This is a genomic window from Streptomyces sp. NPDC101225 (assembly GCF_044767585.1).
GTDB lineage: Bacteria > Actinomycetota > Actinomycetes > Streptomycetales > Streptomycetaceae > Streptomyces.
Genome location: NZ_JBIWOE010000018.1, coordinates 113,984 through 161,821, shown reverse-complemented (window position 1 = coordinate 161,821; position 47,838 = coordinate 113,984). Strand labels below are relative to the sequence as shown.

The following is a 47,838-nucleotide window of genomic DNA, read 5'->3' as shown; positions in this document are numbered from 1 at the left end:
CGGGGGGGGCCGGGCCGGCTTACGGGGCGCTGACCCCACTGGGGCGGCCCGGCCAAAGGGGGGGCTCCCCGGCGGTGGGCCCAACACCGGGGAAATGGGGGGGGGGGGGGGGGGGGCCGGGGGCACGGGGCCCCCCCCGCGCCTAGGTGCACGAGCCGTAGGTACGGGGGGAACCCCGGCTCTGTGCGACGGCCGATGACCAGTCGGCTCACTCAGTACTGCGCGGGGGCGGCCGAAAACGTTACTGGCGCGGCCGAGAAAACTTCCTCCGCCGCAGAACCGCAGGTCAGAGCCCGCCGAAGGCCCGGCTGGGGGACGTGGTCGGCGTCCTGATCAGCTGCTTGGGCAGGAACGGGGCCCCGGAGGGCGACACGGCGGCGCCGGTTCCGCCGGCGCCGGGCAGTATGCCGTGGCCGTCGTCGTCACCGCCCTGGTCGCCCTGGTCGCCGCCCTGGCCGTGCTCACCGCCGGCGCCGCCCTGCTCGCCCTGGCCGCTGTCGTCGCCCTTGCCGTCCCGGTCCTCGCCCTTGTCCCGCCCGGACGTGCCGTCGGTGAGGGCGAGGACGCGCTTGCAGTACTTCTTCACGCGCCTGGGGTCGGAGCTGCCCGCGGCGTCCTCGAGGGCGCGCCTGCGGCCGGTGCCCAGTTCGTTGCCCTCGCGGATGTCGCTGCAGGCCGACGGCGCCCCGCGCCACCAGCCGCTGCGGCTGTCGGCACCGGGTGCGGACGACGCGGCCCCGCCGGACGGGCCGGGCGGGATCGCCGGGCCGGTGGTGGGGGTGCCGGAGGAGCCGTCGGGCGTGGGCTCGCCCAGGGAGCCGCCCGGCGAGGGCGACACGAGCGGGCTCGGCTGCGAGGCGGTGGCCGAGACGGAGGCGCCGGGGCCGGGCCGGTCGTGGCCGAACGGCGTCGGGAGCACCCCGCTGGTCGCCGCGACGGCGACTCCGCCGACCATGCCGGCGGCCAGCACGGCCGTCAGCGCGAAGCGCGTGGACCGGCCCCGGCGGGAGCTCCGTTTGCTCCCGCCGGGGCCGCCGATACGGACGAGGCCGGCATCCGGGAACGGGGGTGCCGCGGCCTGCGGGCCGGTGGCCGAGCGCTCGGTCCGGACCCCGGACCGAGCGGCCCGGAAGGCGGCCAGCGCGGCGGCCTCACCGGGCAGTTCGACACTGCCCGGCGGGGGCTCACAGGTCAGCCCCTCAAGCGTTTTCGCGAGGCGTTCGGCCTGATCACGGGCGCCGGGATCGACGGCCTCGAGCGACTCCCCGCGCAGCAAACTCTCCGCTGTTTCGCGGTCCAGCCACCTGTACTGCTCGTCGGCCATCACATGTCCTTCTGCGTCCGCGCACGCATATGCGTCACACTCGCGGACGTCACCGCGGCGTCGCGCGGTTCTCGCTGGGGCGGCAGTCCGTCCAGACCGCCGGGGGATTCCGGATCGTCGCCGAGCAGTTCGGCGAGCCGCTTCAGACCGCGGTGCGCCGCCGTCCGTACGGCGCCCGGGCGCTTGCCGAGCGTCTCGGCGGCGGTCTTGGCGTCCAGGCCCACGACCACCCGCAGCACGACGGCCTCGGCCTGGTCCTGCGGCAGCCGGGCGATGAGGGAGAGGGTGTGGTCGGTGGAGAGCGACTCCATGGCCTCGCCCGCGGTGTCGGACTCGGCGGGCCTGCCGGTCAGCTCCGTCTCGTCGCCGCCGATGGCGGGGCGGCGCCCGCGCATGCGGATGTGGTCCAGCGCGCGGTTGCGGGCGATCCGGGCGGCCCAGCCGCGGAAGCGGTCCGCGTCGCCCTCGAAGCGCTCCAGGTCACGGGCTATCTGCAACCAGGCCTCGGACGCCACGTCCTCGGCGTCCGGGTCGCCGACCAGTGTCCGGACGTATCCGAGCAGGCGCGGGTGCACTGCGCGGTACACAGTCCGGAACGCGGTCTCGTTCCCGTCCTGTGCCGCAAGCACCGCGGCCGTCAGCTCCGCGTCGTCCCCCAGCACCAGTGGTTCCTCGTTCGATGGTCGCGGCGTCGAGGCCGCCGATCGTTGCCATGATCTTGTCTTCCGCGCCCGGCGCGAAAGGCACGTTACGACCTGAAACCGCTGCTCGTCCATGTCCGTACAAGATGCAACCACCCAGGACGCGGCGTGGAATGCCTGGGGTGTGACAGAAACCGCACTCATGGCGCTGTAGGAAGTACGGGTCGCCGCGCGGCCCGTGCCGCGCGACGGCCGGGGCCTCTCCTGTGGGGGGTGGCGGCCCCGGCCGTTGCTTCGGTGGCGCACGGCAGGGGCCGGATCACGCCACGGCGGGGCCCCGGACGAGGGCGTGCCGAAGGCGGCACCCCTTCCGGGAAGGGACGCTCGTCCCGGACCGCTACTTGTCCTTCTTGCCGGAGTCGGCCGCCGCGGAGGCGGCCGAACCACCCGAGCTGCCCGAAACCCCCGAGCTGCCCGAACCGCCCGAGCTGCCCGCGTTGGGGTTCCTGGACGCCTTGCCCCGCTGCGTGCTCTGGGGATTCTTCGGCCGGTCGGTCGCGGACGGTGTGCTCGCCGCCGTCGGCTCCGCCAGTTCGGCGGCGCAGTAGGCCGCGACGTTCTCCTCGCCGCCCGCGGCCGCGATCAGCCGCTGCCAGGCGGTCGACTCCATCGCCTGGCCGCTGTCCTTGACCTTCTCGTACGCCTGGCAGTGCGCCTCGGCGTCCTTCGCCGTCTCCGGCCGGTCCGGCGCGTCGGTCGGGCCGGGCGTGTGCGCCGCCGCCGTACCGGAGGGAGCGGCGGGCGCGTGGGTCTGCTGCCGGGAGACGTGCCCGTCGTGCGAGGAGCCGTGGACGGAGTCGATCGCGGCGAACGCGACGCCGCCCAGGGTGAGACCGGCCAGGGAGAGCGTGAAGGTGACGCGCACCGAGCGGCGGGTGCGGCGGTGCTCGCGCGGGCGCCAGTCGTCCCGGCGGCGGGTGCGCACACCGTGCACCGCCGTCTCCCGGGCGGCGCGGAACGCCGCCACCGCCCGCTGCTCGTCGTCGGCGTCGAGCGCCTCCGCCCGCAGCACGCCGGCGATCAGGCTCTCCAGTGCGGGGCCGTCCGGCCCGTGCAGGGGGCCCGGCCGGGCCCCGCCCCGGTGCGCGTGCCGACGGGCGCGGGCACCGCCGTCGCTGTGCCGGTCACCCATGTCCGTATCCATCCGTGTGCGGCGGGCGGCCGTTCACGCCGGTCCCGCCCTCGTCGTCATTCGTCGCGTGGTGGACGTTCGATCCGTCGGGGACGGTCGCTCCGCCGCTGTCAGTCATGTCGACTCCCCCAGCGTCCGGGGATCGTCATTCGTCACACCCGGGCCGTTGATCAGGGCCGCGAGGCGCTTCAGTCCGCGGTGCGCGGCCGTGCGCACGGCGCCCGGCCGCTTGCCGAGGACGCGCGCCGCCGAGGGGCCGTCGAGCCCGACGACCACACGCAGCAGCACGGCCTCGGCCTGGTCGCGCGGCAGGCTGCGGACCAGTTCCAGGGCGCGTTCGGTGGACAGCGACTCCAGGGCCTGGTCGTGGGTGCTGTGCGGGCCGGCCAGCTCCAGCACGTCCGCGTCGAGCCCCGCCGACCGGGGCCGTACCCGCTGCCGGCGCAGGTGGTCCAGGGCGCGGTGCCGGGCGATGGTCGCGGTCCAGCCGCGGAAGCCCGCCCCGTCGCCCTTGAACCGCCCGAGGTCGCGGGCTATCTCCAGCCAGGCGTCGGACGCCACGTCCTCGGCGTCGTCCCCGACGATCCCGCGCAGATAGCCCAGGAGTCCGGGCTGCACGATCCGGTACGCGCGCGCGAAGGAGGCCTCGTCGCCCTCCTGGGCCCGCGCGACGGCCGCCCCCAGCTCCCCGTCGTACGCCTGCGTGCGGCGGGGTTCCCGTCCCTGGCCCAACAGATTCCTCGTCGTTCGTACGAGTGGTGCGCGGGTTCCGCGGAACCCGCACGGCGCGCCACGTCCACCCGTGGACGCGCCCCCACGGTCCTCTGCGTCAGGCGTCACGGAAGTGTCACAGGTGACGTTCGGTCAAAGCCGAGCGCCGTGAGTGGTCGGCACGTTCCGTCGCGGGCGCGCCGGGCACGAACTTCTCCTCGGGGCGGGGCGGTTGAGCGCTCGCGGGACGCGCGACGGTCACGGCGGACCGCCTGGTTCACGTCGGCCGGCGGCTCACAGCGCCGAGTCCACCGGCTCGGGCTTCTTGGGTGCGGCACTCTGCATCGTGGGCGCCCGGTCCGCGTTCACGACCACTGCGGCGATCAGCGCGGCCAGCAGCAGCGCGGCCATCGCCCACCACGTGGCGACGTTGAAGCCGTGCACGGTGGCCTTCGCCGCCAGCAGGCGCTTGTCCGCTCCCGGTGCCGCGTGCGCCGTCAGATACCGCGCGGTCACGGTCGCGGCGATGGTGTTGAGCAGCGCCGTGCCGATCGAACCGCCCACCTGCTGGGCGGTGTTGAAGGTCGCCGAGGCCGCGCCCGAGTCGCGCGGCGCGACGCTGCCGGTCGCCAGCGAGACGGACGTCATCATGGCCGTACCCATGCCGAGGCCGAGCATCAGCATCGCGGGCAGGATGTGCGAGGCGTACGCGGGCTCCGTGCCCACCTGCGCGATGATCGCCAGCGCGCCCGCCGCGATCAGCAGTCCCGGCACCAGCAGCACCCGCGGCGGCACCCGGTTCAGCAGCCGGGCCGCGACCTGCGTGGACCCGGTGATCATCCCGACCGTGATGGGCAGATAGGCGACGCCCGTCCGGACCGGCGAGTACCCGAGCACGCCCTGCATGTAGTACGTGAGGAACAGGAACGTGCCGAACATGCCGATGGTCACCAGCAGCGTGGTCAGGAAGGCGCCGATCCGCTGGCGGTCCCGCACCACCGACATCGGCAGCAGCGGCACCCGCGCCCGCGTCTGCCACCAGCCGAACGCCGCGAGGAGCAGGACCCCGCCGGCCAGCAGCCCCAGCACCAGGCCGTCGCTCCAGCCCCTCGACTCCGCCTCGGAGAAGCCGTACACGAGCGAGAGCATCCCCGCGGAGCCGAGCACCGCGCCGGGCACGTCGAGGCGGGCGTCGGGATGGCGCTCGCCGGGCGCGAGCAGCGCCAGCGCGCCGAAGAAGGCGACCAGGGCGATGGGGATGTTGACGTAGAGGCACCAGCGCCAGTTCAGGTACTGGGTGAGGAAGCCGCCCGCGAGCAGCCCGACGGCGGCGCCCGCGCCGATGATGGCACCGAAGATGCCGAACGCCTTCCCGCGGTCCCTGGGGTCGGTGAAGGTCGTGGCCAGCAGCGACAGCGCGGAGGGCGCCAGCAGCGCGGCGAACACGCCCTGCAGGGCCCGCGCCCCGAACAGCATCCCCGAGTTGCCGGCGGCTCCGCCGAGCGCCGAGGCGGCGGCGAAGCCGAGCAGCCCGATCACGAAGGTCGTGCGGCGTCCGACCAGGTCGGCGACCCGGCCGCCGAGCAGCAGCAGTCCGCCGAAGGCCAGCGTGTAGGCGGTGATCACCCACTGGCGGTTTCCGTCCGACATGTTCAGGTCGGCCTGGGCGGACGGCAGGGCGATGTTCACGATGGTCATGTCGAGGACGACCATCAACTGGGCGAGGGCGATGACCACCAGCGCCCACCAACGGCGGTTGTCAGCCATACGGCCATCGTGCGCCCACCCACCCCGTTTTGGGAACGCCAGCGTCTCTTATTACGGGGTTTTTGCCGCCCCGGCGGCCGTCACCGCGTCCCGGCACAGCAGCCGCAGCGAGCCGTCGCCCCGGAAGCAGCGGCGGGCCTCGTCGATCGGGTCCCACATCCGCCCGTCGGGCGTACGGATCCAGTGCTCCCCGCCGCTCGTCCACCACTCGGCGCCGGTCTGGCGGACGATCACCTCGCCCGCGTACGCCCCGAAGGAGCGCAGCACGCTCTCCACGGCGGCGTACGGCGACCCCTCCTGCCGTATCCCCTCGATGATCCGGTCGACACGCCACACACTCTGTGCCGAGTAGTCGAGGCGCACCCGCGCCCCCTCGCGCATCGACGCCACCGCGTCCGCCGCCCACCGCACGGGCTTGGTCGCCGCGTTCGGCCTGGTCTCGTGGAAGGTAGTCACATACACAGGAGCGGAACAGGTGTGCGGGACGTCACGCTTCTCCCGGAGGTTTCCCCAGATCGGCGCAGAAGCGCCCCAGCCCCGCCGCAGGACGGACACAGGACGCTCTCAGGTGCGCGTTCCTTGCGGGAGTGACGCTTGGCCCCGTCCGTGCGCTCCTCTCACTGATGAGCATGTACTTCCATCTCCGCGCGGTGCCCCCGTCGGCGCTGCGCAACAGCGCGAACTGGTTGCAGCGGCTGTTCGAGGACGACTGGACGACCGTGCGCCGAAGGATCGACCGGCACCGGGAGGAATTCCTGTACCGGCACCACCCCGATCACCACTTTCTCTACGCGGGCGCCCTCCCGCACCGCACCGGGCAGGGCCCGCCGTGCGACGTCGTGCTCGGCGGCAGCCCGGTCCCGCACCCGGAACCCGACCACCCGCCGTTCCTCCTGCTGCCGGCGGCCCGGGCCGCCCAGGTCGCCGCGTTCCTGACGACGGCCGACATCGCCGACCTGTGGCACCGGGCCCGCGGGGAACTCCTCCCCCACTACGGCGGCGCCCCGGTGGAGGAGCAGACCCGCACGCTCTTCGAGTCCGCCCACCACGACCTGACGGCCTTCTACCGCAGGACCGCCGAGTACGGGGACGCGGTGGTCAAATGCGTGCTGTGACGAGCGGGGCTCGCCGCGGCGCCCCGTCAGGGGCGCGCGGAACCGCGCGGGCGACCGCACCGGACCCGTGCCCGCCGACGAACCCGGAGCCGCCCTACCCCAACCGCGCCCGCCGGGCGACAACGGCCTGCAGCACCCGCCGCCCCTCGACGGAGACCTCCAAGGCCCGCCGCAGCCCGCCCGCGCCGTGCCCGGCCAGCACCTCGAGCACCGTCACCTGCCGCCGCAGCTCGGCGGCGACGAGGGGGGACATCCCGTCCGTACGCCCCTCGCGGCGCGCGTCGACCGACGACGCCTCGTCGTCGACCAGATCCAGCAGCCGGTGTATCTGCAGCGCGGCCACCGAGCAGGCGTCCGCCCACACCCGGACCGGCCCACCATCGAGTTCGTCCGGCGCGGCCGCCAGCATCCGGCGGGCCAGCATGGTCGCCTCGCTGTCGCCCGGCTCCTCCGGCCCGCCGAGCTTGCCGCGCGCGTCCTCCAGCCGCTCGGCCCAGTCGCCGGTGCCGTCGGCGTCGGCGAGGTTGGCCCACAACGGCCGCAGCACCTCGTCGTCGCCGCCCAGCAGGGGCACGCAGCGGTCCAAACAAGCCAACCCACTGGCCGCCAGTCCGCGTTCGTCGGCCTGAGCGATCAGGTCCACCAGGCTCATCCACGCCTCCCTCTGCGGGGCTCTCGCACGGTTCAGCAGGGCTCTTGCCTCACCGAGCCCGCACTTTCCCTTACTGCGTGCGACGGCCCGTGAGTGTCACAGCGGCACCACGCCGAGCCGGTCGAGGAGCTGGAAGAAGAGGTTTTCGGCCAAGGGGTCCGGGTCGGCGGTCAGTACGTCGACCAGCGGTCCGGCCGCCACGGCGTGCCCGGCCTCCGCGGCCCAGGCGACCGCCCGGTCGGCGGCGTCCCGGGGCTGGAGGAAGTAGTCCTCGAGCGTGAGCCCGTCGCTCGCCGCGCCGAGGTGGCCGGCCATCGCGGCCCGCGCCAGACACGTCGTCCACGCGCCGCTCTCCGGCGCCGAGGCCTCCACCACCACGCAGTCGCTGTCCATGACGTATCCGAAGAGCGCCGGGGCCCCGCTCTCCCCGGCGAGGACGTTCATGTTCCCGACCTCGCCCTCGCCGCCCGGGTATTCCCACACCTGCCAGCCGCCGGGCGCCTCGGTGCGCAGCTCCATGCCCTTGGCGTCCGACAGCGCGTCCAGCTCCGCGAGCGGCCGCTCGCTGCGGCCCACGACGAAGTACCCCCAGTAGCCCATGTCCCGCTCCCCCACGGCTGAATCGGCTTCGGCTCGCGCCGAATACACCACATTCGTACGACAGTTCGCAGCCGTACGCGCCAAATGGCCGGGGTTTCGGGTCGGGCTCAGCCCAGCTTGGCCGCCAGTGCCTGGAACTGCGTCCACGTCAGCGCCGGTGTCCGCGCGTCCCAGAGCTTCTGGACCGTCGCCCGCAGCGGCATCCGGATGCCGGCCGCGACCTGGTCCTGCGTCTGCGAGCCGGAGAGGTCGCACCAGACCGCGAAGGATCCGCCCAGGATCTGGGCGTCGTACCGGGCGGGCACCGGCTGGGTACCGCGCACGACGCGCGGGGTCCACCGCTCGTAGATCCGCCGCCCCGTCGGGTACACGAAGTGGTTCGGCTGCCCGAGGACGTAGTAGAGGAACTCGTCGTTGTAGTTGATCAGCTTCCGCCCGGCGCTCAGGTACGCCACCGGCTGCCGCGCCCCGATCTCCTTGCCGGTCCAGTACGCGACCTGGAGGTCCTTGGCGGGCTGCACGGACGTGCCCGTGTAGAAGCCGTCGTTCCACGCCCGCATCGCCGGCCCGTGCGCCCGGACCGTCGAGGCGCGGTCGTTAAGCCACCCCGTGGCGAGGTCGGAGACGGTTGCGCCGGATCCGTACGCCCTCCGGGCTGCGGCGGCCAGCTGCGGATAGGTGGCGGACGGGCTGGAGACCGTCAGCGCCCGGTACTCGTCACCGCCGAGGTTCCACCGCCCGCCGGGGAAGAGACCGGCGTACTCGTCCAGCAGGTCGTCGACGATCTCGGCGGCGGCCGGCCGGGAGATGTCGACGGCCCCGCGCGCCGCCACGCCCCGGGTGCTGCGCAGCTGGAGGCCGGGGTGGGCGGCGATGACGGCCCCCAGGTGCCCCGGCGAGTCGATCTCGGGGACCACGGTGATGTGCCGGCTCGCGGCGAGGTCGACGATCTTCTTGACCTCGGCCTTCGTCAGATGCTGCCGCGAGACGACCTCGGGGTGCGTGCCGGACTCGATCCGGAAGCCCTGGTCGTCGGAGAAGTGCAGCCCCAGCTCGTTGAACTTCAGGTCGCCGAGCTCGCGCACCCGGTCCTCGATCCAGCCCGCCGTGAAGTGCTTGCGGGCGATGTCCAGCATGAACCCGCGCACCGGCTTGGCCGGCCCGTCCCGCACGACGCCTTCGGGCGCGGTGCCCCCGCCGTGCACCTCCTGCTTGAGCGTCCGGGTGCCGTAGAAGACCCCGGCGTCGGAGCGCCCGCTGATGGTCACCCGCCCGCCGCGCACGGTCATCGTGTACGACTCCGGGTCCGCCCCCTCGTCGTCGTCGAGCGCCAGCCGTACGTCCCCGGCCCGCAGGTCGTCCTGCTCGCCGCCGTACGTCAGCCCCAGCTCACCGGCGATCAGCCGGCCCTCGTCGGCCAGACCGGCGTCCCCGACCACCACGCGCTCTCCGCGCGCCGGCCGCCAGCCGGGGCCGCGGGCCGCGGTGTGGGAGCGGACGGCCGGAATGGTGCTCGGGGCCTTGGAGAGGGCGTAGGAACGGGTCGGGCTCGGCTTCGCGCTCACGCCGCCGGAGCCGGGCGACTTCCCGGTCCGCCCGCCCGAGGGCCGCGGCTGGGCCGACCCCGCCGGGCCGCCGTCGTCGCCGGAGGCCCACAGCCCGAGACCGACCCCGAGGGCGATGGTCCCGGCGACGGCGCCCGCGACGACCATCCGCCTCTGCTTGACGTTCCGCGCCGGAGGCCGGCGCCGGTGCTGGCTCACGAGGCCAACCTAGAACCCTCGGGCACCACGATGCGTCCACCCCACGTTCCGAAACTCTCCCCTCCGGGTGAAATTCGGGCATCCGTCGGACACGTCATGCCCACTCTCGATAACGTGACGTCACACCTCCCACAGCTTCCTCTGCCGAAACCCACGTGACGCCCACACACCTTCCTGGCCGGGTCGCCGCCATACCGGCACTGCCCGAGCAGACGCGCACTCCACCGTCCCCGAACGGGCTGCGAGAGTTCAACACCGTGCCCTCCGACGAGGCGCGTCGCCTCCTGCTCACCTGCCTGCGCAGCCTCAGCTGGGCGCACCGGGTGGCGGCCCACCGCCCCTACCCGGATCTCGGCTCCCTCCTCGCCGCCTCCGACGAGGCCGCCTACGACCTCTCCCCGGCCGACCTGTCGGAGGCGCTGGCCGGCGAGGCCTGGCCTGGCCTCCCGGACGAGGCGTACGGGGCCGCCCACACGGCACTGAGCGCGGCCCACGCGGCCTACGAGGCCCGTTTCGGCCACTCCTTCGTCATCTACGTCGGCGACGCGCCCCCCGGCGAGTACCTCGACCGCATCCTCGAGGGCATCCGCTCCCGGCTGGCGAACGACCCGGAGGAGGAGCGGGTGGTGGCGGCCGAGGAACTGCGGCGCCACGCCAAGGACCGGCTGGCCCAGCTGCTCGGGGGCGCGGCCGGCGCATAGCGGACACGCCACCCGCAAACCGCCCCTCTCACCCATACGCGTGCCACTTTGATCACACCCGCAGGCCCGGCGTCAGCCCCGCGGCGACGCCTGAGTACGATGCTGGGGGCCGGTGGACCGTACCCGGCCGGGCCCGACCGACAGCACAAGCCGGCGCGGCTCCCATCCCCGCTCCCGGAGGGACTTCCGTGCCGGCTGGAACGCTGTACCGCGGCCGGGAAGGAATGTGGTCCTGGGTGGCTCACCGAGTCACCGGCGTCCTCATCTTCTTCTTCCTGTTCGTTCACGTGCTGGACACCGCTCTCGTTCGCGTCTCCCCCGAGGACTACGACAAGGTCGTAGCCACGTACAAGACCCCGATCGTGGCTGTGCTGGAGTACGGCCTCGTCGCGGCCGTCCTCTTCCACGCGCTGAACGGCCTGCGCGTCATCGCCGTCGACTTCTGGTCGAAGGGCCCGCGCTACCAGAAGCAGATGCTCTGGTCCGTCGTAGGCATCTGGGTCGTGCTGATGATCGGGGCGATCTACCCCGTCCTCGGCCACGCCGCTCGTGAACTGTTCGGGAGCTGAGACCGATGGCGACCACTGAAACCACCGTGTCCGGGATCGGCCCCGTCGAAGGCGGCTCCGTCTACAACGTCGACAACCCGGCGCCCCTCATCGAGGCCCCGCGCAAGCGCACCAAGAAGACCCCGCGGTCGACCCGGGGCAACTTCGAGATGGCGGCCTGGCTCTTCATGCGCCTGTCCGGCGTCGTCCTCGTGGTCCTGGTCATCGGCCACCTGCTGATCCAGCTGGTGCTGGACGGCGGTGTCTCGAAGATCGGCTTCGCCTTCGTGGCCGGCCGCTGGGCGTCCCCCTTCTGGCAGGTGTGGGACCTCCTGATGCTGTGGCTCGCGATGCTGCACGGCGCCAACGGCCTGCGCACGATCATCAACGACTACGCGGAGCGCGCGAACACCCGGCTGTGGCTGAAGGCCCTGCTCTACACCGCCACGGTGTTCACCGTCCTGCTGGGCACGCTGGTGATCTTCACCTTCGACCCGAACATCCGCTAGGCACGGGGCTGCGAGAATCATGAAGATCCACAAGTACGACACCGTCATCGTCGGCGCCGGCGGCGCCGGCATGCGCGCGGCCATCGAGTCGACGAAGCGCAGCCGCACCGCCGTGCTGACCAAGCTGTACCCCACCCGCTCCCACACGGGCGCCGCGCAGGGCGGCATGGCCGCCGCGCTCGCCAACGTGGAGGAGGACAACTGGGAGTGGCACACCTTCGACACGGTCAAGGGCGGTGACTACCTGGTCGACCAGGACGCCGCCGAGATCCTGGCGAAGGAGGCCATCGACTCGGTCCTCGACCTGGAGAAGATGGGCCTGCCGTTCAACCGGACGCCCAACGGCACGATCGACCAGCGCCGGTTCGGCGGCCACAGCCGCAACCACGGCGAGGCCCCGGTCCGCCGCTCCTGCTACGCGGCCGACCGCACCGGCCACATGATCCTGCAGACGCTGTACCAGAACTGCGTGAAGGAGGGCGTGGAGTTCTTCAACGAGTTCTACGTCCTCGACCAGCTGATCACCGAGGTCGACGGCGTCAGGAAGTCGGCCGGTGTGGTGGCGTACGAGCTGGCGACCGGCGAGATCCACGTCTTCCGGGCGAAGGCCGTCATCTACGCCTCCGGCGGCACCGGCAAGTTCTTCAAGGTGACGTCGAACGCGCACACGCTGACGGGTGACGGCCAGGCGGCGGTCTACCGTCGCGGGCTGCCGCTGGAGGACATGGAGTTCTTCCAGTTCCACCCGACCGGCATCTGGCGCATGGGCATCCTGCTGACGGAGGGCGCCCGCGGTGAGGGCGGCATCCTGCGCAACAAGGACGGCGAGCGCTTCATGGAGAAGTACGCGCCGGTCATGAAGGACCTCGCCTCCCGTGACGTCGTCTCCCGCTCCATCTACACGGAGATCCGCGAGGGCCGCGGCTGCGGCCCCGAGGGCGACCACGTCTACCTCGACCTGACGCACCTCCCGCCGGAGCAGCTGGACGCCAAGCTGCCCGACATCACGGAGTTCGCGCGCACCTACCTCGGCATCGAGCCCTACACGGACCCGATCCCGATCCAGCCGACCGCGCACTACGCGATGGGCGGCATCCCGACGAACGTCGAGGGTGAGGTCCTGTCGGACAACACCACCGTCGTCCCGGGCCTGTACGCGGCCGGCGAGGTCGCCTGCGTGTCGGTGCACGGCGCCAACCGCCTGGGCACCAACTCGCTGCTGGACATCAACGTGTTCGGCCGCAGGGCCGGCATCGCGGCGGCGGAGTACAGCGCGACGGTGGACTTCGTCGAGCTGCCGGAGAACCCGGCGCAGCTCGTGATCGACCAGGTCGAGCAGCTGCGTACGTCGACGGGCACCGAACGTGTGGCGGCCATCCGCCGCGAGCTGCAGGAGACCATGGACGCGAACGTCATGGTGTTCCGCACCGAGCAGACGATCAAGACGGCCGTCGAGAAGATCGCCGAGCTGCGCGCGCGCTACAAGAACGTCGCGATCCAGGACAAGGGCCGGCGGTTCAACACGGACCTGCTGGAGGCCGTCGAGCTGGGCAACCTGCTCGACCTGGCCGAGGTCATGGCCGTGTCCGCACTGGCCCGCAAGGAGTCCCGCGGTGGTCACTACCGCGAGGACTACCCCAACCGCGACGACGTCAACTTCATGCGCCACACCATGGCGTACCGCGAGGTGGGCGACGACGGCACCGAGTCCATCCGTCTCGACTACAAGCCGGTCGTCCAGACCCGCTACCAGCCGATGGAGCGTAAGTACTGATGGCAACCCCTGTTCTGGACAAGGTGGAGGCGGAGTCCGCGGCGTCCCCCTACATCACGGTCACCTTCCGCGTGCGCCGCTTCAACCCCGAGGTCTCGGCCGAGGCGACCTGGGAGGACTTCCAGCTGGAGATCGACCCCAAGGAGCGCGTCCTCGACGGCCTGCACAAGATCAAGTGGGACGTCGACGGCACGCTGACGTTCCGCCGGTCCTGCGCGCACGGCATCTGCGGTTCCGACGCCATGCGGATCAACGGCAAGAACCGCCTGGCCTGCAAGACGCTGATCAAGGACATCAACCCCGAGAAGCCGATCACGGTCGAGCCCATCAAGGGCCTGACGGTCCTGAAGGACCTGGTCGTCGACATGGACCCGTTCTTCCAGGCGTACCGGGACGTGATGCCCTTCCTGATCACGAAGGACACCAACGAGCCGACGCGTGAGCGGCTGCAGTCGGCGGAGGACCGCGCGCGGTTCGACGACACGACGAAGTGCATCCTCTGCGCCGCCTGCACGTCCTCGTGCCCGGTCTTCTGGAACGACGGCCAGTACTTCGGCCCGGCGGCCATCGTCAACGCGCACCGCTTCATCTTCGACTCGCGTGACGAGGCCGGCGAGCAGCGCCTGGAGATCCTCAACGACCGTGACGGCGTGTGGCGTTGCCGCACGACCTTCAACTGCACGGACGCCTGCCCGCGCGGCATCGAGGTCACCAAGGCGATCCAGGAGGTCAAGCGGGCGCTGATCACGCGCCGCTTCTGAGCTCCGCCTTCACACGCGGGACGGGCCCCGTCTCCGGTTGCGCACCGGGGGCGGGGCCCTCGTGCGTCCGCCGCGGGTCTCGTACGGGCCCCGGAACACCCGTGGCGAAGGGCGCCACCGGCAATCACCGGTTCCGGCGGCCCCCGCACCTATTCTGACGGTATGTCAGATGACCAGTCGTACGAACTGCTCGGATTCGACAACGTCCTGCTGCCCGTCGGGGACCTCGGCACGGCGGTCGGCTTCTACGAGAGCGCCGGATTCTCGGTGGGGTTCCGGTTCGACGAGGCCGGGATCGCGCTGCTCAAGGCCGGGGGCGAGACGCCCGGCGTCCTGCTGCGGCAGGAGGACGGGCTGGGCCACAGACCGCCGCCCTGGCCCTCCGCGCGCCTGTGGATCGAGGTGGCCGACGCCCGGCAGGCGGCCCGCGTGCTCGCCGCCGCGGGCATCACCCCGCTCGACGAACCCTTCGCCGCGGCCACCGGCTGGACGGTGGAGATCGCCGACCCGTGGGGGAACGTCGTCGGCTTCACCGACTACAGCAAGCGCCCCGAGTTGGGCCGCCGCCCCTGAACCAGCCACTCCCGCCGCCTGGTTGAACGCGTTCAAAAATAGGTCTAGAGTCATCCCCGTCAGCTTTTTGAACGCGTTCAAGAAGGGGTGGGGCATGGACCGCACGGTCGTCGCCTACGTCATCTACCTGCTGGTCAGCATCTCGCTGACCATCTGGGTGGCCCGCACGCTCAGCCGTAACGGGCGGATCTTCCTCTCCGACGTGCTGAAGGGGAACGAGCAGCTCGCCGAGGCCGTGAACCACCTCCTGGTGGTCGGCTTCTACCTCGTCAACCTCGGCTTCGTCGCCCTGTACCTGAGCGGCGACGGGACCATCGAGGACACCCGGGGGATCTTCGAGACCCTGTCGACCAAGCTCGGCGTGGTGCTGCTGGTGCTCGGCGTGCTGCACCTGGGCAACGTGTACGTCCTCAACAAGATCCGGCGGCGCGGGGCGCTGGAGCGCGAGCAGGTGCCCCCGGTCGCGCCGCAGGACTGGGTCGGGGCATGAGAACCGTGAGCGCCACCGCGGCGGACGGGGTCCCGGTCCGCCGGCTCACCCTCCTGTACGACGCCGAGTGCTCGCTGTGCGTCTTCGTGCGCGACTGGCTCGGCCGGCAGCCGCAGCTCGTGCCGGTGGATCTCGTGCCCGCGGGCTCGGAGGGGGCCCGGCGGCGCTTCCCCGGCCTCGACCACCGCGCCACCCTCGAAGACATCACCGCCGTGGGCGACGCGGGGCAGGTCTACCGGGGCGCCGCCGCCTGGATCGTCACCCTGTGGGCGCTGCGCGAGCACCGGGCGCTCGCCCACCGGCTCAGCACCCCGGCGGGCGCGAAGCTCGCCAGGGGCGCGGTGCTCGCGGCGGCGAAGTGGCGGGGCGGGCAGTGGGGCGGCCAGGCGTACGGCCGCGGGGACGGCCGGCGGTACGGCCCGGGGACGGGTGGCCCGGGGACGGGCCCGCGGTACATCGCGCCGGGCTGCGACAGCGGTACGTGCGTCACCCCTTAGGCTCTCGTTCCGTGCCTGTGAAGAACGACGGCCCCGGCGAGGGCGCCAACCCCACCAAGTCCGAGCAGACCCGTGCGCTGATCCTGGAGACCGCGATGCGGCTGTTCCAGGAGCGCGGCTACGACAAGACGACGATGCGGGCCATCGCCACGGAGGCCGGGGTCTCCGTGGGCAACGCGTACTACTACTTCGCGGGCAAGGAGCACCTGATCCAGGGCTTCTACGACCGGATCGCCGCCGAGCACCGGGTGGCGGCCCGGGAGGTCCTGGAGCGGGAGACCGACCTGGAGGCGCGGCTCGCCGGGGTGCTGCGCGTGTGGCTGGACATCGCCACGCCCTACCACGAGTTCGCGGTCCAGTTCTTCAAGAACGCCGCCGACCCGGACAGTCCGCTCAGCCCGTTCTCCGAGGAATCGGAGCACGCGCGCGAGGAGGCCGTCTCCATCCACCGGGAGGTGCTCGCGGGGGCGACCAGGACCAAGGTCCCGGAGGAGCTGCGGGACGTCCTGCCGGAGTTGATGTGGCTCTCCCAGATGGGCCTGGTCCTGTACTGGATCTTCGACCGCACGGAGGGCCGGGAGCGCAGCTACCGGCTCGCCGAGCGGGGGGCCCGGCTGACCGCCCGGGGCGTCTCCCTGGCCCGCTTCCGGGTGCTGCGGCCGCTGGTGCTGGAGGTGCACGAGCTGTTCACGGACTTCCTGCCGGGAATGACGAAGGTGCTCCCCACTCCCGGCAGGCGCTAAGGGGTGTCTGCCGGGGCGCGGTCAGTTCACCGCGTCCACCTCGCCCTCCGCGAGCTCCACGTCGAACACCAGCGGGCCCTCGGCCACGACCACGTGCGTGGCCCGCGAGCCGTACGACGCGGCCGTGGTCGCCAGGAGGTAGGTCCCCGGCGCGGGCACCGACAGGATGTACGAGCCGTCCGCCAGGGAGGTCACCCGGTCCAGCTGACGGCCGCCCTTCGACAGCAGCGTCACCGAGGCGCCGTCGACCGGCTCGCCCTCGGAGGTGCGGATGAAGCCGTGGACCGCCGAGGCGGGGCCCTGCGCGGCCGGCGGCTGCGGCGCCTCCTCCTTCGGCTCCACCGCCAGGTGCGGCAGGCGCCGCTCCAGCCATCCCGGCAGCCACCAGTTGGAGTTGCCGAGCAGGTGCATCGCGGCCGGCACCAGCGCCGTACGGAGGATGAAGGCGTCGAGCGCGACCGCGGCCGCGAGGCCGACGCCCGCCATCGCCGCCCCCGAGTCGCCGCTGAGGACGAACGCCAGGAACACGCAGACCATGATCAGGGCGGCGCTGTTGATGACCCGGCTGGTCTCGGCGAGGCCCACGCGCACCGCGCGCGCGTTGTCCTTCGTGTGCACCCACTCCTCGTGCATCCGGCTGACCAGGAACACCTGGTAGTCCATCGAGAGCCCGAAGAGCAGCGACAGCATGATCACCGGCAGGAAGGCGTTGATCGGTCCCTCCTTGCCGAGGCCGAGCAGGTCCAGGCCCCATCCCCACTGGAAGACCGCGACGAGCACGCCGAAGGAGGCCGCCGCGGCGATCAGATTCATCAGGGCGGCCGTGAGCGGCACCACGAGCGAGCGGAAGGCGACCAGCAGGAGCAGGAAGCCGAGGCCGATGATCGTGCCGATGAACAGCGGCAGCCGGTCGCCCGTCACCGACGCGAAGTCCTTGGACACCGCGGTCACCCCGCCCACGTGCGCCTGGGCGCCCGCCTGAGGGATCACCCGGTCCCGCAAGGTGTCGATCAGGTCGTCCGTCTGCTTCGACTGCGGTGATGTCGTCGGGACGACCTGGATCACCGTCACGCCCTTGGCGGGCGGCAGGGGGGCCACCCGGGCGACCCCTGGGGTGGCGTCGATGCCCTTGACCAGCGTGGCCGTGTCACCGCCCACGCTGACCACCTGCAGCGGACCGTTGAAGCCGGGCCCGAAGCCCTCGGCGAGCAGGTCGTACGCCTTCCTGGTGGTCGTCGACGCGTCGTCGTTGCCCTGGTCGGTGGCGCCGAGGCGGAGCGACAGCACCGGGACGGCGAGGACGGCCATGACGACGAGGGCGAGCGCGGCGATCCTGCGGGGGCGCTTCTGCACGTTCGCCGACCAGCGGGCGGCGAGTCCGCTCGCCTGCTCCGTCTCGGGCCCTGCGCCGGCCGCGGCGGCCAGCCGGCGCCGCTGGCGGCGGCTGAGCACGCGCGGGCCGAGGAGCCCGAGCAGGGCCGGGAGCAGGGTCGTGGCCGCGAGCACGCTCAGCACCACGGTCAGCGAGGTGCCGACGACGACACCGTCGAGGAAGCGCAGCCGCGTCACGAGCATCCCGGCGAGCGCGATGCAGACCGTGCCGCCCGCGAACAGCACCGCCCGTCCCGAGGTGTTGAGCGCCGTGACGGCCGACTCCTCGGGGTCCAGCCCCCGCTCGATACCGCGCCGGTGCCGGGTGACGATGAACAGGGCGTAGTCGATGCCGACGCCGAGGCCGATCAGGGAGGCGAGCAGCGGGGCGATGTCGGGGATGTCGGTGGTGTGGCTGAGCAGCTGGGTGGAGAAGAGACCCAGCCCCACGCCGAAGACGGCGATCGCGATCGGCAGCAGCATCGCGAACAGCGAGCCGAAGGCGAGGAACAGCACGACGGCCGCGGCGACGATGCCGACCATCTCCGACAGGCCCTGCGGCGGCTCCTGGATGCGCTGGATGGCCTGGCCGCCCAACTCGACCTGGAGTCCGCCGCGTTCGGCGCTCTGCGCGGTGTCGACCACGTTCTGGACGAGGTCCTTGGGCACCTCGTTCGCCCGCTTGGTGAAGGTCAGCTGGGCGTACGCGATCTTGCCGTCGCCGCTGATCTGAGAGGCCCCCCGGGCTCCCGTGTAGGGGCTGGTGACCGCGCCGACGCCGGGCATCTTCGCGATCTTGTCGAGGGCCGGCTGGACGCGGGTGCGGACCGCCTGGTCCTTCACCGAGCCGCCGTCGACCTTCCACACCACGGTGTCGGTGTCACCGGAGGTGCTCGGGAAGGCCTTCTGCATCAGGTCGTACGCGCTCTTGGAGTCCGTGTCGGGGAGGGAGAAGACGTTCGCGTAGTTCGTGCCCGCCGCCGAGGCCGAGAAGCCCACGCCGAACAACGCCCCCACCCACAGGAACAGGACCACCAGCCGGTGCCGATAGCACCACCGTGCCAATGCCGCCACGATCAAACGCTCCTTGTCGGTCGTCGGTCGGTCCCCCAGGTCCTGGGCAACAGGATTGGGGGCGCCGCCCGCGCACGGGCGGAATGCGCCATGACTCTCAAGGAACTCCAAAGACCGATCCGGCCCCGCCGCCGGGGGTCCGCCCGATACTGGGGGCATGACGACGGCTCCAGGCACCGTTCTGGTGGTGGAGGACGAGCCGAGCATCGCGGACGTCCTCGCCATCGCCCTGCGCTACCACCGGTTCGAGGTGATGGTCGCGGGCACCGTCCGCGAGGCCCTCGCGCTCGCCGGGCGCACCCGCCCGGACGCGGCGCTGCTCGACGTCATGCTGCCGGACGGCGACGGCCGGGCGCTGGGGCGTGAGCTGCGCGACCGCCAGCCCGACCTGGCGCTCGTCTTCCTCACCGCGCGCGACTCGCCCGCCGAGATCGTCGGCGCCCTCGGCTTCGGCGACGACTACATCACCAAGCCGTTCAACATCGACGAGGTGGTCGCCCGGATCACCGCGGTGCTGCGCCGCACCCGCCCGGCGGACGTGCTGCCGCAGCGGCCCCCGCTGCGGTACGGCGACCTGGAGCTGGACGAGACGACGTACAGCGTCCACCGCGCGGGCCGCAGCGTCGAGCTCACCCCCACCGAGTACGCGCTGCTGCGCTTCCTGGTGCGCAACGGCGGCCGGGTCGTGCCCAAGGAGCAGCTCCTGCGCCACGTCTGGCAGTACGAGCACACCCCGCCCGAGTCCACCGTCGTCGAGACGTACATCAGCTATCTGCGGCGCAAGCTGGAGGCGCTCGGGCCGCCGGTGATCACCACCCGGCGCGGTGTGGGATACGGGCTGGCATGAGGATCCGCTGGCTGAACTGCGAGCGCGGCATGCACTCGCTGCGCGCCAAGCTGACGCTGACCAATGTCGCGCTGCTCGCCCTCGGCATCGTGGCGACCACCGCGATCAGCCTCATGGGCATGCGGTACTACCTGCTCGACCAGGTCGACTCGCAGCTGACCAAGATGCGCGACTCCCTGGGCGGTTCGCAGCTCACGGTCCGGCAGATCGACTCGCTGGGCGCCCTGGCCTTCGTCCACGACCGGCTGGTGCCGGACGACACGGACAAGGAGCGCTCCACCCCGGACTCGATCTACACGGCCGTCGACGGCCGGGGCACGGCCGTGGGCATCCTCGGCGTCGAACCCACCGAGGCGCAGATCGGTCTGGCCCGCGCGGTCGGCGACGCCTCGGCCCTCGCCGAGGACGCCGATCCGCACGACGTGCAGGTGCACGGCACCTCCTACCGGGTCACCGCCGTCCGGCTGACCGACGGCACGTACGTCCTGATGGCCACCTCCACCGAGGCCCTGCACAACGGCATGGGCAAGGCGCTCAAGCTCGACTTCGCCGTCGGTGGTCTGCTGCTGGTGCTGCTGGCCTGTCTGACGCTGTTCAGCGTGCGGCGGCGGATGCGGCCGCTGGAGGACATGGTGGAGACGTCCTCGGCGATCGCGGAGGGCGACCTGACCCTGCGCGTGCCCTCCAGCACCCATCCGACGCAGGAGGTGGAGCAGCTGCGGCTCGCCCTCAACTCCATGCTCCACCAGGTCGAGTCGGCGTACCGCACGCGCGAGCGCAGCGCGGCCCAGCTGCGCCGCTTCGTCGCCGACGCCTCGCACGAGCTGCGCACCCCGCTGTCGGCGATACGCGGCTATCTCCAGCTCTACGACAAGGGCATGCTCAGCGATCCGGACGAGCGCAAGCGGGCCTGGGAGCGGGTGCTGGCGGAGACGGACCGCATGGGGCGGCTGGTGGACGAGCTGCTCACCCTGGCCCGCCTCGACCAGCAGCCCGAACTGCGCTTCCGCAACGTCGACCTGAGCCGCCTGGTCCGGGACGCGGCCGAGGACCTGCGGGTGCAGCAGCCGGAGCGGCCCATCACGGTGGGCGCCGACGGCGCGCTGCTGGTGCACGCCGACGAGTCGGGCCTCAGGCAGGTGCTCGGCAATCTGGTGGGCAACGTCCGCACGCACACGCCCGCGGACGTGCCGGTGCGGCTGGACGTGGGGCGGGAGGACTCGGTCGTGCGCCTGTGCGTCGCGGACGAGGGCCCGGGGCTGTGCGACGACGACGCGGCACGGGTCTTCGACCGCTTCTTCCGGGTCGGCACGGGCGCGGGCAGCGGGCTGGGCCTGGCCATCGTGCAGGGCGTCGTGCAGGCGCACGGCGGGGACGTGGCGGTGCGCACGGCACCGGGCCAGGGGCTGGCGGTGACGGTCACGCTCCCGGCGCGGACGGCCGCCCGGCCGTGACCGCCGGGCCCGGCTCCGGGCGGGAGAGACGGAGGCCGGATGGGCGTGCGACGTCACTCCGGCGCAGGACGACGCCGCGGGTTCACCTCAGATCCAGGTGAGGCTCCACAGCCGGAACACGCCGGTGCCGTCGTCGAGATACTGGCCGCCGCCGACGTCCTCGCTGCTGAGGACGTACTCCTTGCCCTGCCACAGCGGGATGACCGGGACGTCGCGGGCGACGTCGCGCTGGAGGCTGGTGAAGTCGTTCGCGGCGTCCGAGCGGTCGGCGTACGACTGGCTGGTCCGGATCAGCCGGTCGACCGCCTTGCTGCTGTACCCGGTGTTCATGGTGCCGTCGCTGCCGACGAGCGGGGCGCCGAAGGTGTCCGGGTCCGGGTAGTCGGCGACCCAGCCGACGGCGTAGGCGTCCAGCTTCCCGGCGGCCCAGCGCTCCTGGAAGTCGGTCCATCCGTAGCCCTGGAGGGTCACCTTGAACAGGCCGCTCGCCTCCAGCTGCTGCTTGATGGCCGCGGCCTCCGCCTCGGAGGCGCCGCGGTTCTTGGCGTAGCCGTAGGTGAAGCGGACCGGTGTCGTCACGCCGGCCTCGGCGAGCAGGGTCTTCGCCTTCTGCGCGTCCTGCCGGGGGTAGGCGTCGAAGAAGGACGTGGTGTGGCCGGTGATGCCCGTCGGGATCAGCGAGTACAGCGGGTCGACGGTCCCCTGGTACACCGTGGCGGCCAGCCGTTCGCGGTTGATCAGCCAGGCCATGGCCCGCCGCACCCGCACGTCGTGCAGGGGCGAGTTCTGCCGGGTGTTGAGGTAGAGGTTGCGGATCTCGGCGCTGTCGGACTCCGACAGACGCTGGTGCGGATCGCTCGCCGAGAGCCCGGACAGGACCTTGGGCGGCAGCTGGCGGGCGGCGACGTCGACCTGCCGGGCGTTCCAGGCCTTGTCGAGGGCCTGCGGGTCGACGTAGTAGAGCAGGTCGACGGGGCGGCCGGTGCTCTTCAGGGCGCCCCGGTAGCGCTTGTTCGGCCTGAGGACGGCCTTCTTGCCCTTGTCGTACGACGCGAGTGTGTACGGCCCGGTGCCGTCCACGCCGGTGGCGGTGCGCAGGCCGTCCCTCGGGTACTTCTGGCTGTCCACGATCGAGCCGGCGCCCGTGGCCACCTTGAACGGGAAGGTGGCGTCCGGCGAGGACAGGTGGAAGGTGACGGTCAGGCCGTCCGCGCTCACCGAGCGGAGCGTGCTGAGCAGCGAGGACGGACCGACGTCGGACTTGATCCTCTTGACCCGGTCGAAGGAGTACTTGACGTCCTGCGCGGTCATCGCGCGGCCGCTCGGGAACGTGAGCCCGGCGCGCAACCGGCAGCGGTACGTGGTCGGTTCGCTGCCGACGAAGCCGCAGCTGCGGGCCGCGTCCGGGACCGGTGTGGCGCTGCCCGGCTCGTAGGTCAGCAGTGACTGGAAGACGTTGCTGAACAGCGCCCAGGAGCCCGCGTCGTAGGCGCCGGCCGGATCGAGTGCCGTGATCTCGTCCGTGGTGCCGACCCTGATGGTCTTCCCGGTGTCCTCCTGCGACGGCAGCAGCTGCCAGGCACCCACGGCCACGCCCGCGAGTACCAGAAGCGACGCGAGAACACGCATGCGAACCGAACGCATCGGTTGGCCCTCCCCTGCCCCGAAGGGCACCCACCCCTTGTGCCACCCCCTAGTGGCGCGGCTCACCTAATCACACGTGTTTCAGCGGAGGGAAGAGCAATCTGCCGAGTTGAGACCGAAGTTGCCGCAAGGGGTTTCCGCCATGTTTCACAGCGCAGTCACAGGGTCCGCCCCGGAGGGTCGCGCAAGCGGTCACCGCGGGCGGCCCGGGACCGTCAGGCCCGCGTCGAGGCCAGTTCGATCACGGTGATGTCGGACGGCGCCCCCACGCGTGTGGGCGGCCCCCAGGCGCCGGCGCCGCGGCTGACGTACAACTGCGTGTCGCCGTAGCGCTCCAGCCCCGCGACGGTCGGATTGGCGGCCGCCGCGATGAAGTTGCCGGGCCAGAGCTGGCCGCCGTGGGTGTGGCCGGAGAGCTGGAGGTCGACGCCGTGCTCGACGGCGTCGTGGATCTGGACCGGCTGGTGGGCGAGGAGCACGCACGCGCGTGCCGTGTCCCGGTCGCCGAGCGCCTTGCCGAAGTCGGGGCCCTGGCCGGTGCTCTCGCCGGCGATGTCGTTCACCCCGGCCAGGTCGAAGAAGGGCAGTTCGGTACGGGCGTTCTCCAGCGGGTGCAGGCCGAGGCGCCGTACCTCCTCGACCCACTGCTCGGCGCCGGAGAAGTACTCGTGGTTGCCGGTGACGAAGTAGGAGGGCGCCTCCAGCTGCGTCAGCGGGGCGGCCGCCGGCGCCAGGTCGGGCACGCTGCCGTCCACCAGGTCGCCGACGACCGCGACGATGTCCGGGCGCGTGGCGTTGATCGTGTCGACGACCTTCTGCGTGAAGCTCCGGCCGAGGATCGGGCCCAGGTGGATGTCGCTGACCACGGCGATGCGGTAGCCGTGCGCCGCGCGCGGGAGCTTGGCCAGCGGCACGGTGACGCGCTTCACACGCGGGCCGCGCAGCACGCCGTAGGTGCCGTACCCGACGGTGCCCACCGCGGCGGCCGCGGCGGCGCCCGCGACAACACGGGAGACGAAGAGGCGGCGCGAGGGCTCAAAGGACCCGGCCACCGGCGCACTCCCGGTCCCGGGCCTGGACCCGTTCCCGGCTCCGGCCCCGGGTTCGGGCTCGGGCTCGGGCCCCGCGTCCCGCGGGGGTACGGATCCGGCCGAAACCCGCTGCGCGCGCGGGACCTCCGCCGCGGCACGCGCCCGCCGGACCGGCACACGGCGCAGCAGCGGCCGTACGGCCTCGCCCGCCACGACGGCGAGCAGCAGGTAGACCGACAGCGCGAGCCACAGGAAGCCCGGCCAGGCGAGGACCTGCTGGAGCAGGAACGGCGCACCGGCGCGCTCCGCGACGATCGCCCCGACGGCCAGCACCCAGCCGCCCGCGACCAGCGCCGCGCCCGCCCGGCGCGCCGGACCCGGCCGTGCGGTCGTGTCGCGGAACAGACGGCGCCACAGGTACCAGTTGGCCGCGACGAGCACGCCGAGCGCGGCCAGCGCGACCAGGACGAAGACGATGACCACCGTGCCGTTGACCCCCGTTGCCGGTTCTGCCGTTGTCCGCGGATGCGCCGCTTATGAGGTCTGACGCAAAGCGCGCAGGCCGCGCAACCCGATGCCGCCGATGACCGTCCCCAATACGAAGGAGACGACAGCGAGCGTCAGGTGCACCCAGAAGTAGGCCGTCGGGTGGCCGTCGTCGAACGCGAGGCCGCTGCCGTCCTTGACCAGATTCTTGACGAAAGTGACCCAGATGACCCAGCTCCACACCCCGAAGGCGAGCAGGAACCAGGAGACGGGGCGACTGAGCTTCATACGTTCAGTATCACCGCCGCCGGTCCCGTTCGGCGTCCGGGGTGGGGTCGGAGGCGGGACTTCGCGCCGTACGGCATGTACGTTTCCGTCCGTGTCCGCTCCCAAGAAGACCATCAGGCGATCCCTGCTGGTCACCGCCGCCGCCCTGTCCTCGCTCCCGCTGGCCGCGCCCGCCGCCCTGGCGGCCCCGGATCCCTCCCCGAGTCCGTCGGCCACTCCCCCGGCGCACATGTCGGGCGTGGGCGGCGCCCGGCTCGGCCGAGCGGGGACCCAGGTGAACCCGGGCAGCGGCGCGCCGGTGCTCCCCAAGGGCATCAGCGCCCGCTCCTGGATCGTCGCGGACGCGGAGTCGGGCGAGGTGCTCGCCTCGCACAACGCACACTGGCGGCTGCCTCCGGCGAGCACGATGAAGATGCTGTTCGCCGACACGGTGCTGCCGAAGTTCCAGAAGACGGACAAGCACAAGGTCGTCCCCTCCGACCTGGCCGGCATGGGTGCCGGCTCCAGCATGGTCGGGATAAAGGAGGGCGAGACCTACACGGTCCACGACCTGTGGCTCGGCGTCTTCCTTCGCTCCGGCAACGACGCCGTGCACGTGCTGTCGGCCATGAACGACGGCGTCGACGCCACCGTCAGGGAGATGAACCAGCAGGCTCAGGAGCTCCAGGCCCTCGACACGCACGTGATCACGCCCGACGGGTACGACGCCCCGGGCCAGGTCTCGTCGGCGTACGACCTGACCCTCTTCGCCCGCTCCGGGCTGCAGAACAAGGACTTCCGCGAGTACTGCTCGACGGTGCGCGCCAAGTTCCCCGGCGAGACGAAGAAGGGCAAGAAGGGCGGCAAGCCGGTGCGCCCGTCCTTCGAGATCCAGAACACCAACCGGCTGCTGAGCGGCGACTACGACACCCCCGTCTACCAGGGGATCGCGGGTGTGAAGAACGGCTACACGACGAACGCGGGCACGACGTTCACCGGTGTCGCCGAGCGCGGCGGCAGGGTGCTGCTGGTCACCGTCATGCACCCGGAGAAGAACGAGCACAACGAGGTCTACAAGGAGGCCTCCGAGCTCCTCGACTGGGGCTTCAAGGCGTCCGGCAAGGCGACGCCGGTCGGCGCGCTGGTCGCGCCGCGGAGCGCGCAGGCCGACGCGCAGCCGGGGGCGAACCCGTCGGGCCAGGCGGGCGGTTCCGGCGACGCCTCGGGCGCCCCGGTGGCGAGTTCCACGGCGAACGGCGCCTCCGGCGGCATGGGGGTCGCCCTCGCCATAGCGGCCGGTGTGCTGGTGCTGCTCGGCGCGGGCGCGTTCCTGGTCAACCGCCGCTGGCCGCTGCCGGATCTGGTACGCCGTCGGCCTCGGCCGTGACGTCCTCGCCCTCCTTGCTCCGCGTCGCCGTCCAGGCGGCGCAGAACAGGACCAGCTTCGAGGTGAAGTTGATCCACAGCAGCAGGGCCACCGGCACGCCGAACGCGCCGTACATGCTCTTCGCCGCCACGCCCTGCATATAGCCGCTGAGCAGTGTCTTCAGCAGTTCGAAGCCGATCGCGCCGGTCAGCGCGGCGACCGCCAGCCGACGGCGCGGCGGCTCGACGCCGGGCAGCAGGGTGAGGACGTACAGAAGCAGCAGGAAGTCGGCGAACACGGCCACGAGGAACGCGATGACGCGGAGCAGGACGCCGCCCCAGCCGTTCCTGTCGAGGCCGATCTGCTCGGTGATCCAGCCGACCATCGCCGAGGCGACGATGGAGGTGGCGAGCGTGACGAGGACGGCGCCGCCGAGACCGATGAGGATGCCCAGGTCCTTGGCCTTGCGCACGAAGGGGTTCTCCTCCTCGTCGGGCAGCTCCCACACCGCCCGCAGGCTGTCCCGCATGGAACCGGCCCAGCCGGTGCCGGTGAACAGCAGGGCGGCGCCCGCGATCAGGCCGATGGTGCCCGCGTTGTTGACCAGGCCCTCGATGTCGAGCTGGTCGGAGATGCCGGGCACCTGCTCGACGATCTTGTCCTGGAGGTCCCTCTGCTGCTGCTCGCTGAGGGTGGCGGCGGCGGCCGCGGCGACCACGGTCAGCAGCGGGAACAGGGCGACGAAACTGGTGAAGGTCATCGCGGCGGCCAGCCTGGCCCACTTCACGCGGTCCAGGCGCTCGAACGATCGCCACGCGTGCGTGAGCATCAGTCGTGCCACCAGCGGGCCGACGACGGGGAGGTTCTTCAGCCAGTCCATGATCCGACTCTCCCCTCGGTTCGGATACTCGATGTGCGAGTACCCCGAAAGGACCGCGGTGTTACGGCGCCGTACGCGCTCATGGCCGCCGATGTCGCGGCACTATGGCACGACATCCCATTAATCACCCATTTCGCGGAAGAGCATCATGTTTCAAAACTGATCGCCCGTAAAGGGGCGATACGGTCGCGGTCATGTCTGCCGACACCGTTCCCGTCCCCTTCACGGGCTGGGGCCGCACCGCTCCCACCGCGGCGCGTCCGGTCCGCCCGCGGACGTACGAGGAGGCCGTGGCCGCGGTCCGGGGCTGCGGGGTCCGCGGGGGCATCCCGAGGGGCCTGGGGCGGGCGTACGGGGACGCCGCGCAGAACGCCGGCGGAGCGGTGCTCGACATGACGGGCCTGGACCGCATCCACGCCATCGACGCCGACGGCGGCACCGTGCTGTGCGACGCGGGGGTCTCGCTGCACCGCCTGACGGAGGTGCTGCTGCCGCTCGGCTGGTTCGTGCCGGTGGTGCCCGGCACCCGCCAGGTGACGGTGGGCGGCGCCATCGGCGCCGACGTCCACGGCCAGAACCAGCACGTGGCCGGCACCTTCTCCCGCCACGTCCTCTCCCTCGAACTGCTCACCGCCGACGGCGAGATCCGCGCGGTCGGCCGGGGCACGCCCCTGTTCGACGCGACCACCGGCGGCCTGGGCCTGACCGGGGTCGTCCTCACGGCCACCGTCCGGCTGCTGCCGGTCGAGACCTCCCTGATGTCGGTCGACACGGTGCGCACCACCGGCCTCGACGACCTGCTGGCACGCCTGGCGGCCACCGATCACCTCTACGGCTACTCGGCCGCCCGGATCGACCTGACGGCCCGCGGCGCGGCGACGGGGCGCGCGGTCCTCACCCGCGGCGACCACGCTCCGCTCGACGCGCTGCCGGCCCGCGCGCGCAGGGCACCGCTGGATCTCCGGACCCGCCGGTGCACGGCCGCCCCGGCCCTCCTCCCGGGCCTGCCGGGCGGCCCGGCCGCGCGCCTGCGCGACGAGCTGCGGCACCGGACGGCGCCGCGCGTGCGGACCGGTGAACTGCGCGGCATCTCCGCCTTCCTCCATCCCCTGGACGGCGTGCGGCCCCGCAACCGCCTCGGCGGCCTCGGCGGCCTCGTGCGGTACCAGTGCGTCGTCGGGGACGGCCAGGAGGACACGCTGCACCGGATCGTGCGCCGCGCCGGCGAACAGCGCTCCCCGGCCTCCTGGGCCGTCCTCAAGCGCTTCGGGGAGGCCGGGGAGGGCTGGCTGTCCTTCCCCGTGCCGGGCTGGTCGCTCGCCCTCGTCCTCCCGGCCCGCGCGCCCGGTCTCGGCGCCCTCCTCGACGGCCTCGACGAGGAGGTCGCCACGGCCGGCGGGCGCGTCTGCCTCGCCCAGGACGCCCGGCTGCGCCCCGACCTGCTCGCCGCGATGTACCCGCGCCTCGACGACTTCCGGGCCCTGCGGGCCGAACTCGACCCGCGCGCGGTGTTCACCTCGGACCTGTCCCGCCGTCTCGCCCTCTAGGCCCCTAGGAGCTGCTGTCGTGAAGGACGCCTTCGGCCTCCCCCAGTCCCTGCTCGTCCTCGGCGGTACGTCCGAGATCGCGCTCGCCACCGCCCGCCGCCTCATCGCCCGCCGCACCCGCACCGTCTGGCTCGCGGGGCGTCCCTCGCCGGCCCTGGAACAGGCCGCCGAGCAGCTGCGCGGGCACGGCGCCGACGTGCACACCGTCGCCTTCGACGCGCTCGACCCCGCCTCCCACGAGACGGTCCTCGGCAAGGTCTTCGCCGAGGGCGACGTCGACATGGTGCTGCTCGCCTTCGGGATCCTCGGCGACCAGGCACGCGACGAGCGCGACCCGGCCGCCGCGGTGCGGGTGGCGCAGACCAACTACACCGGGGCGGTGTCGGCGGCCCTGGTTGGCGCGAGTGCGCTGCAGGGACAGGGCCACGGCTCCCTGGTGGTGCTCTCCTCCGTCGCCGGCGAGCGGGCCCTGCGCAGCAACTTCATCTACGGCTCCAGCAAGGCCGGCCTGGACGTCTTCGCGCAGGGTCTGGGCGACGCGCTGTACGGCACGGGCGCGCACGTCATGGTCGTACGCCCCGGGTTCGTCCGGTCGAAGATGACCGCGGGTCTGCCCGAGGCACCGTTCGCGACCACCCCGGAGGCGGTCGCCACGGCCGTCGAGCTGGGGCTGCGGCGGCGCTCGGAGACGGTCTGGGTGCCAGGCAGGCTGCGGGTGGTGATGTCGGTGCTGCGGCATGTGCCGCGGGCGGTGCTGCGGCGGCTGCCGGTCTGATCGGCGGCCGGGGACGGCCGCGGTCAGTGGCTGGGGATGGTGCCGCGTACATGACCGCCCTGGGGCGGCACCGTGGGGCTCCCGAAGGGGAACTCGCGCAGCTTGCGCCAGACACCGTCGGGCCCCTGCTCGTACAGCGCGAAGCCGGTGCACGACCACTCGGCCCGGTAGTCGGCGAGTTCCTCGAAGGCGCGGTCCATCGACTCCTCGTCGATGCCGTGCGCGACGGTGACGTGCGGGTGGTACGGGAACTGCAGCTCCCGCGACACCGGGCCGGAGGCGTCGCGCACCTGCTTCTGCAGCCAGGTGCAGACCTCGGCGCCCTCGTCGACCCGTACGAACACGACCGGTGACAGGGGGCGGAAGGTGCCGGTCCCGGACAGCCGCATCGGGAACGGCCGCCCGGCCGCGGCGACCTCGGTCAGGTGCGCCTCCACGGCCGGCAGGGCGCCGCCGTCGACCTCCGTCGGCGGCAGCAGGGTGACGTGGGTGGGAATGCCGTGAGCCGCGGCGTCGCCGAAGCCCGTGCGCAGCTGTTGGAGCAGGCTGCCGTAAGGCTCCGGGACCGCGATCGAAACGCCGATCGTTACGGTCCCCACGTCGTCTCCTGTCGTCGTGACGGATTTGTTCTCAGGCGTCGGCTATCGACTGTACGGCCACGGAAGTGCCGCGGGCACGCGCAACCGTAGTGATGTGCAGCGCTCTGCCGGACGGCGCCCCCGGGCGGTGGCGCGCGTCAGTGCTTGGCGGGCAGGAAGCCCACCTTGTCGTACGCCTGGGAGAGGGTCTCCGCGGCCACCGCACGCGCCTTCTCCGCGCCCTTGGCCAGGATCGCGTCCAGCGTCTCCGGGTCGTCCAGGTACTGCTGGGTGCGCTCCCGGAAGGGCGTCACGAAGTCGACCATGACCTCGGCGAGGTCCGTCTTGAGCGCGCCGTACATCTTGCCCTCGTAGTCGCGCTCCAGCTCGGCGACCGACGTGCCGGTGAGGGTCGAGTAGATGGTGAGCAGGTTGCTGACGCCGGGCTTGTCCGCGACGTCGTAGCGGATGACGGTGTCGGTGTCGGTGACCGCGCTCCTGACCTTCTTCGCGGTGGCCTTGGGCTCGTCGAGAAGGTTGATCAGGCCCTTCGGCGTGGACGCCGACTTGCTCATCTTGATCGAGGGGTCCTGCAGGTCGTAGATCTTCGCCGTCTCCTTGAGGATGTACGGCTTGGGGATCGTGAAGGTCTCGCCGAAGCGGCCGTTGAAGCGCGTGGCGAGGTCACGGGTCAGCTCGACGTGCTGGCGCTGGTCCTCGCCGACCGGGACCTCGTTCGCCTGGTAGAGCAGGATGTCGGCGACCTGGAGGATCGGGTACGTGAACAGGCCGACGCTCGCGCGGTCGGCGCCCTGCCGGGCGGACTTGTCCTTGAACTGGGTCATGCGGCTCGCCTCGCCGAAACCGGTGAGGCAGTTCATGACCCAGGCCAGCTGGGCGTGCTCGGGGACATGGCTCTGGACGAAGAGCGTGCAGCGCTCGGGGTCGAGCCCGGCCGCCAGGAGCTGGGCGGCCGCCAACCTGGTGTTCGCGCGCAGCTCCGCCGGGTCCTGGGGAATCGTGATCGCGTGCAGGTCGACGACCATGTAGAACGCGTCGTGGGACTCCTGCAGGGCGACCCACTGGCGGACGGCGCCGAGGTAGTTGCCGAGGTGGAACGAGCCCGCGGTGGGCTGGATTCCGGAGAGCACGCGCGGACTGCTCGGCATGGCGAAGCCATTCCCCTGAGGGTGGTGGGCGACGGGCGGGCGATCAGAGGCCATGCTCACCATTCTCTCAGGTCCCGGGCTCCGATCCGGAACTGGTCGGAAACAGACGGGAACCGATCTGTCTCGCGCGGTGTAACAAGGGTGTGAGGACGCGGGAGGGGGGCCGCATCGTCGATGAGGCCGCGGTGATCGCACGCGTACGCGACGGAGAGCCGGAGGCGTACGCAGAGCTGGTGCGGGCCCATACGGGCATCGCGCTCAGGGCGGCCGCCGCGCTCGGGGCGGGGGCGGACGCGGAGGACGTGGTGCAGCAGGCCTTCGTGAAGGCGTACTGCGCGCTGGGCGGGTTCCGGGACGGCGGGGCCTTCAAGCCGTGGCTGCTGTCGATCGTCGCCAATGAGACGAGAAACACAGTGCGCACGGCGGCGCGGCAGCGCACGCTCGCCGGCCGGGAGGCGGCCTTCGCCGAGGCCGAGCCGCTGATACCGGAATCGGCGGACCCGGCGACGGCGACGCTGGAGTCGGAGCGCCGCACCGCTCTCCTGGCGGCCCTGGAGCGCCTGAGCGAGGAACATCGCCTGGTCGTCACCTACCGCTATCTCCTGGAGATGGACGAGTCCGAGACCGCCCAGGCACTGGGCTGGCCGCGCGGGACGGTCAAGTCCCGCCTCAGCCGCGCCCTGCGCAAGCTGGGCCGTCTCCTGCCGGATTTCGAGCCGCGGGAAGGGGGTGACGAGCGTGGATGAGCGACGGGGCGCGTACGACGGCGGGGGCGGGCGTGGCCGCGCGCGACGGCGCGGGGGTCCCTCCGGTCTGCCGGAGGAACTGCGCGCGCTGGGCAGGTCGCTGGACCCGTCGGGGACGCGTGGCGCGGAGGACGCCGGCGATCCTGCCGGCCCCGAGACGATGGTCGAGCGCGTGCTCGGACAGATACTGGCCGAGCGGCTGCCCGTCCCCGCGGCCGGGCCCCGGGGCCCCCGTGCGCGGCTGCGTGCGGTCCGGCGCTGGACGCGGCGGCGCTGGCGGTCGGTGACCGCGGCCCTGTGCGGCCTGCTGACGGTGCTCGCGCTCACGCCTCCGGTGCGGGCCGCCGTGCTGGACTGGTTCGACTTCGGCGGGGTCGAGGTGCGGTACGACCCGTCGGCGGTGCCCTCGCCCGGAGCCGTCGTGCCCGGCTGCGGCAGATCGGTGTCGCTCGGACAGGCCCAGCGGCGGGCCGGCTTCGAGCCGTTGGTGCCGGACGCCCTCGGCATGCCGGACACGGTGGCGGTCACCGGCGAACCGCGCGGCCGCTTCCTGGTGAGCCTGTGCTGGAAGAAGGAGGGGCACACGGTCCGGCTGGACGAGTTCCCGGCCCGGCTGGACATCGGCTTCACCAAACGGCTGCGGGAGCCTCCGCGGTGGCTCCCGCTGGACGCGCAGCCGTCGGCCGGGGGCGGGCAGGACTTCGCGCTGTGGTTCCCCGAGCCGCACCTGCTGAGCTTCTGGCTGGTGGACGCGGAAGGGCGCCGGTTCACTCGCGCGGAGCGGACCGCCGGGCCGACGTTGCTGTGGACCCATGGGCCGGAGGACGGGGGCGCGGGCGTCACGCTGCGGCTGGAAGGGGTGGCGTCCAGCGAGCGGGCGGTGCGGATCGCCATGTCGGTGCGGGCGCCGTCCGGGAAGTCGTCCGATTCCGCCGGATAGTTCGCCGGCACCGGGAACCCGCGCGGGCCGGGCGGTGTACCAGAAGTGACAAGCGGTTCGGGGACGGGCCGCACGGGACTTCCCGGTGGGGGGCGGCATGCGCGGCTGGAGGCGTGGGGCACGTGAACTGGCAGCGCTGTCAGGGGCGTTGACGGTGACGCTGGGCCTGATGGTGTGGGACGCGTCCTCGGCTCCGGCCGGTGCGCCGGGGCGGGTGGCGGTGGCATCGACGGCGCCACCGACAGCGACACCTGTGCCGGACGTCCCCGATCTGGCGCTGATCATCGCGGGCGGGACGGGGCGGACGACGGTGCTGCGCTCCGGTCAGGCCGCCTTCGCCCGCCTGCGGCAGCTCATGCGGCCCGGCTACATGGGGACGGAGCGGGTGCCGGAGGCGTGGGCCGAGGGGCGTTTTCCACCGGTGGACTTCACCGTGGTCTGGGGGCGGACGGGCGTCGGGGGCTGGCCGCAGACGGATCGAGCGCCGGGCGGTGACGTGGCGGTGGAGCGGCAGGACCAGCTGATGCTGGCGGCGGACGGCACGCCCTGGATACGGACCGATCCGGCCCCGGACGTCCAGGACGACGACATCCGCTGGCACCGGGCGCCGCGCTCGGTCCTCGTGGAGCTGGATCGGGGAAAGGTGCTCGCCGGGCTCGGCGGGAGCGCGTCCGCGGGCGGGCGGGAGGAGGACGGGGCCGCCGGGGGCGGGAGCGGCCGGGGCAGTCGCTGGTGGGCGGTGCCGGGGCTGGCCGTGGGGGTCGTGGCCGGGGCGGGCGGCGCGCTGCTGATACGCCGCGCGGCGGCCCGGCCGGGAGCCGGACCGCCGCGTGAGGAGCCACGACAGGAACTCATCGACCGGTGACCGCCGCTGCTTCCGCCTCGGCCGTCATGGGCCCGGCACGGAGCCCCGGATCCTTGAGAACTCCACAGAGGACGCAGGTCAGCCGAGGTCGATCTCCGGGTACAGCGGGAAGCCCGCCACCAGGTCGGTGGCGCGGTGCGAGATCTCGTCCGCGATCTTCGGGTCGAGGACGTGCTGGGCCTTCGACCGGGTGCCCTTGCTCGTGGTGCCCGGCTCCGTGCTGGTGAGGACACGGTCGATGAGACCGGCGACCTCGTCCATCTCGGCGGTGCCCAGACCACGCGTGGTCAGGGCGGGGGTGCCGATGCGGATGCCCGAGGTGTACCAGGCGCCGTTGGGGTCGGCGGGGATGGCGTTGCGGTTGGTGACGATGCCGGAGTCGAGGAGCGCGGCCTCGGCCTGGCGGCCGGTGAGTCCGTAGGAGGTGGCGACGTCGATCAGGTTGAGGTGGTTGTCGGTGCCGCCGGTGACCAGGGTGGCGCTCCGGCGCATCAGACCCTCCGCGAGGGCGCGGGAGTTGTCGACGATGCGCTGGGCGTAGTCCTGGAAGTCGGGCCGGCGGGCCTCGGCGAGGGCGACGGCCTTGGCGGCCATGACGTGCGGGAGCGGACCGCCGAGGACCATCGGGCAGCCGCGGTCCACCTGGTCCTTGAGGGAGTCGTCGCACAGGACCATGCCGCCGCGCGGGCCGCGCAGCGACTTGTGGGTGGTGGTCGTCACGATCTGGGCGTGCGGGACCGGGTCGAAGTCTCCGGTCAGCACCTTGCCCGCGACCAGGCCCGCGAAGTGCGCCATGTCCACCATCAGCGTCGCCCCGACCTCGTCGGCGATCTCACGCATGATGCGGAAGTTCACCAGACGGGGGTAGGCGGAGTAGCCGGCGACGATGATGAGCGGCTTGAACTCCCGGGCCGACTCGCGCAGCGCCTCGTAGTCGACCAGGCCCGTCGCGGGGTCGGTGCCGTAGGAGCGCTGGTCGAACATCTTGCCGGAGATGTTCGGGCGGAAGCCGTGGGTGAGGTGGCCGCCGGCGTCGAGGGACATGCCGAGCATGCGCTGGTTGCCGAAGGCCCGGCGCAGCTCGGCCCAGTCGCCGTCGGAGAGGTCGTTGACCTGGCGGACGCCGGCCTTCTGAAGCGCGGGCATCTCGACGCGCTGGGCGAGGACGGACCAGAAGGCGACGAGGTTGGCGTCGATGCCGGAGTGCGGCTGGACGTAGGCGTGGCGGGCGCCGAAGAGCTCCCTGGCGTGCTCGGCGGCGAGGGTCTCGACGGTGTCGACGTTGCGGCAGCCGGCGTAGAAGCGGCGTCCGACGGTGCCCTCGGCGTACTTGTCGCTGAACCAGTTGCCCATCGCGAGAAGGGTGGCCGGGGAGGCGTAGTTCTCGGAGGCGATCAGCTTCAGCATCTCGCGCTGGTCGTGGACCTCCTGGCCGATGGCGTCGGCGACGCGCGGCTCGACGGACCTGATCACGTCGAGGGCGGCACGGAAGGCGGTGGACTCGGTGGACAGGGGCTGCTGCTCTGACATGTCGACGGCCTCCGGGTGGCGTGGCTTGAAGCATGCACGGTTACGGTTCGGCCCAGGCGCACGGCACTCGCTCACTGCACGGGCCGCTCCCCGATGGTCGGTCCCATCCCAGCGCGCCAGTCACGGCCCGGCGGTCAGCCTACCGGGCATGCCGGACGGCCGAGGTCCGGCGTCCACCATGCGAGCGAGGGCCGAGCGGGGAGGACGTACCCGCGGCGCACGGCGGTCGGGGCCGCGCCCGGTGTCAGGGGCCGGTCCGGAGTTCGGTGTGAGCGCGCCAAGGAACACCCGTCGGTGCCGGGCCTCCCCTACAGTCACTTTGTGATCTTCGGGATGCTGTGCGCCCTCGGGGCGGCGGTCTGCTTCGGCACCGCGACGGTGCTGCAGGCGGTTGCCGCGCGGGCGGCGAGTGCGGAAGGGGGCGCGGGCGGGGAGGCGGCGCTGCTGCTCCGGGCCCTGCGGCAGTGGCGCTATCTGGCCGGGCTCGCCCTGGACGGGCTGGGATTCCTGCTCCAGATCGCCGCGTTGCGGTCGATCCCGATCTACGCGGTCGCGGCGGCCCTCGCGTCCAGCCTCGCGGTCACCGGGGTGGTGGCGGCGCGGCTGCTGCGGGTGCGGCTGAGCGGGGTGGAGTGGGCAGGGGTCGGTGTGGTGTGCGCCGGGCTCGCGATGCTGGGGCTGGCGTCCGGCAGCGAGGGGAGCAGTGAGGGGCCGGCGGCGCTGCAGTGGGTGATGCTCGCGATCTCCGTACTGGTGCTGCTGCTCGGGCTGTTCGGCGGGCGCTGGACCGGGCGGGGGCGGGCGCTGGTGCTCGGGGCGGGGGCGGGGTGCGGGTTCGGGGTGGTGGAGGTGTCGGTGCGGCTGATCGACTCGCTCGGGCCGTCGGACCTGCTCACGAACCCCGCGACGTATGCGCTCCTCCTCGGCGGGGGCGGCGCCTTCCTGCTGCTGACCTCGGCGCTCCAGCGCGGCTCGGTCACCACGGCGACGGCGGGAATGGTGATCGGCGAGACGATCGGCCCGGCGCTGGTGGGTGTCGTGTGGCTCGGGGACCGCACCCGGGAGGGGCTCGCCTGGCTGGCGGTCCTGGGGTTCGTGGTCGCCGTCGCGGGGGCGCTGGCGCTGGCGCGCTTCGGGGAGGCACCGGAGGCGGACGGGACGGCCTGAGCCTCCGCCTCTTCCTCGCCGGCCTTTCGTGAGCTGTGCGGAAGGGGGAGATGGACCGTCACGATCCGGACGCGTCGACTCCGTCGCCTGCCGGCGTGGGCGATCCCGCCCCCGTCGGTCCACGTCCCGCGGCCCGCGGCCCGTCGCCCTCCGGCAGCACCGCGCACAGTGCCTCCAGCGCGCCCGACCAGGCATGGTCCGGTGGTGTTCCGTAGCCCAGGACCAGTGCGTCCAGGGGTTCGACCGTCGCGTGCGGGTGTCGGTAGCGGTGCAGGCCGTGGATCGCGAGATCCTGCCAGGACGCCGCCCGCAGGGTGGCCTGTTCGGTGCCGGGTGGCAGGCGCAGGACCATGTGCAGGCCGGCTGCGATGCCGGTGGCGCGGATCTGCGGGGCGCGGCGCGCGAGTTCGGCGACGAGCGCGTCGCGGCGGCGCCGGTAGCGCAGCCGGGAGGCGCGTACATGGCGGTCGTAGGCGCCCGAGGTGAGGAATGCGGCGAGGGTCAGCTGGTCGAGGGCGCCGCACATGTCCGTGCCGCCCTTCGCCCGTGCCGCCTCCTCCACGAGGCCGGGCGGCAGCACCAGCCAGGCCAGCCTCAGGCCGGGGGCGAGGGACTTGCTGGCGGTGCCCGCGTAGACGACGTGGTCGGGGTCCAGGCCCTGGAGGGCGCCCACGGGCTGGCGGTCGTAGCGGAACTCGCCGTCGTAGTCGTCCTCGACGACCAGTCCGCCGGTGCGCCGCGCCCAGTCGACGACGGCCGCCCGGCGGTCGCGGTGCAGGGTGCCGCCCATGGGGAACTGGTGGGCGGGGGTGAGCAGGACGGCCGCCTGGTCCGTCAACGGCCCCGGGTCCGTGCCCAGTTCGTCGAAGGGCAGCGGGACGGTGCGCAGGCCGGTGCCCGCCAGCAGCCACCAGTGCACGTCGAGGCCGTACGACTCGACGGCCACCGTGCTCGCGCCGCGGGCCCGGAGCAGGGCGCCCAGGATCTGCAGGCCGTGCGAGAAGCCCGCGCAGACCAGGATGCGGGCGGGGTCGGCGCGTACGCCCCGGGCACGGGCGAGGTACTCGGCGAGGGCGGTGCGCAGTTCGACGCGGCCGCGCGGATCGCCGTAGCCGAAGGCCTCGTTCGGGGCGGCGGCCAGGGCGCGGCGGGCGGCCTTGAGCCACTCGGCGCGGGGGAAGGAGGAGAGGTCGGGCACGCCGGGAAGCAGGTCGTGGGCCGGGCGGCTGCGCGGGCGGGGGCGCGATGCGGTGCCGGTGGGCGGGGCGGCCGTGCTCCCCTGGCGCCCCGGGGAAGCGGGTACCCCCGTCGCCACGCGTGTGCCCGAGCCCTGCCGTGCGGTGAGCCAGCCCTCCGCGACCAGGTCGCCATAGGCGTCGGCGACGGTGTTGCGGGCGATGCCCAGGTCGGCGGCGAGGGAGCGGGAGGAGGGCAGCCGGGTGCCGGGGGCCAGCCGGCCGGTGCGGACGGCCTCGCGCAGGGCGTCGGTCAGGCCCCGGCGCACCCTCGGCCCGGCCGGCTCCAGATGCAGGTCGACGCCCAAAGTGGCCCACGTTTTCGCCATGGAACTGGACCATACATGTGGGCTGCCCCGCTCCTAGGGTCGACGGCATGACGACACAGGAGACCGTTGCGTACGCCCCCGAACACGCGCCCCGGCTGCGCTGGGCCCAGCATGCGCCCGAGGTCTACAAGGCGATGCTCCGCCTCGACGCGGCCGCCCGGCAGGGGGTCGACCCCCGGCTGCTGGAGCTGGTGAAGATCCGTGCCTCGCAGCTCAACCACTGCGCGTTCTGCCTGGACATGCACTCCAAGGACGCGCTGGCGGCCGGCGAGAGCGTGGAGCGCGTCATCCAGCTCGGCGCGTGGGAGGAGTCGGCGCACTTCTACACGGAGAAGGAGCTCGCGGCACTGGCGCTGACCGACGCGGTGACGGTCCTGACCGGGGGCACCTCCCAGGGTTCCGGCTCGGGAGGAGCGTTCGTGCCGGACGAGGTCTACGAGCGGGCCGCCCGGCACTTCGACGAGGCCGCGCTGGCACAGCTGATCGCCGCGATCACCGTGATCAACGCCTGGAACCGGTTCGGGGTGACCTTCCGGATGGCTCCGGGCCACTACGAGGCGGGGCAGCACGGATGAACCGGACCAAGGTCCTCGACGGCGAGGTCGCGCAGGCCTTCTCCGCGCTCAGCGCGGCCGCGAAGCGGGGGCTCGGCGACCCCGCGCTCGCCGAGCTGGTGGTGATCCGGGCCTCGCAGCTCAACCACTGCGCGTTCTGCCTGGACATGCATCTGGCCGTCGCCCGCAAGCACGGAGTCGCGCAGCGGCAGCTGGATCTGCTCGCCGCCTGGGAGGAAGCGGGTGACGTCTACGACGAGCGGGAGCGGGCCGCGCTCGCGCTGACCGAGGCGGTGACCGTGCCGACCGGGGACGCCTCCCGGGCTCTCGGCTCGGCGGGAGGGGGCGTGCCGGACGAGGTGTACGAGCGGGCCGCCCGGCACTTCGACGAGGCCCGGCTCGCCCATCTCGTCGCCCTGGTCGTGGCCATCAACAACTGGAACCGCGTGATGGTCGCCCGCCGTGTTCCGCCGGGGGGTTGCACGCCGTGAGCCAGGTGGAGACCTTCCGCGCGCTGCACCGGGGCCGGCTCCCGGGCGACCCCCTTGTGCTGCCCGGCCCCTGGGACGCGGTCAGCGCCCGGGTGTGCGCCGAGGCCGGCTTCCCCGCGCTCGCGACGCCGAGTGCAGGAATCGCCGCGTCCCTCGGGCACGAGGACGGCTCGACTCCGGCCGGGGCGATGTTCGCCGCGGTGGCGCGCATCGTGCGGGCCGTGGACGTACCGGTGTCGGCGGATGTCGAGGACGGATACGGGCTGGCGCCCAGGGAGCTGGTGGAGCGGCTGCTGGAGACGGGCGCCGTCGGCTGCAATCTCGAGGACTCGCACCAGGGAGTCCTCAAGGACCCGCGGGAGCACGCCGACTGGCTCGCCGAGGTGCGGGCGGCGGCCGGTGACCAGCTCTTCGTCAACGCCCGCGTCGACACCTTCATCCGCGGTGAGGCCGATCCCGGCCGGGCCATCGAGCGGGCCGCCCTGTACGTCGCCGCCGGTGCCGACTGCGTCTATCCGATCGGCGCCCCGGCGGGCGTGCTGCCGTTGCTGCGGTCCGGTGTCCAGGGGCCGGTCAACGTGCACGGCACCCTGGACGGCAAGGGCCCCTCGCCCACCGAACTCGGTGAACTCGGGGCCACTCGCGTCACGTTCGGGCCGGGGCTGCAGCGCCGGGCGGCGCTGGCGCTGCGCAGGACGGCCGACGAACTGTACCGGCGCCGGTGATCAGGACAGCCACGCCTTCCAGGTGGACGTGTGGCCGTCCACCCACTTCTTCGCCGCCTGCTCCGGCGAGAGCTTCTGGTCGGCGATCATCAGGGAGACCTCGTTCTGGTCCTCGGTCGACCACTTGAACTTCTTCAGGAAGGCCGCCGCCTTGCCGCCGTTCTTCGAGAAGCCGGCGTTGAGGTACTTCTGCAGCGGGGTGTTCGGATAGGCGCAGGCGACCTTCGCCGCGTCCGCGTCGCAGCCCTCCTTGTAGGCGGGCAGCTTCACCTCGGTCATGGGGACCTTGTTGAACAGCCACTGCGGTGTGTACCAGTACGTCAGGAAGGGCTTCTTCTGCTTGGCGAACTGCTTGATCTGGGTGATCTGCGCGGCCTCGGAACCGGCGAACACCACGTGGAAGTTCAGCTTCAGGTTCTTCACCAGGGCCTTGTCGTTGGTGACGTAGGACGGGGAGCCGTCCATCAGCTGGCCCTTGCCGCCGCTCTCCGGGGTGCGGAACAGCGAGGCGTACTTGTTGAGGTTCTTCCAGTCGGTGATGTCGGGATGCTGCTTGACCAGGTAGGTCGGCACGAACCAGCCGATGTGGCCGGTGACGCCGAGGCCGCCGCCGTGCACGATCGTCTTCTTGTCGGTGACGTAGCGCTTCTCCTGGTCGGGGTGGCCCCAGTCCTCCAGGATCGCGTCGACCCGGCCCTGGCTGAGCGCGTCCCAGGCGGGCACCTCGTCGACCTGGACCGTGTCGACGCGGTAGCCGAGCTCGTGCTCCAGCAGGTACTGGGCGACGGCGACGTTCGACTGGGCGCCGACCCACGACTGCACGGACAGGGTCACGGTCTTGGCGCCCTGCGCGTTGGCGAACGGCGACGACTGCTTGGTCATGTCGGCCGCGCCGCAGCCGGTGAGGAGGGAGAGCGCGGCGGCCGAGGAGGTGATCAGGGCCGTCCTGCGGTTCAGACGCAGTGCCATGTCACGCACCGCCCTTCGTGCGGCGCTGCGTCGGTTGCGTCACCCGGTCGAGCATCAGCCCCAGGCAGACGATCGCGGCACCGGCCACCAGACCGGTCGCCAGGTCGCCCTGGGCGAGGCCGTAGACGACGTCGTAGCCGAGCGCGCCTCCGCCGACCAGGCCGCCGATGATGACGACGGCGAGGACCAGGACCACGCCCTGGTTGACGGCGAGCAGCAGCGCGGGCCGGGCGAGCGGGAGCTGGACCTGGCGCAGCTGCTGGGTGCTGCTCGCGCCGAGCGAGCGTGCCGACTCCAGCGCCGCCGGGTCGACCTGGCGCAGCCCCTGCGCGGTGATGCGGACGACGGCGGGCAGCGCGTAGACGACGGCCGCGGCGACCGCCGGGGCGCGGCCGACGCCGAAGAGCGCCACGACCGGGATCAGGTACACGAACTGCGGCATGGTCTGGAAGACGTCCAGGACGGGGCGCAGGGCCCGTTCGAGGCGGTCGCTGCGGGCCGCCGCGATGCCGGTCGCGAAGCCCAGGACGAGCGTGACGGCGACGGCGGCCAGCACCTGGGAGAGCGTGTCGAGCGACGGCTTCCACACTCCGAGCACACCGATCGCGGCCATCGCGAGGACCGCGGTGAGCGCGGTGCGCCAGGTGCCGATCAGCCAGGCGAGCGCCGCGACCAGCAGCAGGACCGACCACCAGGGCAGCCCCTGCAGACCACTGCGGACCGGGTCCAGCACCCAGGTGGTGAAGCGGCCCGCCCAGTCGGCGGTGCCGCCCACGACGGGGACGCCCGAGTACAGGTGCGAGGTCATCCAGTCGACGGCGCGGTTGACCGGGTCGGCGAGGTTCACGGTCCAGGAGCCGGGCCATTCCAGGCGGCCGGCCAGCCGTCCGGCGAGCGCGACGGCGACGGCGGCGACGGCCGCGTAGAGCCAGCCGAGCCGGCTCCCGGGCTCCTCGCCGGCGTGCTCGCCCGCCGCGCCGGTGATGCGGTCCAGGACGACGGCCAGCAGCACGATCGGGATGCCGGCTTCGAGGGCGGCGCCCACGTCGACCGAGGCGAGCGCCTGGTAGACGCGGTCACCGAGGCCGCCCGCGCCGATCACCGAGGCGATGACGGCCATCGACAGGGCCATCATGATCGTCTGGTTCAGGCCCAGCATGAGTTCCTTGCGGGCCAGCGGGATACGGGCGGTCAGCAGCCGCTGGGGAGCGGTGGAGCCGAGCGACTCGACCGCCTCCAGTACCTCCTTGTCGGCGCCGCGCAGGCCGAGCGCGGTGAGGCGGGCCATGGGCGGGGCGGCGTAGACGACGGTGGCGAGGACGGCCGCGGGGACGCCGATGCCGAAGACCAGCACCACGGGCAGCAGATACGCGAAGGCCGGGAGCACCTGCATGGTGTCCAGGACGGGGCGCAGTGCCCGGTCGAAGCGTTCGGAGAGGCCGGCTGCGAGGCCGAGCACGAGTCCGACCATCACCGACACCAGCACGGCGATCACCATGAGGGCGAGCGTCTGCATGGTCGGCACCCACATGCCGAGCAGTCCGCAGGCCAGGAAGGCGGCGGTCGTGCCGACGGCCAGCCTGACTCCGGCGACGCGCCAGGCGACGACGGCGCCGATCGCGGTGACGCCGGCCCAGCCCGCCGCGAGGAGCAGCAGGTACACGGCGCGTACGGAGATCACGACCGCGTTGCTGATGTAGCCGAAGAAGTACAGGAACAGCGGGTGGCTGTCGCGGTTGTCGATGATCCAGTCGCTGGCGTCGGCGAGCGGCTTGGAGACGTCGACGGTGAGGGCGTGCGGCCAGCTGCCGCTCGCCCAGCGGGCGGCGGCGAGCGGCACGAGGACCGCGGCGGCGAGCCCGAGCAGCAGCAGCTTGCGCACGGCGTGGTGCCCGAGGACGCCGGGCAGGGCGAGGCGCGGCGTGGACGCGGTGACCGTGGCCATCAGACCGCCTCCTTCTGCGGCTCCGTTCCCGCACCCTTCTGCGGCTCCGTTCCCGCCACCACCCCGAGGAGGCGTTCGTGGTCGACGACGCCGAGACAGCGGCCGTCCTCCACGACACAGGCGGCCCTGCCGCTGCGGGCGACGACCTTGATGGCGTCGGCGACGACCTCGCCCGGGGCGAGCGCGCCGGGATGCTCCGTCCCGTCGCAGGCGCCGGGCCGCATCGCGGTGCGGACCGTCATGACCTGTTCGCGGGGCACGTCGCGGACGAACTCGCGCACGTAGTCGTCGGCGGGGTGGCCGACGATCTCCTCCGGGGTGCCCAGCTGCACCACGCGGCCGTCGCGCATCAGGGCGATGCGGTCGCCCAGCTTCAGCGCCTCGGAGAGGTCGTGGGTGATGAAGACCATGGTGCGGCCCTCCTCGTGGTGCAGGCGGATCACCTCCTCCTGCATGTCCCGCCGGATCAGCGGGTCGAGCGCGCTGAACGGCTCGTCGAACAGCAGGACCTCCGGGTCCACCGCGAGCGCCCGGGCCAGGCCCACGCGCTGGCGCTGGCCGCCGGAGAGCTGGGCCGGGCGGCGCTGCTCCATGCCCTCCAGGCCCACCTTGGCGACGACCTCCTGGGCGCGCTCGCGCCGCTCGGACCGGCTCACGCCCTGGATCTCCAGGCCGTAGGCCACGTTGTCGAGGACCGTGCGGTGCGGCAGCAGGCCGAAGTGCTGGAAGACCATCGCGGCGCGGTGGCGGCGCAGTTCGCGCAGCCGGGACCGGTCCATGGCGCGGACGTCCTCGCCGTCGATGGCGATCTTGCCGGCGGTCGGCTCGATGAGCCGGGTCAGACAGCGCACGAGGGTGGACTTGCCCGAGCCGGACAGGCCCATCACGACGAAGACCTCGCCCTTGCGAACGTCGAAGGAGACGTCACGGACGGCGGCCGTGCAGCCGGTGCGGGAGCGCAGTTCGGCGGGCTCCAGCGCGGTCAGCTCGGGGTCGCCGGGGACCTGGTCGGCCTTCGGGCCGAACACCTTCCACAGGCCCTCGACGGAGAAGACGGGGGTACCGGTACTCATCACGCACCACTTCCGATCAGCTCGACGGCCTTCTCCCCGACCATCAGCACTCCGATCATGGGGTTCACGGCGGTCATCGTGGGGAACACCGAGGCGTCGGCGACCCGGATGCCGTCCAGGCCGCGGATCCTCAGCTCCGGGTCGACGACGGCCCCCGGATCGTCGGCGGCGCCCATGCGGCAGGTGCCCGCCGGGTGGTACACGGTGTGCGCGACCTTGCGGGCGTACTCGCTCAGTTCCTCGTCGCTCGTGAGGTGCGGCCCGGGGGCCACCTCGCGCCGGAGCCAGCCGGCCAGCGGCTCGGTCTTCGCGATCTCACGGGCGATCCTGATGCCGTCGACGAGGGTGCGGCCGTCGTAGTCGTCCTCGTCGGTGAAGTAGCGGAAGTCGAGGGCGGGCTTGACCGACGGGTCGGCGCTCGTCAGGTACAGGCGGCCCCGGCTCTTCGGCTTCGGGATGTTGGGGGTCATGGAGACGCCGTGCGGCGGGCGGGCGTAGCCCAGGCGCTCCGGGTTGTCCGTGAAGGGGACCTGGTAGAAGTGGAACATCAGGTCAGGGCCCGCGTGCTCGGGGTCGCGGCGCACGAAGAGGCCGGCGTCGCTGTCCATGGCGGAGTTCTCCGGGATCGGCCCGTCCGTCTCCCAGACGATCACCGACTCGGGGTGGTCGAGCAGGTTCTCGCCGACGCCCGGCAGGTCGTGCACGACGGGGATGCCGAGCGCCTCCAGGTCGGCCTTCGGGCCGATGCCGGAGTGCAGCAGCAGCCGGGGCGAGTCGACGGCGCCGGCGCAGAGCACCACCTCGCGGCGGGCCCTGACGAGGATCTCCTCGCCGTCCTTGGTGCGCACGTGCACGCCCTCGGCGCGGGTGCCGGTCAGCTCCAGCCGGTGGGCCCAGGTCTCCAGCAGGATCGTCAGGTTCTCGCGCTCGTCCAGCACCGGGTGCAGATACGCCACCGACGCGGACGAGCGCTTGTTGTCCTCGGGGTGGTAGGCGAGGTCGAAGAAGCCGGCGCCGTCGGTGAACGGGGCGCGGTTGAAGCCCTCGACGCGGGGAACGCCGGTCGCGTGCACGGCGGCGTCGACGAAGTCCCGGGCGATGGGGTTCCGGTCCTTCTCGTCGACCGGGACGATGTTGTTCAGCAGCCGCGCGTAGTAGGCCTCCATGGGCACCGCGCCCCAGCCCTTGGCGCCGGCCGCCTCCCACTCGTCCCAGTCGGAGGGCAGCGGCTTGAAGGCGATGAGCGTGTTGTGCGAGGAGCAGCCGCCGAGGACGCGGGCGCGGCTGTGCCGGATGTGGGAGTTGCCGCGCGGCTGCTCGGTGGTCGGGTAGTCGTAGTCCAGCTCGCCGCCGAGCAGACCCATCCAGCGGCGCAGGGTCAGGACGTCCTCGCGGCCGACGTCGCTGGGGCCGCCCTCGACGACGGCGACGGTGACGTCCGGGTTCTCGGTGAGGCGGGAGGCGATGACGGAGCCCGCCGTGCCGCCGCCGATGACGACGTAGTCGTATGTCTGGGTGTTCTCGGGCATGGGGTGGTGCTCCAAGGGGGTGGGGAGGTCCGGTGGGGGGTGGGAGCGGCTCAGCCCGCGAACCAGCGCACCGGCCTCGGCGCGAGGTTCTGGTAGACGTGCTTCGTCTCGCGGTACTCGGCGAGGCCGGCCGGGCCGAGCTCCCGGCCCGTGCCGCTCTTGCCGAAGCCTCCCCACTCCGCCTGCGGCAGGTAGGGGTGGAAGTCGTTGATCCAGACGGTGCCGTGGCGCAGCCGTCCGGCAACGCGGCGGGCCCGGCCGGCGTCGGCGGTCCACACGGCGCCCGCGAGGCCGTACTCGGTGTCGTTGGCGAGGGCGACCGCCTCGTCCTCAGTGCGGAAGGTCTCCACGGTGACGACGGGCCCGAAGACCTCCTCGCGGACGACGCGCATCTCGCGGTGGCACTGGTCGAGGACCGTCGGCTCGTAGAAGAAGCCGCCGGCGGGCCGCTCCGGCGCGGTCTCGGGCCGCCGGCCGCCGGAGCGCAGCACCGCGCCCTCCTCCAGCGCGGAGGCGACGTATCCCTCGACCTTGGCGCGCTGCTGCTCGGAGACGAGGGGACCGCACTCGACGCCGTCCTCGCTGCCGCGGCCGAGCCGGATCCGGCCGGCCCGGCGGGCGAGCTCGGCGACGAAGCGCTCGCGCACGGACTCCTCGACGATGAGGCGGGCCCCGGCCGAGCAGACCTGGCCGCTGTGGATGAAGGCGGCGTTGAGGGCCTGGTCGACGGCGGTGTCGAAGTCCTCGTCCGTCGCGCAGGCGTCGGCGAAGACGACGTTCGGGTTCTTGCCGCCGAGTTCGAGGGCGACCTTCTTCACCGTGGGGGCCGCGGCCTCGGCGACCTTGGTGCCGCTGACCAGGCCGCCGGTGAAGGAGACCAGGTCGACGTCGGGATGTGCGGAGAGGCGGGCGCCGACCGAGTGGCCGGGGCCGGTGACGATGCCCGCGACACCGGCGGGCAGCCCCGCCTCGGCGAGCAGGTCGATCAGGGCGACCGTGGTCAGCGGGGTGATCTCGCTCGGCTTGATCACGAAGGTGTTGCCCGCCGCGAGCGCGGGGGCGATCTTCCAGCTGGCCTGCAGCAGCGGGTAGTTCCAGGGTGTGATCAGCGCGCAGACGCCGACGGGCTCGTGCACGACGACGCTGTGGATGTCGGGCGAGCCCGCGTCCACGACCCGGCCGGGCGCCTCGCCCGCGACCAGGTCGGCGAAGTAGCGGAAGGCGTCGGCGACACAGTCGATGTCGACCCGGCCCTCCTCGACGGTCTTGCCGGCGTCGCGGCTCTCCAGCCGTCCGAGGCGCTCGCGGTCGCGCACCAGGAGGTCGGCGGCGCGGCGCAGCAGCGCGGCGCGCTCGGCGACCGGGGTGCGGGGCCAGTCGCCCTCGTCGAAGGCCCGGCGGGCCGCGGCGACCGCCAGGTCCGTGTCCTTCTCGTCACCCTCCGCGACCAGAGCGAAGGGCTGTCCGTCCGCCGGGTCGAGGATCTCGCGCGTGGCGCCGGAGACGGCGTCGCGCCACTCCCCCGCCACGTGGATGGTCGCCTGCGCGTCCAGCCCCTGGGTTTCCGCTCTGTCCGCCATGATCCGTGTTGCCTTCCGTTCCTGTTCCACGTCCCTGAGTGACACAGGTGTCACCCACGAGGACCGTGAGCGCCTGCCCCCCGCCTGCGGATACATGCGCGTGGGGGGTGCAAAGTGCTCCGTGTCACGGAAACGGTCCGGTTGCCGCCGCACCGCGGACGTCCTGCCGCCGGGCCATGGACGCCGGGAATTCCTTTGACTAAAGTCAAAGGAATATGGAGCCAGTGTCCACGGAGCAGGTGGCGGCCCTCCGCCGCTTCAACCGCTACTTCACGCGCCGCATCGGGGTGCTCGACGACCACTACCTCGGCCAGGACCGGCCGCTCGGCGAGGCGCGGCTGCTGTTCGAGATCGGGGAGGGGCTCCCGCTGCGCGAGCTGAGGTCCCGGCTCGGGCTGGACGCCGGCTATCTGAGCCGGATGACCAAGGCGCTCCAAACGCAGGGCATGGTCCGGGTGAGCGTGCACCCGGAGGACAGCCGGGTGCGGACGATCGAGCTCACCCCGGCCGGCCGTGCCGAGGTGGACGAGCAGAACCGGCGGGCCGACGCCCTCGCGGCGGGCCTGCTGGACGCCCTCGACGCGGGCCGGCGCGCCCAGCTGATCGAGGCGATGGCCACGTCACAGCGCCTGCTCAGGCTGGCCGCCATCACCGTCGAGCTCGTCGACGGCGCCGCCCCGGACGCCCGGGCCTGCCTGGACGCCTACGCCGCCGACATCGACGCGCGCTTCCCGGAGGGCTTCGACCGCTCCGACCTGGTCTCGCCCGAGGAGGTGTCCGGCGCGGCGGGCGCGTTCTTCGTGGCGTACGAGGAGGGGTGTCCGGTGGGCTGCGGGGCGCTGCGCCGGCTGGAGCCGGGCGTCGGCGAGATCCGGCACGTGTGGGTGCACGCCGGGGCGCGGCGCCTGGGCCTGGCCCGCCGCATCCTCGCGGCGCTGGAGAGCGCGGCCGCCGCGCGCGGGCTGGACGTCGTACGGCTCGACACGCACCGGGCGCTCACCGAGGCGCAGGCCATGTACCGGGCGTCCGGCTACACCGAGATCCCGGCCTACGTCGACCACGTCTACGCGGACCACTGGTTCGAGAAGCGGCTTCAGCCGGGCGGCTGACGGGGCCCGTCGTCCGGCCACCGGGCGAGCGGCTCCCGCACGGTGCGCCGCAGCCGGGCGTGCGCGGGGTCCGCGTCATGCCGCCAACGCCGGGCCAACCCGATCCTGAGCGGCGGCAGCCGGAGCGGCACGCCGTAGCCGACCAGGCCCAGCACGGTCACCGGCGGCACTGGAGTAGCGCCTACGGGCCTACGCGCACGC

48 protein-coding genes (1 of these 48 running past the window's edge) are annotated in these 47,838 nt (G+C 72.6%); 23 read left to right on the top strand and 25 right to left on the bottom strand.

The genetic code is table 11. The features are described from left to right. Positions 1 to 286: 286 nt before the first annotated feature. The 6 genes from ACIRPX_RS24820 to ACIRPX_RS24795 all read right to left on the bottom strand — a co-directional run bounded on the left by ACIRPX_RS24820 (position 287) and on the right by ACIRPX_RS24795 (position 6,091). The gene (locus ACIRPX_RS24820; RefSeq protein WP_404198468.1) at positions 287 to 1,324 is read right to left on the bottom strand and encodes a hypothetical protein; all 1,038 of its coding nucleotides are present in this window, start codon (positions 1,322 to 1,324) and stop codon (positions 287 to 289) included. Further along, positions 1,324 to 1,986, bottom strand: coding sequence for an RNA polymerase sigma factor (locus ACIRPX_RS24815; RefSeq protein WP_404198465.1), 663 nt, complete (start codon positions 1,984 to 1,986; stop codon positions 1,324 to 1,326). Before ACIRPX_RS24815 ends, ACIRPX_RS24820 begins: the two co-directional genes overlap by 1 nt. 376 nt (positions 1,987 to 2,362) lie before the next feature. Beyond that, positions 2,363 to 3,157 (bottom strand): hypothetical protein, encoded by a 795-nt coding sequence (locus ACIRPX_RS24810; RefSeq protein ID WP_404198462.1) that lies wholly within the window; start codon positions 3,155 to 3,157, stop codon positions 2,363 to 2,365. A 114-nt stretch (positions 3,158 to 3,271) separates the two neighbouring features. Then, positions 3,272 to 3,889, bottom strand: a complete 618-nt coding sequence (locus ACIRPX_RS24805) for an RNA polymerase sigma factor (protein WP_404198460.1) — start codon at positions 3,887 to 3,889, stop codon at positions 3,272 to 3,274. 273 nt (positions 3,890 to 4,162) lie between these two features. Beyond that, a complete protein-coding gene (locus ACIRPX_RS24800) occupies positions 4,163 to 5,635 on the bottom strand; it encodes an MFS transporter (protein ID WP_404198457.1) in 1,473 nt (490 codons plus the stop codon). 51 nt (positions 5,636 to 5,686) lie between these two features. Then, positions 5,687 to 6,091, bottom strand: coding sequence for a hypothetical protein (locus ACIRPX_RS24795; protein ID WP_404198455.1), 405 nt, complete (start codon positions 6,089 to 6,091; stop codon positions 5,687 to 5,689). Between the two features lie 173 nt (positions 6,092 to 6,264). On the opposite strand from ACIRPX_RS24795, the gene ACIRPX_RS24790 reads away from it, so the two are divergent. Then, complete coding sequence (locus ACIRPX_RS24790; protein WP_404198452.1) at positions 6,265 to 6,750, top strand: DUF1877 family protein; 486 nt, start codon at positions 6,265 to 6,267, stop codon at positions 6,748 to 6,750. A gap of 94 nt (positions 6,751 to 6,844) precedes the next feature. Here the strand turns inward: ACIRPX_RS24790 and ACIRPX_RS24785 are convergent, their stop codons facing one another. The 3 genes from ACIRPX_RS24785 to ACIRPX_RS24775 form a co-directional block, all read right to left on the bottom strand. Next, positions 6,845 to 7,402 (bottom strand): hypothetical protein, encoded by a 558-nt coding sequence (locus ACIRPX_RS24785; protein ID WP_404198449.1) that lies wholly within the window; start codon positions 7,400 to 7,402, stop codon positions 6,845 to 6,847. A 96-nt stretch (positions 7,403 to 7,498) separates the two neighbouring features. Continuing rightward, positions 7,499 to 8,002, bottom strand: a complete 504-nt coding sequence (locus ACIRPX_RS24780) for a hypothetical protein (protein WP_404198447.1) — start codon at positions 8,000 to 8,002, stop codon at positions 7,499 to 7,501. A gap of 107 nt (positions 8,003 to 8,109) precedes the next feature. Further along, a complete protein-coding gene (locus ACIRPX_RS24775; protein WP_404198554.1) occupies positions 8,110 to 9,714 on the bottom strand; it encodes a glycoside hydrolase family 20 protein in 1,605 nt (534 codons plus the stop codon). 206 nt (positions 9,715 to 9,920) lie between these two features. Here ACIRPX_RS24775 and ACIRPX_RS24770 point away from each other — a divergent pair, with 206 nt between their 5' ends. The 9 genes from ACIRPX_RS24770 (at position 9,921) to ACIRPX_RS24730 (ending at position 16,361) form a co-directional block, all read left to right on the top strand. Next, positions 9,921 to 10,466 carry a 2-oxo-4-hydroxy-4-carboxy-5-ureidoimidazoline decarboxylase gene (locus ACIRPX_RS24770; RefSeq protein ID WP_404198444.1) on the top strand — a complete coding sequence of 182 codons (546 nt, stop codon included), beginning with the start codon at positions 9,921 to 9,923 and terminating at the stop codon, positions 10,464 to 10,466. 188 nt (positions 10,467 to 10,654) lie between these two features. Further along, positions 10,655 to 11,035 (top strand): succinate dehydrogenase, cytochrome b556 subunit, encoded by a 381-nt coding sequence (sdhC, locus tag ACIRPX_RS24765; protein ID WP_404198441.1) that lies wholly within the window; start codon positions 10,655 to 10,657, stop codon positions 11,033 to 11,035. A 5-nt stretch (positions 11,036 to 11,040) separates the two neighbouring features. Beyond that, entirely contained in the window at positions 11,041 to 11,523 is a 483-nt protein-coding gene (locus ACIRPX_RS24760; protein WP_404198439.1) for a succinate dehydrogenase hydrophobic membrane anchor subunit, read from the top strand. 19 nt (positions 11,524 to 11,542) lie between these two features. Then, positions 11,543 to 13,297 (top strand): succinate dehydrogenase flavoprotein subunit, encoded by a 1,755-nt coding sequence (gene sdhA / locus ACIRPX_RS24755; protein WP_404198436.1) that lies wholly within the window; start codon positions 11,543 to 11,545, stop codon positions 13,295 to 13,297. Further along, positions 13,297 to 14,058, top strand: a complete 762-nt coding sequence (locus ACIRPX_RS24750) for a succinate dehydrogenase iron-sulfur subunit (RefSeq protein WP_399141939.1) — start codon at positions 13,297 to 13,299, stop codon at positions 14,056 to 14,058. The genes sdhA and ACIRPX_RS24750 overlap by 1 nt, the downstream gene beginning before the upstream one ends. Positions 14,059 to 14,220: 162 nt before the next feature. After that, a complete protein-coding gene (locus ACIRPX_RS24745; RefSeq protein WP_404198432.1) occupies positions 14,221 to 14,631 on the top strand; it encodes a VOC family protein in 411 nt (136 codons plus the stop codon). Between the two features lie 94 nt (positions 14,632 to 14,725). Next, positions 14,726 to 15,121, top strand: coding sequence for a hypothetical protein (locus tag ACIRPX_RS24740; protein WP_404198429.1), 396 nt, complete (start codon positions 14,726 to 14,728; stop codon positions 15,119 to 15,121). Further along, positions 15,118 to 15,618, top strand: coding sequence for a thiol-disulfide oxidoreductase DCC family protein (locus ACIRPX_RS24735; protein ID WP_404198426.1), 501 nt, complete (start codon positions 15,118 to 15,120; stop codon positions 15,616 to 15,618). The genes ACIRPX_RS24740 and ACIRPX_RS24735 overlap by 4 nt, the downstream gene beginning before the upstream one ends. A gap of 11 nt (positions 15,619 to 15,629) precedes the next feature. After that, the gene (locus tag ACIRPX_RS24730; RefSeq protein WP_404198423.1) at positions 15,630 to 16,361 is read left to right on the top strand and encodes a TetR family transcriptional regulator; all 732 of its coding nucleotides are present in this window, start codon (positions 15,630 to 15,632) and stop codon (positions 16,359 to 16,361) included. A 21-nt stretch (positions 16,362 to 16,382) separates the two neighbouring features. Here the strand turns inward: ACIRPX_RS24730 and ACIRPX_RS24725 are convergent, their stop codons facing one another. Next, on the bottom strand, positions 16,383 to 18,797 hold the full coding sequence (locus tag ACIRPX_RS24725; RefSeq protein WP_404198551.1) for an MMPL family transporter: 2,415 nt from the start codon (positions 18,795 to 18,797) through the stop codon (positions 16,383 to 16,385). 166 nt (positions 18,798 to 18,963) lie between these two features. Between ACIRPX_RS24725 and ACIRPX_RS24720 the strand changes: the two genes are divergently transcribed. Continuing rightward, complete coding sequence (locus tag ACIRPX_RS24720; RefSeq protein WP_404198421.1) at positions 18,964 to 19,653, top strand: response regulator transcription factor; 690 nt, start codon at positions 18,964 to 18,966, stop codon at positions 19,651 to 19,653. Further along, on the top strand, positions 19,650 to 21,107 hold the full coding sequence (locus ACIRPX_RS24715; protein WP_404198419.1) for an ATP-binding protein: 1,458 nt from the start codon (positions 19,650 to 19,652) through the stop codon (positions 21,105 to 21,107). The genes ACIRPX_RS24720 and ACIRPX_RS24715 overlap by 4 nt, the downstream gene beginning before the upstream one ends. Before the next feature lie 87 nt (positions 21,108 to 21,194). On the opposite strand, the gene ACIRPX_RS24710 is transcribed toward ACIRPX_RS24715, so the two are convergent. From ACIRPX_RS24710 to ACIRPX_RS24700, 3 genes are all read right to left on the bottom strand, one after another. After that, complete coding sequence (locus ACIRPX_RS24710) at positions 21,195 to 22,736, bottom strand: ABC transporter substrate-binding protein (protein ID WP_404198417.1); 1,542 nt, start codon at positions 22,734 to 22,736, stop codon at positions 21,195 to 21,197. Positions 22,737 to 22,966: 230 nt separating this feature from the next. Continuing rightward, positions 22,967 to 24,265 (bottom strand): metallophosphoesterase, encoded by a 1,299-nt coding sequence (locus tag ACIRPX_RS24705; protein WP_404198414.1) that lies wholly within the window; start codon positions 24,263 to 24,265, stop codon positions 22,967 to 22,969. Between the two features lie 51 nt (positions 24,266 to 24,316). Further along, on the bottom strand, positions 24,317 to 24,556 hold the full coding sequence (locus ACIRPX_RS24700; protein WP_266519999.1) for an SCO4848 family membrane protein: 240 nt from the start codon (positions 24,554 to 24,556) through the stop codon (positions 24,317 to 24,319). A gap of 91 nt (positions 24,557 to 24,647) precedes the next feature. On the opposite strand from ACIRPX_RS24700, the gene ACIRPX_RS24695 reads away from it, so the two are divergent. Further along, on the top strand, positions 24,648 to 25,922 hold the full coding sequence (locus ACIRPX_RS24695) for a D-alanyl-D-alanine carboxypeptidase family protein (RefSeq protein ID WP_404198411.1): 1,275 nt from the start codon (positions 24,648 to 24,650) through the stop codon (positions 25,920 to 25,922). Here the strand turns inward: ACIRPX_RS24695 and ACIRPX_RS24690 are convergent. After that, on the bottom strand, positions 25,870 to 26,781 hold the full coding sequence (locus tag ACIRPX_RS24690; protein ID WP_404198408.1) for a YihY/virulence factor BrkB family protein: 912 nt from the start codon (positions 26,779 to 26,781) through the stop codon (positions 25,870 to 25,872). The genes ACIRPX_RS24695 and ACIRPX_RS24690 overlap by 53 nt on opposite strands. 194 nt (positions 26,782 to 26,975) lie before the next feature. On the opposite strand from ACIRPX_RS24690, the gene ACIRPX_RS24685 reads away from it, so the two are divergent. After that, a complete protein-coding gene (locus ACIRPX_RS24685) occupies positions 26,976 to 28,328 on the top strand; it encodes an FAD-binding oxidoreductase (RefSeq protein WP_404198406.1) in 1,353 nt (450 codons plus the stop codon). 19 nt (positions 28,329 to 28,347) lie between these two features. Next, positions 28,348 to 29,103 (top strand): decaprenylphospho-beta-D-erythro-pentofuranosid-2-ulose 2-reductase, encoded by a 756-nt coding sequence (locus tag ACIRPX_RS24680; RefSeq protein WP_404198403.1) that lies wholly within the window; start codon positions 28,348 to 28,350, stop codon positions 29,101 to 29,103. Positions 29,104 to 29,126: 23 nt separating this feature from the next. Here the strand turns inward: ACIRPX_RS24680 and ACIRPX_RS24675 are convergent, their stop codons facing one another. Together ACIRPX_RS24675 and trpS are read right to left on the bottom strand one after the other, a co-directional pair. Beyond that, positions 29,127 to 29,702 carry a 2'-5' RNA ligase family protein gene (locus ACIRPX_RS24675; protein WP_404198401.1) on the bottom strand — a complete coding sequence of 192 codons (576 nt, stop codon included), beginning with the start codon at positions 29,700 to 29,702 and terminating at the stop codon, positions 29,127 to 29,129. Between the two features lie 137 nt (positions 29,703 to 29,839). Beyond that, positions 29,840 to 30,850: a tryptophan--tRNA ligase gene (gene trpS, locus ACIRPX_RS24670; protein WP_404198548.1), complete on the bottom strand. Its 1,011-nt coding sequence runs from the start codon at positions 30,848 to 30,850 to the stop codon at positions 29,840 to 29,842. A gap of 185 nt (positions 30,851 to 31,035) precedes the next feature. Here trpS and ACIRPX_RS24665 point away from each other — a divergent pair, with 185 nt between their 5' ends. The 3 genes from ACIRPX_RS24665 (at position 31,036) to ACIRPX_RS24655 (ending at position 33,401) form a co-directional block, all read left to right on the top strand. Next, entirely contained in the window at positions 31,036 to 31,596 is a 561-nt protein-coding gene (locus ACIRPX_RS24665) for an RNA polymerase sigma factor (RefSeq protein WP_404198398.1), read from the top strand. Further along, entirely contained in the window at positions 31,589 to 32,536 is a 948-nt protein-coding gene (locus ACIRPX_RS24660; RefSeq protein WP_404198396.1) for a hypothetical protein, read from the top strand. Before ACIRPX_RS24665 ends, ACIRPX_RS24660 begins: the two co-directional genes overlap by 8 nt. 169 nt (positions 32,537 to 32,705) lie before the next feature. Beyond that, the gene (locus ACIRPX_RS24655; protein WP_404198545.1) at positions 32,706 to 33,401 is read left to right on the top strand and encodes a hypothetical protein; all 696 of its coding nucleotides are present in this window, start codon (positions 32,706 to 32,708) and stop codon (positions 33,399 to 33,401) included. A 78-nt stretch (positions 33,402 to 33,479) separates the two neighbouring features. Here the strand turns inward: ACIRPX_RS24655 and ACIRPX_RS24650 are convergent, their stop codons facing one another. Further along, complete coding sequence (locus tag ACIRPX_RS24650; RefSeq protein ID WP_404198393.1) at positions 33,480 to 34,931, bottom strand: glycine hydroxymethyltransferase; 1,452 nt, start codon at positions 34,929 to 34,931, stop codon at positions 33,480 to 33,482. Between the two features lie 333 nt (positions 34,932 to 35,264). Here ACIRPX_RS24650 and ACIRPX_RS24645 point away from each other — a divergent pair, with 333 nt between their 5' ends. Then, the gene (locus tag ACIRPX_RS24645; RefSeq protein WP_404198541.1) at positions 35,265 to 36,098 is read left to right on the top strand and encodes a hypothetical protein; all 834 of its coding nucleotides are present in this window, start codon (positions 35,265 to 35,267) and stop codon (positions 36,096 to 36,098) included. A 58-nt stretch (positions 36,099 to 36,156) separates the two neighbouring features. Here ACIRPX_RS24645 and ACIRPX_RS24640 read toward each other — a convergent pair whose 3' ends face one another. After that, complete coding sequence (locus ACIRPX_RS24640; RefSeq protein WP_404198390.1) at positions 36,157 to 37,662, bottom strand: PLP-dependent aminotransferase family protein; 1,506 nt, start codon at positions 37,660 to 37,662, stop codon at positions 36,157 to 36,159. Between the two features lie 47 nt (positions 37,663 to 37,709). Here ACIRPX_RS24640 and ACIRPX_RS24635 point away from each other — a divergent pair, with 47 nt between their 5' ends. From ACIRPX_RS24635 to ACIRPX_RS24625, 3 genes are read left to right on the top strand one after another with little or no spacing between them, the layout of a single operon-like run. After that, positions 37,710 to 38,237, top strand: a complete 528-nt coding sequence (locus tag ACIRPX_RS24635; RefSeq protein ID WP_404198388.1) for a carboxymuconolactone decarboxylase family protein — start codon at positions 37,710 to 37,712, stop codon at positions 38,235 to 38,237. Further along, positions 38,234 to 38,707: a carboxymuconolactone decarboxylase family protein gene (locus ACIRPX_RS24630; RefSeq protein ID WP_404198386.1), complete on the top strand. Its 474-nt coding sequence runs from the start codon at positions 38,234 to 38,236 to the stop codon at positions 38,705 to 38,707. Before ACIRPX_RS24635 ends, ACIRPX_RS24630 begins: the two co-directional genes overlap by 4 nt. After that, positions 38,704 to 39,432, top strand: coding sequence for an isocitrate lyase/phosphoenolpyruvate mutase family protein (locus tag ACIRPX_RS24625; protein WP_404198383.1), 729 nt, complete (start codon positions 38,704 to 38,706; stop codon positions 39,430 to 39,432). Before ACIRPX_RS24630 ends, ACIRPX_RS24625 begins: the two co-directional genes overlap by 4 nt. Here ACIRPX_RS24625 and ACIRPX_RS24620 read toward each other — a convergent pair whose 3' ends face one another. The 5 genes from ACIRPX_RS24620 to ACIRPX_RS24600 are packed head-to-tail and all read right to left on the bottom strand — an operon-like array spanning position 39,433 to position 46,528. Beyond that, positions 39,433 to 40,401 (bottom strand): ABC transporter substrate-binding protein, encoded by a 969-nt coding sequence (locus ACIRPX_RS24620; RefSeq protein ID WP_404198381.1) that lies wholly within the window; start codon positions 40,399 to 40,401, stop codon positions 39,433 to 39,435. Position 40,402: 1 nt separating this feature from the next. Then, positions 40,403 to 42,346: an ABC transporter permease gene (locus ACIRPX_RS24615; protein WP_404198378.1), complete on the bottom strand. Its 1,944-nt coding sequence runs from the start codon at positions 42,344 to 42,346 to the stop codon at positions 40,403 to 40,405. Beyond that, the gene (locus ACIRPX_RS24610; RefSeq protein ID WP_404198375.1) at positions 42,346 to 43,419 is read right to left on the bottom strand and encodes a glycine betaine/L-proline ABC transporter ATP-binding protein; all 1,074 of its coding nucleotides are present in this window, start codon (positions 43,417 to 43,419) and stop codon (positions 42,346 to 42,348) included. Before ACIRPX_RS24610 ends, ACIRPX_RS24615 begins: the two co-directional genes overlap by 1 nt. Further along, the gene (locus ACIRPX_RS24605) at positions 43,419 to 44,948 is read right to left on the bottom strand and encodes a GMC family oxidoreductase (RefSeq protein WP_404198372.1); all 1,530 of its coding nucleotides are present in this window, start codon (positions 44,946 to 44,948) and stop codon (positions 43,419 to 43,421) included. Before ACIRPX_RS24605 ends, ACIRPX_RS24610 begins: the two co-directional genes overlap by 1 nt. 50 nt (positions 44,949 to 44,998) lie before the next feature. Beyond that, positions 44,999 to 46,528, bottom strand: coding sequence for an aldehyde dehydrogenase family protein (locus ACIRPX_RS24600; protein WP_404198370.1), 1,530 nt, complete (start codon positions 46,526 to 46,528; stop codon positions 44,999 to 45,001). 215 nt (positions 46,529 to 46,743) lie between these two features. Between ACIRPX_RS24600 and ACIRPX_RS24595 the strand changes: the two genes are divergently transcribed. After that, entirely contained in the window at positions 46,744 to 47,637 is an 894-nt protein-coding gene (locus ACIRPX_RS24595) for a GNAT family N-acetyltransferase (protein ID WP_404198368.1), read from the top strand. Here ACIRPX_RS24595 and ACIRPX_RS24590 read toward each other — a convergent pair. Beyond that, the gene (locus ACIRPX_RS24590; protein ID WP_404198366.1) at positions 47,622 to 47,798 is read right to left on the bottom strand and encodes a hypothetical protein; all 177 of its coding nucleotides are present in this window, start codon (positions 47,796 to 47,798) and stop codon (positions 47,622 to 47,624) included. The two genes, ACIRPX_RS24595 and ACIRPX_RS24590, sit on opposite strands and share 16 nt — an antisense overlap. Positions 47,799 to 47,826: 28 nt before the next feature. Further along, positions 47,827 to 47,838, bottom strand: partial view of a hypothetical protein gene (locus tag ACIRPX_RS24585; RefSeq protein WP_404198364.1) — the final stretch only. 981 nt of this gene lie beyond the right edge of the window; only the last 12 of its 993 coding nucleotides appear in the window; its start codon lies off the right edge, out of view; its stop codon occupies positions 47,827 to 47,829.

What these genes read in the sequence shown, in the direction of transcription:
- ACIRPX_RS24820 (WP_404198468.1), bottom strand. Translation starts at nt 1,324, where the DNA reads ATGGCCGACGAGCAGTACAGGTGGCTGGACCGCGAAACAGCGGAGAGT.
- ACIRPX_RS24810 (WP_404198462.1), bottom strand. Translation starts at nt 3,157, where the DNA reads ATGGGTGACCGGCACAGCGACGGCGGTGCCCGCGCCCGTCGGCACGCG.
- ACIRPX_RS24800 (WP_404198457.1), bottom strand. Translation starts at nt 5,635, where the DNA reads ATGGCTGACAACCGCCGTTGGTGGGCGCTGGTGGTCATCGCCCTCGCC.
- ACIRPX_RS24790 (WP_404198452.1), top strand. Translation starts at nt 6,265, where the DNA reads ATGTACTTCCATCTCCGCGCGGTGCCCCCGTCGGCGCTGCGCAACAGC.
- ACIRPX_RS24785 (WP_404198449.1), bottom strand. Translation starts at nt 7,402, where the DNA reads ATGAGCCTGGTGGACCTGATCGCTCAGGCCGACGAACGCGGACTGGCG.
- ACIRPX_RS24780 (WP_404198447.1), bottom strand. Translation starts at nt 8,002, where the DNA reads ATGGGCTACTGGGGGTACTTCGTCGTGGGCCGCAGCGAGCGGCCGCTC.
- ACIRPX_RS24775 (WP_404198554.1), bottom strand. Translation starts at nt 9,714, where the DNA reads ATGGTCGTCGCGGGCGCCGTCGCCGGGACCATCGCCCTCGGGGTCGGT.
- ACIRPX_RS24760 (WP_404198439.1), top strand. Translation starts at nt 11,041, where the DNA reads ATGGCGACCACTGAAACCACCGTGTCCGGGATCGGCCCCGTCGAAGGC.
- sdhA (WP_404198436.1), top strand. Translation starts at nt 11,543, where the DNA reads ATGAAGATCCACAAGTACGACACCGTCATCGTCGGCGCCGGCGGCGCC.
- ACIRPX_RS24750 (WP_399141939.1), top strand. Translation starts at nt 13,297, where the DNA reads ATGGCAACCCCTGTTCTGGACAAGGTGGAGGCGGAGTCCGCGGCGTCC.
- ACIRPX_RS24745 (WP_404198432.1), top strand. Translation starts at nt 14,221, where the DNA reads ATGTCAGATGACCAGTCGTACGAACTGCTCGGATTCGACAACGTCCTG.
- ACIRPX_RS24740 (WP_404198429.1), top strand. Translation starts at nt 14,726, where the DNA reads ATGGACCGCACGGTCGTCGCCTACGTCATCTACCTGCTGGTCAGCATC.
- ACIRPX_RS24735 (WP_404198426.1), top strand. Translation starts at nt 15,118, where the DNA reads ATGAGAACCGTGAGCGCCACCGCGGCGGACGGGGTCCCGGTCCGCCGG.
- ACIRPX_RS24720 (WP_404198421.1), top strand. Translation starts at nt 18,964, where the DNA reads ATGACGACGGCTCCAGGCACCGTTCTGGTGGTGGAGGACGAGCCGAGC.
- ACIRPX_RS24715 (WP_404198419.1), top strand. Translation starts at nt 19,650, where the DNA reads ATGAGGATCCGCTGGCTGAACTGCGAGCGCGGCATGCACTCGCTGCGC.
- ACIRPX_RS24710 (WP_404198417.1), bottom strand. Translation starts at nt 22,736, where the DNA reads ATGCGTGTTCTCGCGTCGCTTCTGGTACTCGCGGGCGTGGCCGTGGGT.
- ACIRPX_RS24700 (WP_266519999.1), bottom strand. Translation starts at nt 24,556, where the DNA reads ATGAAGCTCAGTCGCCCCGTCTCCTGGTTCCTGCTCGCCTTCGGGGTG.
- ACIRPX_RS24690 (WP_404198408.1), bottom strand. Translation starts at nt 26,781, where the DNA reads ATGGACTGGCTGAAGAACCTCCCCGTCGTCGGCCCGCTGGTGGCACGA.
- ACIRPX_RS24685 (WP_404198406.1), top strand. Translation starts at nt 26,976, where the DNA reads ATGTCTGCCGACACCGTTCCCGTCCCCTTCACGGGCTGGGGCCGCACC.
- trpS (WP_404198548.1), bottom strand. Translation starts at nt 30,850, where the DNA reads ATGCCGAGCAGTCCGCGCGTGCTCTCCGGAATCCAGCCCACCGCGGGC.
- ACIRPX_RS24655 (WP_404198545.1), top strand. Translation starts at nt 32,706, where the DNA reads ATGGTGTGGGACGCGTCCTCGGCTCCGGCCGGTGCGCCGGGGCGGGTG.
- ACIRPX_RS24650 (WP_404198393.1), bottom strand. Translation starts at nt 34,931, where the DNA reads ATGTCAGAGCAGCAGCCCCTGTCCACCGAGTCCACCGCCTTCCGTGCC.
- ACIRPX_RS24645 (WP_404198541.1), top strand. Translation starts at nt 35,265, where the DNA reads ATGCTGTGCGCCCTCGGGGCGGCGGTCTGCTTCGGCACCGCGACGGTG.
- ACIRPX_RS24640 (WP_404198390.1), bottom strand. Translation starts at nt 37,662, where the DNA reads ATGGCGAAAACGTGGGCCACTTTGGGCGTCGACCTGCATCTGGAGCCG.
- ACIRPX_RS24635 (WP_404198388.1), top strand. Translation starts at nt 37,710, where the DNA reads ATGACGACACAGGAGACCGTTGCGTACGCCCCCGAACACGCGCCCCGG.
- ACIRPX_RS24630 (WP_404198386.1), top strand. Translation starts at nt 38,234, where the DNA reads ATGAACCGGACCAAGGTCCTCGACGGCGAGGTCGCGCAGGCCTTCTCC.
- ACIRPX_RS24620 (WP_404198381.1), bottom strand. Translation starts at nt 40,401, where the DNA reads ATGGCACTGCGTCTGAACCGCAGGACGGCCCTGATCACCTCCTCGGCC.
- ACIRPX_RS24615 (WP_404198378.1), bottom strand. Translation starts at nt 42,346, where the DNA reads ATGGCCACGGTCACCGCGTCCACGCCGCGCCTCGCCCTGCCCGGCGTC.
- ACIRPX_RS24610 (WP_404198375.1), bottom strand. Translation starts at nt 43,419, where the DNA reads ATGAGTACCGGTACCCCCGTCTTCTCCGTCGAGGGCCTGTGGAAGGTG.
- ACIRPX_RS24605 (WP_404198372.1), bottom strand. Translation starts at nt 44,948, where the DNA reads ATGCCCGAGAACACCCAGACATACGACTACGTCGTCATCGGCGGCGGC.
- ACIRPX_RS24600 (WP_404198370.1), bottom strand. Translation starts at nt 46,528, where the DNA reads ATGGCGGACAGAGCGGAAACCCAGGGGCTGGACGCGCAGGCGACCATC.
- ACIRPX_RS24595 (WP_404198368.1), top strand. Translation starts at nt 46,744, where the DNA reads ATGGAGCCAGTGTCCACGGAGCAGGTGGCGGCCCTCCGCCGCTTCAAC.